The organism is Gordonia sp. LMA484, assembly GCF_058129505.1.
On sequence record NZ_CM176700.1, the window covers coordinates 2471631 to 2529301 of the forward strand.

At 67.1% G+C, this 57671-nt stretch carries 54 protein-coding genes and 2 tRNA genes (2 of these 56 cut by a window edge); 18 read left to right on the forward strand and 38 right to left on the reverse strand.

Annotated elements, in window-relative coordinates; genetic code table 11:
- Positions 1-533, reverse strand: the 5' portion of a protein-coding gene (locus AC4AMJ_RS10765; RefSeq protein ID WP_489918034.1) for a hypothetical protein. The gene continues 316 nt to the left of window position 1, outside the view; 533 of the gene's 849 nt are visible here — the first part of the coding sequence; it begins with the start codon at positions 531-533; its stop codon lies beyond the left edge, outside the window.
- A 175-nt stretch (positions 534-708) separates the two neighbouring features.
- Here AC4AMJ_RS10765 and AC4AMJ_RS10770 point away from each other — a divergent pair, with 175 nt between their 5' ends.
- On the forward strand, positions 709-1431 hold the full coding sequence (locus AC4AMJ_RS10770) for a GntR family transcriptional regulator (RefSeq protein WP_489896236.1): 723 nt from the start codon (positions 709-711) through the stop codon (positions 1429-1431).
- A 232-nt stretch (positions 1432-1663) separates the two neighbouring features.
- Here AC4AMJ_RS10770 and AC4AMJ_RS10775 read toward each other — a convergent pair.
- The 5 genes from AC4AMJ_RS10775 to AC4AMJ_RS10795 all read right to left on the reverse strand — a co-directional run bounded on the left by AC4AMJ_RS10775 (position 1664) and on the right by AC4AMJ_RS10795 (position 6369).
- Positions 1664-1736: transfer RNA gene (locus AC4AMJ_RS10775), tRNA-Asn, on the reverse strand.
- Between the two features lie 97 nt (positions 1737-1833).
- The gene (locus AC4AMJ_RS10780) at positions 1834-3432 is read right to left on the reverse strand and encodes a SulP family inorganic anion transporter (protein WP_489896237.1); all 1599 of its coding nucleotides are present in this window, start codon (positions 3430-3432) and stop codon (positions 1834-1836) included.
- A gap of 41 nt (positions 3433-3473) precedes the next feature.
- A complete protein-coding gene (locus tag AC4AMJ_RS10785) occupies positions 3474-4181 on the reverse strand; it encodes a cysteine hydrolase family protein (RefSeq protein WP_489918035.1) in 708 nt (235 codons plus the stop codon).
- Positions 4166-5608, reverse strand: a complete 1443-nt coding sequence (locus AC4AMJ_RS10790; protein WP_489918036.1) for an allophanate hydrolase — start codon at positions 5606-5608, stop codon at positions 4166-4168. The genes AC4AMJ_RS10785 and AC4AMJ_RS10790 overlap by 16 nt, the downstream gene beginning before the upstream one ends.
- A gap of 56 nt (positions 5609-5664) precedes the next feature.
- Entirely contained in the window at positions 5665-6369 is a 705-nt protein-coding gene (locus AC4AMJ_RS10795; protein WP_489900958.1) for a GntR family transcriptional regulator, read from the reverse strand.
- A 221-nt stretch (positions 6370-6590) separates the two neighbouring features.
- Between AC4AMJ_RS10795 and AC4AMJ_RS10800 the strand changes: the two genes are divergently transcribed.
- From AC4AMJ_RS10800 to AC4AMJ_RS10810, 3 genes are all read left to right on the forward strand, one after another.
- Positions 6591-6664: transfer RNA gene (locus AC4AMJ_RS10800), tRNA-Ile, on the forward strand.
- A gap of 503 nt (positions 6665-7167) precedes the next feature.
- Positions 7168-8649 (forward strand): cutinase family protein, encoded by a 1482-nt coding sequence (locus tag AC4AMJ_RS10805; protein ID WP_489918037.1) that lies wholly within the window; start codon positions 7168-7170, stop codon positions 8647-8649.
- Positions 8650-8757: 108 nt separating this feature from the next.
- Positions 8758-8925: a hypothetical protein gene (locus AC4AMJ_RS10810; RefSeq protein ID WP_489896241.1), complete on the forward strand. Its 168-nt coding sequence runs from the start codon at positions 8758-8760 to the stop codon at positions 8923-8925.
- Between the two features lie 7 nt (positions 8926-8932).
- Here the strand turns inward: AC4AMJ_RS10810 and dnaG are convergent, their stop codons facing one another.
- The 4 genes from dnaG to AC4AMJ_RS10830 form a co-directional block, all read right to left on the reverse strand.
- Positions 8933-10861, reverse strand: coding sequence for a DNA primase (gene dnaG, locus AC4AMJ_RS10815; RefSeq protein ID WP_489896242.1), 1929 nt, complete (start codon positions 10859-10861; stop codon positions 8933-8935).
- A gap of 50 nt (positions 10862-10911) precedes the next feature.
- Positions 10912-12213 (reverse strand): deoxyguanosinetriphosphate triphosphohydrolase, encoded by a 1302-nt coding sequence (locus AC4AMJ_RS10820; protein WP_489896243.1) that lies wholly within the window; start codon positions 12211-12213, stop codon positions 10912-10914.
- Positions 12206-12673, reverse strand: coding sequence for a cold-shock protein (locus AC4AMJ_RS10825; protein WP_489896244.1), 468 nt, complete (start codon positions 12671-12673; stop codon positions 12206-12208). The genes AC4AMJ_RS10820 and AC4AMJ_RS10825 overlap by 8 nt, the downstream gene beginning before the upstream one ends.
- 147 nt (positions 12674-12820) lie before the next feature.
- The gene (locus AC4AMJ_RS10830; protein ID WP_489900960.1) at positions 12821-14209 is read right to left on the reverse strand and encodes a glycine--tRNA ligase; all 1389 of its coding nucleotides are present in this window, start codon (positions 14207-14209) and stop codon (positions 12821-12823) included.
- Between the two features lie 249 nt (positions 14210-14458).
- Between AC4AMJ_RS10830 and AC4AMJ_RS10835 the strand changes: the two genes are divergently transcribed.
- From AC4AMJ_RS10835 to AC4AMJ_RS10845, 3 genes are all read left to right on the forward strand, one after another.
- Positions 14459-15865, forward strand: coding sequence for a M20/M25/M40 family metallo-hydrolase (locus tag AC4AMJ_RS10835; RefSeq protein ID WP_489918038.1), 1407 nt, complete (start codon positions 14459-14461; stop codon positions 15863-15865).
- A gap of 63 nt (positions 15866-15928) precedes the next feature.
- Positions 15929-16291 (forward strand): ArsR/SmtB family transcription factor, encoded by a 363-nt coding sequence (locus tag AC4AMJ_RS10840; RefSeq protein ID WP_489918039.1) that lies wholly within the window; start codon positions 15929-15931, stop codon positions 16289-16291.
- Positions 16292-16723 carry a Fur family transcriptional regulator gene (locus tag AC4AMJ_RS10845; protein WP_489896247.1) on the forward strand — a complete coding sequence of 144 codons (432 nt, stop codon included), beginning with the start codon at positions 16292-16294 and terminating at the stop codon, positions 16721-16723.
- 445 nt (positions 16724-17168) lie between these two features.
- Here AC4AMJ_RS10845 and AC4AMJ_RS10850 read toward each other — a convergent pair whose 3' ends face one another.
- The 13 genes from AC4AMJ_RS10850 to hrcA form a co-directional block, all read right to left on the reverse strand.
- Positions 17169-17579 carry a hypothetical protein gene (locus tag AC4AMJ_RS10850; protein WP_489896248.1) on the reverse strand — a complete coding sequence of 137 codons (411 nt, stop codon included), beginning with the start codon at positions 17577-17579 and terminating at the stop codon, positions 17169-17171.
- On the reverse strand, positions 17576-18397 hold the full coding sequence (locus AC4AMJ_RS10855; RefSeq protein WP_489896249.1) for an isoprenyl transferase: 822 nt from the start codon (positions 18395-18397) through the stop codon (positions 17576-17578). Before AC4AMJ_RS10855 ends, AC4AMJ_RS10850 begins: the two co-directional genes overlap by 4 nt.
- 13 nt (positions 18398-18410) lie before the next feature.
- Positions 18411-19169, reverse strand: coding sequence for a DNA repair protein RecO (gene recO, locus AC4AMJ_RS10860; protein WP_489896250.1), 759 nt, complete (start codon positions 19167-19169; stop codon positions 18411-18413).
- 53 nt (positions 19170-19222) lie between these two features.
- Positions 19223-20725 carry a YhgE/Pip domain-containing protein gene (locus AC4AMJ_RS10865; RefSeq protein WP_489918040.1) on the reverse strand — a complete coding sequence of 501 codons (1503 nt, stop codon included), beginning with the start codon at positions 20723-20725 and terminating at the stop codon, positions 19223-19225.
- Positions 20726-20804: 79 nt separating this feature from the next.
- Positions 20805-21725 carry a GTPase Era gene (gene era / locus AC4AMJ_RS10870; protein WP_489896252.1) on the reverse strand — a complete coding sequence of 307 codons (921 nt, stop codon included), beginning with the start codon at positions 21723-21725 and terminating at the stop codon, positions 20805-20807.
- Positions 21725-22081, reverse strand: coding sequence for a cytidine deaminase (locus tag AC4AMJ_RS10875; RefSeq protein WP_489918041.1), 357 nt, complete (start codon positions 22079-22081; stop codon positions 21725-21727). The genes era and AC4AMJ_RS10875 overlap by 1 nt, the downstream gene beginning before the upstream one ends.
- A complete protein-coding gene (locus tag AC4AMJ_RS10880; RefSeq protein WP_489918042.1) occupies positions 22078-23565 on the reverse strand; it encodes a hemolysin family protein in 1488 nt (495 codons plus the stop codon). Before AC4AMJ_RS10880 ends, AC4AMJ_RS10875 begins: the two co-directional genes overlap by 4 nt.
- Positions 23566-23567: 2 nt before the next feature.
- Entirely contained in the window at positions 23568-24134 is a 567-nt protein-coding gene (ybeY, locus tag AC4AMJ_RS10885) for an rRNA maturation RNase YbeY (RefSeq protein ID WP_489918043.1), read from the reverse strand.
- Positions 24131-25222: a PhoH family protein gene (locus tag AC4AMJ_RS10890; RefSeq protein ID WP_489896256.1), complete on the reverse strand. Its 1092-nt coding sequence runs from the start codon at positions 25220-25222 to the stop codon at positions 24131-24133. Before AC4AMJ_RS10890 ends, ybeY begins: the two co-directional genes overlap by 4 nt.
- A 141-nt stretch (positions 25223-25363) precedes the next feature.
- Entirely contained in the window at positions 25364-26152 is a 789-nt protein-coding gene (locus tag AC4AMJ_RS10895; RefSeq protein ID WP_489896257.1) for an alpha/beta hydrolase family protein, read from the reverse strand.
- The gene (locus tag AC4AMJ_RS10900; RefSeq protein WP_489896258.1) at positions 26149-26901 is read right to left on the reverse strand and encodes a 16S rRNA (uracil(1498)-N(3))-methyltransferase; all 753 of its coding nucleotides are present in this window, start codon (positions 26899-26901) and stop codon (positions 26149-26151) included. Before AC4AMJ_RS10900 ends, AC4AMJ_RS10895 begins: the two co-directional genes overlap by 4 nt.
- A gap of 14 nt (positions 26902-26915) precedes the next feature.
- Positions 26916-28079, reverse strand: coding sequence for a molecular chaperone DnaJ (dnaJ, locus tag AC4AMJ_RS10905; RefSeq protein WP_489896259.1), 1164 nt, complete (start codon positions 28077-28079; stop codon positions 26916-26918).
- 93 nt (positions 28080-28172) lie between these two features.
- Positions 28173-29207 (reverse strand): heat-inducible transcriptional repressor HrcA, encoded by a 1035-nt coding sequence (gene hrcA / locus AC4AMJ_RS10910; RefSeq protein WP_489896260.1) that lies wholly within the window; start codon positions 29205-29207, stop codon positions 28173-28175.
- 113 nt (positions 29208-29320) lie between these two features.
- On the opposite strand from hrcA, the gene AC4AMJ_RS10915 reads away from it, so the two are divergent.
- Positions 29321-29815, forward strand: a complete 495-nt coding sequence (locus tag AC4AMJ_RS10915; RefSeq protein WP_489918044.1) for a type II toxin-antitoxin system VapB family antitoxin — start codon at positions 29321-29323, stop codon at positions 29813-29815.
- 24 nt (positions 29816-29839) lie between these two features.
- On the opposite strand, the gene hemW is transcribed toward AC4AMJ_RS10915, so the two are convergent.
- Entirely contained in the window at positions 29840-31051 is a 1212-nt protein-coding gene (gene hemW, locus AC4AMJ_RS10920; protein WP_489918045.1) for a radical SAM family heme chaperone HemW, read from the reverse strand.
- Positions 31052-31531: 480 nt separating this feature from the next.
- On the opposite strand from hemW, the gene AC4AMJ_RS10925 reads away from it, so the two are divergent.
- From AC4AMJ_RS10925 to AC4AMJ_RS10945, 5 genes are read left to right on the forward strand one after another with little or no spacing between them, the layout of a single operon-like run.
- On the forward strand, positions 31532-33349 hold the full coding sequence (locus tag AC4AMJ_RS10925) for a nitrite/sulfite reductase (protein WP_489918046.1): 1818 nt from the start codon (positions 31532-31534) through the stop codon (positions 33347-33349).
- Positions 33346-34095, forward strand: coding sequence for a phosphoadenylyl-sulfate reductase (locus AC4AMJ_RS10930; protein WP_489896264.1), 750 nt, complete (start codon positions 33346-33348; stop codon positions 34093-34095). Before AC4AMJ_RS10925 ends, AC4AMJ_RS10930 begins: the two co-directional genes overlap by 4 nt.
- Positions 34077-35030 (forward strand): sulfate adenylyltransferase subunit CysD, encoded by a 954-nt coding sequence (cysD, locus tag AC4AMJ_RS10935; RefSeq protein WP_489896265.1) that lies wholly within the window; start codon positions 34077-34079, stop codon positions 35028-35030. Before AC4AMJ_RS10930 ends, cysD begins: the two co-directional genes overlap by 19 nt.
- On the forward strand, positions 35030-36349 hold the full coding sequence (locus AC4AMJ_RS10940) for a sulfate adenylyltransferase subunit 1 (protein ID WP_489896266.1): 1320 nt from the start codon (positions 35030-35032) through the stop codon (positions 36347-36349). Before cysD ends, AC4AMJ_RS10940 begins: the two co-directional genes overlap by 1 nt.
- A gap of 22 nt (positions 36350-36371) precedes the next feature.
- Positions 36372-37130: a sirohydrochlorin chelatase gene (locus tag AC4AMJ_RS10945; RefSeq protein WP_489896267.1), complete on the forward strand. Its 759-nt coding sequence runs from the start codon at positions 36372-36374 to the stop codon at positions 37128-37130.
- Here AC4AMJ_RS10945 and AC4AMJ_RS10950 read toward each other — a convergent pair.
- From AC4AMJ_RS10950 to AC4AMJ_RS10970, 5 genes are all read right to left on the reverse strand, one after another.
- Complete coding sequence (locus AC4AMJ_RS10950) at positions 37117-38112, reverse strand: sulfate/molybdate ABC transporter ATP-binding protein (RefSeq protein ID WP_489896268.1); 996 nt, start codon at positions 38110-38112, stop codon at positions 37117-37119. The two genes, AC4AMJ_RS10945 and AC4AMJ_RS10950, sit on opposite strands and share 14 nt — an antisense overlap.
- A 1-nt stretch (position 38113) precedes the next feature.
- Entirely contained in the window at positions 38114-39046 is a 933-nt protein-coding gene (gene cysW / locus AC4AMJ_RS10955; RefSeq protein WP_489896269.1) for a sulfate ABC transporter permease subunit CysW, read from the reverse strand.
- Complete coding sequence (gene cysT / locus AC4AMJ_RS10960; RefSeq protein ID WP_489896270.1) at positions 39043-39894, reverse strand: sulfate ABC transporter permease subunit CysT; 852 nt, start codon at positions 39892-39894, stop codon at positions 39043-39045. The genes cysW and cysT overlap by 4 nt, the downstream gene beginning before the upstream one ends.
- Positions 39891-40952 (reverse strand): sulfate ABC transporter substrate-binding protein, encoded by a 1062-nt coding sequence (locus AC4AMJ_RS10965; RefSeq protein ID WP_489900962.1) that lies wholly within the window; start codon positions 40950-40952, stop codon positions 39891-39893. Before AC4AMJ_RS10965 ends, cysT begins: the two co-directional genes overlap by 4 nt.
- Positions 40953-41248: 296 nt before the next feature.
- Positions 41249-41449, reverse strand: coding sequence for a hypothetical protein (locus AC4AMJ_RS10970; protein ID WP_489896271.1), 201 nt, complete (start codon positions 41447-41449; stop codon positions 41249-41251).
- A 128-nt stretch (positions 41450-41577) separates the two neighbouring features.
- On the opposite strand from AC4AMJ_RS10970, the gene AC4AMJ_RS10975 reads away from it, so the two are divergent.
- Positions 41578-43605 (forward strand): glycoside hydrolase family 15 protein, encoded by a 2028-nt coding sequence (locus AC4AMJ_RS10975; RefSeq protein WP_489896272.1) that lies wholly within the window; start codon positions 41578-41580, stop codon positions 43603-43605.
- Between the two features lie 142 nt (positions 43606-43747).
- Here the strand turns inward: AC4AMJ_RS10975 and AC4AMJ_RS10980 are convergent, their stop codons facing one another.
- The 3 genes from AC4AMJ_RS10980 to lepA all read right to left on the reverse strand — a co-directional run bounded on the left by AC4AMJ_RS10980 (position 43748) and on the right by lepA (position 48689).
- The gene (locus AC4AMJ_RS10980) at positions 43748-44656 is read right to left on the reverse strand and encodes a cation diffusion facilitator family transporter (RefSeq protein ID WP_489896273.1); all 909 of its coding nucleotides are present in this window, start codon (positions 44654-44656) and stop codon (positions 43748-43750) included.
- Between the two features lie 132 nt (positions 44657-44788).
- On the reverse strand, positions 44789-46825 hold the full coding sequence (locus tag AC4AMJ_RS10985; protein ID WP_489918047.1) for a M3 family metallopeptidase: 2037 nt from the start codon (positions 46823-46825) through the stop codon (positions 44789-44791).
- Between the two features lie 4 nt (positions 46826-46829).
- The gene (lepA, locus tag AC4AMJ_RS10990; protein ID WP_489900964.1) at positions 46830-48689 is read right to left on the reverse strand and encodes a translation elongation factor 4; all 1860 of its coding nucleotides are present in this window, start codon (positions 48687-48689) and stop codon (positions 46830-46832) included.
- Between lepA and AC4AMJ_RS10995 the strand changes: the two genes are divergently transcribed.
- The 3 genes from AC4AMJ_RS10995 to AC4AMJ_RS11005 are packed head-to-tail and all read left to right on the forward strand — an operon-like array spanning position 48628 to position 49890.
- Positions 48628-48768 carry a hypothetical protein gene (locus tag AC4AMJ_RS10995; protein ID WP_489901081.1) on the forward strand — a complete coding sequence of 47 codons (141 nt, stop codon included), beginning with the start codon at positions 48628-48630 and terminating at the stop codon, positions 48766-48768. The two genes, lepA and AC4AMJ_RS10995, sit on opposite strands and share 62 nt — an antisense overlap.
- 40 nt (positions 48769-48808) lie before the next feature.
- Positions 48809-49474 (forward strand): alpha/beta hydrolase family protein, encoded by a 666-nt coding sequence (locus tag AC4AMJ_RS11000; RefSeq protein WP_489918048.1) that lies wholly within the window; start codon positions 48809-48811, stop codon positions 49472-49474.
- Complete coding sequence (locus AC4AMJ_RS11005) at positions 49471-49890, forward strand: type II toxin-antitoxin system PemK/MazF family toxin (RefSeq protein WP_489918049.1); 420 nt, start codon at positions 49471-49473, stop codon at positions 49888-49890. The genes AC4AMJ_RS11000 and AC4AMJ_RS11005 overlap by 4 nt, the downstream gene beginning before the upstream one ends.
- A gap of 231 nt (positions 49891-50121) precedes the next feature.
- Here the strand turns inward: AC4AMJ_RS11005 and AC4AMJ_RS11010 are convergent, their stop codons facing one another.
- From AC4AMJ_RS11010 to AC4AMJ_RS11025, 4 genes are all read right to left on the reverse strand, one after another.
- The gene (locus AC4AMJ_RS11010; RefSeq protein ID WP_489896277.1) at positions 50122-50964 is read right to left on the reverse strand and encodes a transglutaminase family protein; all 843 of its coding nucleotides are present in this window, start codon (positions 50962-50964) and stop codon (positions 50122-50124) included.
- Complete coding sequence (locus AC4AMJ_RS11015; RefSeq protein ID WP_489896278.1) at positions 50961-51938, reverse strand: alpha-E domain-containing protein; 978 nt, start codon at positions 51936-51938, stop codon at positions 50961-50963. The genes AC4AMJ_RS11010 and AC4AMJ_RS11015 overlap by 4 nt, the downstream gene beginning before the upstream one ends.
- Positions 51935-53764: a circularly permuted type 2 ATP-grasp protein gene (locus AC4AMJ_RS11020; protein ID WP_489918050.1), complete on the reverse strand. Its 1830-nt coding sequence runs from the start codon at positions 53762-53764 to the stop codon at positions 51935-51937. Before AC4AMJ_RS11020 ends, AC4AMJ_RS11015 begins: the two co-directional genes overlap by 4 nt.
- A gap of 67 nt (positions 53765-53831) precedes the next feature.
- Positions 53832-54962, reverse strand: a complete 1131-nt coding sequence (locus tag AC4AMJ_RS11025; protein ID WP_489918051.1) for a sulfotransferase family protein — start codon at positions 54960-54962, stop codon at positions 53832-53834.
- Positions 54963-55149: 187 nt separating this feature from the next.
- Between AC4AMJ_RS11025 and rpsT the strand changes: the two genes are divergently transcribed.
- Complete coding sequence (rpsT, locus tag AC4AMJ_RS11030) at positions 55150-55410, forward strand: 30S ribosomal protein S20 (protein ID WP_489896281.1); 261 nt, start codon at positions 55150-55152, stop codon at positions 55408-55410.
- A 170-nt stretch (positions 55411-55580) separates the two neighbouring features.
- On the opposite strand, the gene holA is transcribed toward rpsT, so the two are convergent.
- Positions 55581-56558, reverse strand: coding sequence for a DNA polymerase III subunit delta (gene holA, locus AC4AMJ_RS11035; RefSeq protein WP_489918052.1), 978 nt, complete (start codon positions 56556-56558; stop codon positions 55581-55583).
- Positions 56542-57671, reverse strand: the 3' portion of a protein-coding gene (locus tag AC4AMJ_RS11040) for a ComEC/Rec2 family competence protein (protein WP_489896283.1). Its footprint extends 442 nt past the window's final position; 1130 of the gene's 1572 nt are visible here — the last part of the coding sequence; its start codon lies beyond the right edge, outside the window — the gene reads right to left on this strand; it ends in the stop codon at positions 56542-56544. The genes holA and AC4AMJ_RS11040 overlap by 17 nt, the downstream gene beginning before the upstream one ends.

Sequence of the window (57671 nt, forward strand, 5' to 3'; positions counted from 1 at the left end):
GCAGGGTCGTAGGTGGCGACGGTCGCGGCATACTCGCGGGCCGTGTCCATCGCCTCTTGCCGCGTGGCCGCCGACGGCCCGGCCGCGTCGACACCGTGTTCGGCCTGCACCCACGCATACGCGAAGAAGCCGGTGGCGACGGCGAGCACGATGACCAGCACCGACAGAACGATCGGCAACGGTCGCGACCGAGATCGGCCCACGGGCGCGACGACCTTGCCCGGAATGCGATCCGCTGGGGTCGCGATCCCCGGTCCGGCCCCCCGGGCGCTGTCATCTCCGGAGCGTTCGGCATCGGGTTCGGCATCGGCCGCCGACGCAACCTCGCCGGTCCGCCGCCACCGGGGGCGTCGTCGAGACTTGAGTTGCGCCTCACCACGCAACCGCTCCCGGTTGGAACGGTTGACGGCCAGGAACTCGTCGCCGTCGAGCGAGGTGACGTCGCCGACCGGACGCGCCGCGACTTCCACCGGGTTCTCGATCGGTTCGGAGGTGTTGGCGTCGACCGTCGTCGGCCGCTGGGACTTCACCATGCGACCAATGTAGCCACCCGGACGTCGCATGTGGCCATCGTCACCCGGCTGGGCTATCACATATATGTGATGTGATAGTTTGTCTCGAATGATGGGGGTTACGTCTGTGCAACCGAATTCCACGCGGGTCGGCTGATCCGTGGCGCGATCATCCCGACCGTCTACGGTGACACAGATGAGATCCAGCGCGACACCCTCGGGCGGGCCGACCAGTGCGGAGCGCCCCGCTCGTCTGCGACGCCGCCCCCAGCTCTCCGAAGAAGTCGCCGTCCATCTTCGCGAACAGATCATGACGGCCGCGATCCGACCCGGTGAGTACGTCCGGATGGACGAGACCGCCGAACGTCTCGGCGTGAGTGTGACCCCCGTGCGTGAGGCGCTGCTCACCCTGCGCGGTGAGGGCATGGTCAACCTCGCGCCACATCGGGGCTACATCGTCGCCGAACTCAACCGCACCGACGTCGAGGACCTGTTCTGGCTGCAGGGCGAGATCGCGGTGAAGCTGGCGCTTCGCACCGCGGACGCGATCAGCGCCGAGCAGCTCGCCGACCTCGAATGGCACAACCAGCAGCTGAGCAGCGCGCTCGACTCCGGCGACGGCGAGCAGGTGGCGACCGCCGAGTTCGAGTTCCATCGGGTGCACAATCTGATCGCCTCGGGCGGCAAGCTCGCCTGGTTCCTGTTGAGCGCCACGCGCTACACCCCCTCGCAGCTGTACGCCACCGACCCCGAATGGGGTGTGGTGGCCGTCGATTCGCACGCAAGACTGATCGAGGCGTATCGCACCGGTGATCGCGAGCAGGTGATCGAACAGACCCGCAGGCAGTTCACCGACGGCGCCGCACGACTCACCCGGCACCTGGAGACCACCGGCATCTGGGACGACCAGGACTCCTGACAACCACCGCCGACACCCCGGCACCCTCGCTCGTTCGAGGCACTGGCGCGCGTCGGGTACGCTCGTATGTGAGGCGCCGCCCAGGGCGGGGCTGGTCACCCCCGACGACCAGCCCCGCCCTGGGCGGCGGTCTCGTCCGTAGAGCCGGCAATCCTGGCGCGGTTGTCGCGCACATCGCTGATCGACCGAGAAAAAAATCGCCCGCCACCTGAGGTGACGGGCGATTGTCTTGCTCCCCCAACTGGACTCGAACCAGTAACCGTTCGATTAACAGTCGAATGCTCTGCCAATTGAGCTATGGGGGAATGCTCTCGAACCGAGTGCTGACTTTAGCGCATGGACGCACCGGAGAACAAAACGCCTGTACGCGCGTTCTCCGGTGCGTCCGCTGACACCCCCAGCTCAGTGACCGGCGACCACCTCGGCCTCGTCGACCGTCCGCGGTGTGCGGGCACCCGGCAGGAACCAGTAGGCCAGGCACACGATGCCGAAGAACGCATAGCCGAGCGCGACCTCCGGGTTCGCCGCCCAACTCACCTCCGGAGCGTGGATCAGGCCGATGAACGAGAGCACCGCTCCGACACCCGACGCGATCGCCGCGTAATGGAACTTCTTGTCGAGGATGAAGGTCACCATCGCGCCGAGCACCAGACCGACCAGCACCGCACCCTCGCCCAGGGTCTGCAGGCCTTCGTAGACGACCCCGGCGTTGTTCAGCGCGTCATTCCCCACATCGCCCGCGCTGGTGCCCGCCGCACTGAGCGCGTTGTCGATCATTCCCGACCCCCATTGCGCGAGGTTGGGCAGGATCGCCGCCACGACCGCGACGGCATGCAGTCGTGGCACGGCCTGGAACGCCTGGGCGCCGATCAACAGCCCGATGTACAGCAGGATCGGGACGATCGCGGGTACCGGCAGCAGCGCCTCGAGAACCCCGAACAGGCCGGCGAAACACAGGATGCCGATGACGACGCCGCTGGCCAGCGAGTAGCTGGATCGGCCGCCCGCGTCCTTCCAGCCCGGATGACCGATGTAGACGGCCGGCGGGAACGGGGAACCGAACGCGGCACCGATACAGGCACCCGCACCGTCGGCGAGCAGCACGCTGCGCAGGTTGTAGTTGTCGCCGGCCGCGGCGGCGCTCTCCACGTTGCTCATCGCCTCGGTGAAGTTGTAGACGCCGAGCGGGATCGCGGTTCCCAGCAGGGGTGCGAGGTCACCGAGACCGGAGAAGAGCATGTCGAAACGCTGATCCGGGATACCGACCGCGATATCGGACACCGCCTGGCTCAGGTCGGGCGCGGACATGAATCCGCCGATCCAGCCGATCGCCGTGCCGACCAGGAGTGCCGCGAGCCCGACCGGGATGTTGCCCGGCAGACGCACGTCGGTGAAGAAGCCGATCAGGATGATCGCCAGCACCGGCAGGCCGATCCACGCGACCTCCCACATCTGCGCGGCCGGCCGCATGGAGATGAAGGTGATCGAGATGCCTGCGAGAGTGCCCAGCATCGCGGCACGCGGGGTCAGTTTGCGGACGTAGGGACCGACGAACGCGCCGATCATGACGATCACACCGATCATGAACGCCCAGGCGAGACCCGCTTCCCAGGCCGCCATGGCGTCATTGGTCTGCAGGTAGATCGGCAGCATCACGACGAACACCACGATGAACATGTGCGGGACGCTCGGCCCGTACGGCAGCGCGGTGACGTCGTCGCGCCCCTCGCGTTTGGACAGTCGCCGCGCCAGGAAGGTGTAGTAGAGGTTGCCCAGGATCAGCGCGACGCCGAGGGCGGGCAGCACGGTCCCCAGCACGTCGTCGGCGGGGACCTTCACCACGCCGATCATCAGTCCGGTCAGGGTGAGGACGTTGACGAGGATGTTGAATCCGAGACCGAAGAAGGCGTTGGTGTCGCCTCGGGTCCACCAGGCGACGGCGGGCGGGGGTGGTGACGACGAGGGGTCGGCGGGTGGCGCGGGCTCGGTGGTGGTACTCATCTGATCGGGTTCCTCTCGGCGACAGGTGAAGTGACGGACTTTCAGGACACTGCGGTCGTCGGCGACGTTGCCGAGTGGTCGGTGAGGGCGGCGACGAGTTCGCCGCTGGGTGCGGTCCAGCCGAAGATGCCGCCCTGGGCGGCGATCATCTCGAGGCCGACGCGTTGGAACTCCGGGAAATACGATCCGACACAGTCGGAGACGACGACGCATTCGAAGCCGCGATCATTGGCCTCCCGAGTGGTCGTGTGCACACACACCTCGGTGGTCACCCCGGTGACGAGCAGCTGGGCGATGCCGTGCTCGGCGAGCACCGCGGCGAGGTCGGTCGCGTAGAAGGCGCCCTTGCCGGGTTTGTCGATCACCACTTCCCCGTCGATCGGGGTCAGCTCGTCGATGATGTCGTGCCCGTACTCGCCGCGGATGAGGATGCGGCCGAACGCGCCGGGATCACCGATCCGCTTGGAGGGCATGCCGCGGTTGAGCTTGGCGGGTGGGCAGTCCGAGAGGTCCGGAAGGTGTCCCTCGCGGGTGTGGATCACCAGCATTCCGGCCGCCCGGGCGGCGTCGAGCAGCCCCACCAACGGGTCCACGACCCGTTGGAGCTGTGCGACGTCGTTGCCGAGCGTCTCGCCGAAACCACCGGGCAACAGGAAGTCCCGCTGCATGTCGATGATGACGAGTGCGGTGTGGGCCAGATCGAGATCGAGGGGGGCGGGTTGGGCAGCAATGGTCACGGTGTCGGCCACGTCGCGAGCCTTTCTGTGGTGAGGTCGGGATTCTGGGCGGCCGCCGATGCGCGCGGCTCGTCGAGGAGGGCCGCCGCGAGTTGCAGCACCGTGTCGTCGGACAGTGCGTTGCCCAGCAGCATGGCGCTGTGCGGGCGGCCATCGGCGGTGTGTCCTTGCGGGACGGCGACGCCGAGCAGGTCGAGCAGATTTCCGAAATGCGTGTAGTGCCCGAGCATGGTGTTCGCCTCGATGGGGTGGCTGAGCACCTCGTCGACGGTGAACGTCCGGCCGATCGTCGGCACCACGAGGACATCCATCTCCCGCCATAGCCGGCCGACCTCGGCGCGCAATTCCTGCAACGCCTGCAGAGCTGCGAAGGCATCGACCGCCGAATACTTCTCGCCGCTGCGCAGGATGTCGCGAACCACCGGATGAATCGATTCGGGACGCCCGGCGAGGAAGTCGCCGAACACGACGAGCCGCTCGGCCACCCACGGTCCGGCGTAGAGCAATTCCCCGGCTGCCAGGAACGGCTCCAGCGACACCTCCACGACCTCGATATCGATCGGGAATCCGTGGTGGTCCAGCCGGTTGCGGAATGCGAGGTGGGCGGCCCGCATCGCGTCGTCGCCGAAGAACTCCAGCTCGGTCACCGGTGGCACACCCACGCGGATCGCGGCGCCGCCGAAGTCGGCGCCGGGCGAGCGAGACCAAGGGTCATCGTCGTCGCGCCCGAACATGACCTCCATCACCCGGTCGACGTCGTCGATGCAGCCGGCCATCATGGTGATGCAGTCCAGGGACTTGCATGCCGGAACGAGACCGACGGTGCTGATCAGGCCGCGGGATGGCTTGTATCCGACGACGCCGTTGAGCGCCGCGGGCACACGCCCGGAACCCGCGGTGTCGGTCGCCACCGCGAACGGCACCTGTCCCAGAGCGACCGCCACCGCCGACCCCGAACTCGACCCGCCCGAGATCATCTCGCCGCCGTAGACACTCCGCGGGATCGTGTACGGCGTCCGGGTGCCGTTGAGCCCGGTGGCGAACTGATCCAGGTTGGTCTTCCCGACGTAGAGCGCTCCCGCATCGAGCAGACGCTGCACCACCGGCGCCGTCCGCTCCGCCACGTAAGCGAAATCCGGGCACGAGAGAGTCGTCGGGACGCCGGCCACATCAATGCTGTCCTTCACGCCGAACGGAACCCCGTACAGCGGGAGCCCGCGGGCGCCGGGCCGCCGTTCGAGTTCCGCGGCGGCACCGATCAGCTCGTCCCGCGGCACCGTGGACAGCCAGGTTCCGTCATCTCCGCGTGCCTCGATGGCGTCGGCGACCATCCGCGCGGTTCGGGTGGGCGATCCGCTCCCGCTGACGTGGTCGGCGAGTATCTCGGCGACCGAGGGGCCGAGCGAGGGCCCGGCATCCGGCCCGAATGCAATGTCCATACCGTCGATTGTCGACAGAATTATGGCGCCTGCGGATCGGCTGTGTGTCAGTTGTGTTAGCTGGGGCTGTGCGCTCGGGCGGCGTCGCCCGGTGGAGCGGCCAGATCCAGGTACTGCAGGTGTTTGTGGTCACGGAGGGCGGCCACCGCCGCGACGGGGTCATTCGTCTCCAGCGCCTCGAGTATCGCGAGATGCCGTTTGAAGCCGTCGTCGGGACCATGATGGTCGACGGTCTCCGTGCGCAGGTTGACCGCCATCGGCAGCTGGAGCTTCAGCAGGATCGGCTCCAGCGCGATGTCGAGCTGCCTGTTACCGGCTAGTCCCACGACCGCCGCGTGAAAATGCCGATGTGCATCGTCCTTGGTCAGGTCATCGGAAGCATGCTTCATCTCCTCGACCGCCGCGCGTACAGGCGCCAGCGCGGTGGCCGGGTCCTCGAGCGGCAAGGCCGATTCCACCGCGAAGCGTTCGAGCACCTGCCGCAGCTCGAAGAGCTGCACGATGTCCTGGGGGGACCATTCGGCCACCCGCGTCCCACGCCGCGGCTGGTGCTCGACGAGTCCCTGCTGGGCGAGCAGGCGAAGCGCCTCGCGGACCGGCGCACGGCTGATCCCGAGGTCGGCACACAGGGTCTCCTCGACGATCTTCTGACCGGGCTTCAGGCCCCCGGACAGGATGGCGTCCCGAATCCGCCTGCCGGCGACATCGACCAGGCTCTCCGGGAGGTCACTGTCCACATTCGCCTCATCCGGCCCGGTCATGCGCTCCTCGTTCGTCGTCTGCACCGGATCTCCACGGCGCGGTTGCACTGGCTGTGCCACTACCCGGTGTCACTGCAGTCTAATCGCGCACCACGCCCACATCGCGACCGCGGCGATCGCGTCACCGCTCCGCGGCGTGCGCACCTCACCCCGGGGATCGCGCGGAATCGGTGACGACCGCTTGCGGTAATGTGCACCGGCGGGCATTCGTGCCCTGCCCGGGGGCGGTAGCTCAGTCGGTTAGAGCCGCGGACTCATAATCCGCTGGTCGTGGGTTCGAGCCCCACCCGCCCCACTCGCCCCTGACGAAGTCCGGTGACCCGTGCGCACCAGGCAGCGCTCGCACACGCCACCACAGACCGCGCGCCGCACCGGCATTCCGTCGCCGTCCGCCGACAGGCCCCGTGCCGGCACCCGGATGTCATCGGAAATGATTGCACCAGAGCATGGTTCGCTCAGCTAACCAAACGAGTATCGCAATGACGCAGTACCGCAACATACTTCGCTCAACTAAGTGTCGTCTCCCGTTGCCCCTCGTGCATCTTCGGTTGACACCTACACCATGTGCCACAGAAGTCACCGGTGTCCACGAATACATGTGCCCGACAGCCGGATTGACGTGGCGGCCGCGCACGGTCGCGACGCGCCGGAGTGTCGTACAAACATCCGAATATCCCTCGGACGCCCACTACCCCACTGTAGTGTTCGAGATCATCAATCCGATCGTTACCGCGTCACAGCAGCCCGGATCGACGACTCGATCCACGCCACCCCTCTCGCCAGCCGTGGACAAGGCCGATGACACGTATCACCATCGTGTTTCGAAAACTGTTCAGCCCCAACCCCATTAGCGATAGCGAAGCCGGCCCGGCCGCCCTCCGCCGTGCCGCGGTGTCGGTGATCGTTGCCGGCGCGGCGGCGTGTGCGCTGACCGCTCCGCCGGCGTTGTCGCACGCCGACCCGATCACGCCGGATGACGCCGCATCGTTCAACCTGTTCATCCCGGGCACCTGGGAGACCGACGAATCGGCCGACCCGTGGCGGGCGATCGGCGCGCTGAAGCCCGTCGCCGACCGGATTCGGCACGACCACGGCGCATCGGCCGTCATCTACTTCCTGCCCTATGTGGCGCGGGCCTTCGACAACGGCGAGAGTTACGGGTCCAGCAAGGAGACGGCAATCGACAATGCCGCGCGGGTCCTTCGGGATTTCACCGCAAGCCATCCCGCGGCAAAGTTCACCATCACCGGCTACAGCCAGGGTGCGGACGCGGCGGGCGATCTCGCAGCCGCCATCGGCAACCACCTCGGACCCATCCCACCGGACAAGGTGCTGGCCGTCGCACTGCTCGCCGACCCGCGGGCCGGGACGTCCGGCGAGACCGCCGTCGGACCGAGAGCCGACGGGATCGGCATCGCCGATCCACGCCCCCAGGGCATGGGCAGCCTGGTCGGGCGCGTCTCGTCGATCTGTGCTCCCGACGACCTGTACTGCTCGATCGACAAACGACAGAACCCGTTCCTCGGGCAGTTGGGCAGCGCGCTGGGCAAGACACCCGCCGACGCCGCCCACGCGGTCCGGCGGGCGGCAACTGCGGCATCGATTCTGGCCGAGCTGGATCTGCCGGGCATCGTCGACGGCCTGGAGTCACTGCCGAAGAAGGTCGCCGCCGGTGACCTCGCCGCCGCACACTCGCTCGCCGGCACCCTCAACAACGACATGCGTCCACTGGTCCGACTCGCCGCCATGGTCGACTTCGCCGAGGTCTCCGCGACCCTGGCGCTGATTCCCGACGACACCGGCTTCACCAAGGCGATGTCGCTGGTTGCGGCGGCCCTGTCCCACGTCGACATCGAGCGAACCGCCGAGCTGGTCGGCAAGATCCAGGAGGTCTCCTGGGTGGCCATCGCGGCAGTGGGCCGGCACGCCGGCGCCAAGACCGTGCCCACGACCGTGACGTCGATGGCAGACCTCAAGCGCCTCGCCCGAGAACTCGCGACCCTGTCCAGTTCGGTCGTCACCGCCACACCGCAGTCCGGGACCGGCGTCGACGCGGTGGCGCCCGATCTCAAGAGCGCGGCGAAGGACGTCATCCGCATCTCGGCCAAGTACGCGATCACGAACCCGGCGACCCTCATCACCGACGCCGTCAGCGCCGGAGAGTTCTACGCATCCGAGAGCCACGTCCGATACGGCTCGCTCGTCGTCGACAAGCAGGGGCACGACGCGGTCGACTGGCTCGGCGCCTGGCTGTCGGCGAGCATCTCCCGGGCCCGGTGACCACGGTCCGCAGGGACAGCAGGTGTGACGTCGCCCCTCGCCGACCTGCCCGATCGGACAGGTTGACGCATACTGCTCACTATCGCCAGAGCACCAAGGGGGCGCGATATGAGTGGAACGGGACACCACATCTGGGGACGGCCACGACCGGTCCCGGACCGATGCCGTGGGGCGCACACGTACGCCGGAGGTTGCATCTACAACTCCGACGATCCACACCGGCCCGCGTTTCCCGAGGAACTGAGACCGGGCGCCAAGTCCACCAAGGCCGCCTGAGAGGCCCTCAGCCGACGCCCGCGTCGGGATCCACCGCCTGTTCGAGCAGGCTGCGCCGATAGGCCTCGAGCGCGACGAGATCACCGAACACCGCGTTGTAGGCGTCGGGATCCTCTCCCGGCGCCATGCGCCGCAGCCGCGACTTGATGTCGGCGATCTGTGCACCCACCCAGACCTCCTGCAATCGAGCCAGGACGCTGGTGATGTAGCGCGCGATGTTGTGCTCGCTCACGGGCATCGACTCCACCGCGAGCTCGGTCACCAACGGGCCGACCAGCGGATCGTCGACGGTGTTGTGGATTGCGTCCACCCATTCGGCGCCCCCCATACCACTGGAGGTGCCGCCGGCGGCGGTCATCGCCGTCCGGATCGCGGCGTAGGCGGGTTCGGTGAAGCATTGCACCGGTAGCGAATCGAACACGGTGCCGGCAATCGCCGGGTACTGGAGTGCGGCCTTGAGCGCCTCGCGCTGCGGCCACAGACGAGGATCGGTGGGCAAGGGACGTGCGGTGGGCGGGGCCGAGGCCGCCTCGGGTCGCTGACGCCGGATCGCGGTGACACCTCGACCGTTCTTCGGCGCAGACGCCGCACCCGTCGCCCGCGCATATCGCGCACCCTCTTCACGCACCCGGGCCAGCACCTGGGCGACCTCTTCCCAACCGACCCACCCGGCCAACTGACGCGCGTATTCGTCGCGCAGTGCGATGTCCTTGATCCGCGCCACCACCGGCACGGTGTCGCGAAGCGCGTGCACACGGCCCTCCGCCGTCTCGAGATCGTGCCCGGCCAGCAGCGCCTTGATCGCGAACTCGAACATCGGCACCCGCCTCGCGATGAGGTCACGGACCGCCGCGTCGCCACTGCGTTGACGCAACTCGCACGGGTCCATACCGTCGGGCGCCACCGCGACGAAGGTCTGCCCCGCGATGCTCTGTTCGCCCTCGAATGCCTTGAGGGCGGCGGCCTTTCCCGCGTCGTCGCCGTCGAAGGTGTAGATCACCTCGCCCCGGAAGTACGAGTCGTCCATCATCAGCCGCCGCAGCAGCGCCAGATGATCCTCGCCGAACGCGGTTCCGCAGGAGGCAACCGCCGTGGTGACGCCCGCAAGATGCATCGCCATGACGTCGGTGTACCCCTCGACGACGACCACCTGGTGCCCCTTGGCGATGTTCTTCTTGGCGTGGTCGAGTCCGAACAGCACCTGAGACTTCTTGTACAGCATGGTCTCCGGCGTGTTCATGTACTTGCCGAGATTGTCGTCGTCGAACAGCTTGCGCGCGCCGAACCCGATGATGTCGCCGCCGAGATTGCGGATCGGCCACAGCAACCGACGATGGAATCGGTCGATCGGACCCTTGCGTCCTTGCTTGGACAGTCCTGCCGCCTCGAGTTCGCTGAACTCAAAGCCTTGCGACAGAAGATTTTTCGTCATCGTGTCCCACCCGGCGGGTGCGTAACCGCATCCGAACGTGGCCGCGGTGGCGGCGTCGAAGTCCCGCTCGGTCAGATAGTCGCGCGCGATCTGGGCTTCGGGTGACTGCAGCTGCTGGGCGTAGTACTTCTGCGCGGCGGCGTTGGCTGCCACCAGGCGGGCGCGGGTCCCGCGATCGCGCACGATGGCGGTGCCGCCGCCCTCGTAGTGGATCTGGTAGCCGATCCGATCGGCGAGTTGCTGGACCGCCTCGACGAAAGTGATGTGTTCCTGCTTCTGGAGGAAGCTGTAGACGTCACCACCCTCGCCGCATCCGAAACAGTGGAAGTGTCCGTGGTTCGGCCGCACATGGAACGACGGCGACTTCTCGTCGTGAAAGGGACACAGCCCCTTCATGCTGTCGGCGCCGGCCCGGCGCAGGGCCACGTAGTCGCCGACGATCTCCTCGATACGCGTCTGCTCACGGATCGCCGTGATGTCACGATCGGGGATTCGGCCTGGCACGCCTACGAGTGTAGTGACTGCACGGTCGACGTCCGCACCGCACGTATCACTCAGCCCAGATGCGCCTGTGCTCCCGAGTTCTGCCGGTCGGATCGCTCCAGCCGTCCCTCAGTCATCGACGCGATCTGGTCGACGATGACCCGCAGTCGCGCGTTGTCGTCGGCGGCCTCCTGCCACAGCGGCACGAAGATCGGATCCAGCCCGCCCGGCGCGGCCGCGGTCAGCCAGACAGCGACGCGGTGGATGCGTTCGCGCTGGCGTTGCTGGGTCGCCTTGTGTCGCTCGTTGGAGAAGATGAACCGCAACGCGAGCGTCTTGAGGATGGCGACCTCCGCGGCGACCAACGGCGACACGGTGAGGTCGGCATCGTAGCGGGCCACCGAACGATCGCCCACGACCGCGCGGGTGCCGGTGATCGCTGCCGACGCGAAACGACCGATCAGCTCGCTGGTCAACCGTTTGAGGGCCACCGCGCTGTCGAGACTGCCGTCGTATCCTCCGGCCGACCGCACGATGTCCATCGCCGACAGGCGTTGCGCGGCGTCGATCAATGCATTGGCCTCGAGTCCGTCGAATTCCTTCACGCCGATGTCGGCGAGCGCGCGCTGATCGGTGGGGTCACCGAGCGTGCGCAGATCGATACGGTCGGCGATCACGCCGTCCTCGAGGTCGTGCACCGAATAGGCCACGTCGTCGGACCAGTCCATCACCTGCGCCTCGATGCACTGCCGGCCCGGTTCGGCGTCTCGCCGGATCCAGTCGAGTGCCGCGGCGTCGTCCTCGTAGGCGCCGAACTTGATCGCCGGTGGTCGCCGGGTCCAGGGGTACTTGAGCGTGGCGTCGAGCGAGGCCCGGGTCAGGTTGAGCCCGGCGCTGCGCCCGTGCGCATCGAGCAGCTTGGGCTCCAGCCGGGTGAGGATGCGGAGGTTCTGCGCGTTGCCCTCGAATCCGCCGATGTCGGCGGCCACCTCGTTGAGGGCCCGTTCGCCGTTGTGCCCGTAGGGTGGATGACCGATGTCGTGCGCGAGACCGGCGAGTTCGACCAGGTCGGGTTCGCACCCCAGGCCGATGGCGATGCCTCGACCGATCTGCCCGACCTCGAGTGAATGGGTCAGGCGGGTGCGTGGGGTGTCGCCCTCTCGCGGTCCGACGACCTGCGTCTTGTCCGCCAGCCGACGCAGCGCGGCGGAGTGCAGAACACGGGCCCGGTCGCGCGCGTAGTCGCTGCGGTGGTCGGTGCGGGTTCCGGGCAGACTCGCGACCTTCGGTGCCTCGGGCACGATCCGTTCGACGGCCTCGTCGCCGTAGTCGGCCGTCAGCGGGATGGCGGGGACGCCGGTGGTGCTAGTCAAGCACCCATCCCCGAGCGACGGCGAAGTCGGTGATGCGCTGACGGATGGCGACGATCTGCGCCGCGGTCAGATCGTCGGACGAGTCGAGCAACAGTTCGGTGAGCTCCTCGTTGAACGATGACGCATCCAACGACGAACGCGAGCGGCGAGGCCGCTCCCCGCCGTGTGACCGACTGTGGTCGGACCGACCGTGGTCGTGGTTGTCCCGCCGGTGCGGCCGAGCGGTAGCCGTGCCACCGTCTTCCGCGGGGGCTGCTTCGGTGACCGCGACGTTGACCGCCTTGGTCCCCCGATCGGTCTCCTCGACGTCGAAGGAGACCTTGGCGCCCGGCTTCAGCGCGTTCTCGTCGATGTCGATGTCATTGATGTGGAGGAAGACGTCGGCGCCGCCGGCCTCCGGCGCGAGAAACCCGAAACCCCGATTTGCGTCGTAATGCACGACCTTGCCACTGACGGTCACTTCACACTCGCTCTCCTCGCCGCACGGTCCCCCGGACCCCACGTCCGGATCCTGCGACAACTCCACACTCAACTATGACAGATATGCGCAGGTCGCACGTCGTCCACACATCGATCCCCGAGGAGCCCGCGACGAACGGGCGAAGGGTCACGCCCCGAGCAGCTTGCCGCCCAGATACTCGACCACCTTGTCGAGCGCCACCCGCTCCTGGCCCATGGTGTCGCGCTCGCGAACGGTGACGGCCTGGTCGTCGAGGGTGTCGAAGTCGACCGTCACACAGAACGGCGTCCCGATCTCGTCCTGGCGGCGGTACCGCTTGCCGATGCCCTGCGCGTCGTCGAACTCGACGTTCCAGTGCTTGCGCAGTTCAGCGGCGAGGTCCTTGGCCTTCGGCGAGAGCTTCTCGTTGCGTGAGAGCGGGAGCACGGCGACCTTGACCGGGGCGAGCCTGCGATCGAGCCGCAGAACGGTGCGCATGTCGGTGCCGCCCTTGGCGTTCGGCACCTCCTCCTCGGTGTAGGCATCGCAGAGGAACGCCATCAGCGAGCGGGTCAGCCCGGCCGCGGGTTCGATGACATAGGGGGTGTAGCGCTCGCCGCTGGCCTGGTCGAAGAACGACAGGTCCTCACCGGAGTGCTTGCTGTGGGTCGACAGGTCGAAGTCGGTGCGGTTCGCGACGCCCTCGAGTTCGCCCCACGGGTTGCCGGAGAAGCCGAACTTGTACTCGACGTCGACGGTGCGCTTCGAGTAATGCGACAGCTTGTCCTTCGGATGCTCGAACAGGCGCAGGTTCTCCGGGTCGATCCCGAGGTCGACGTACCAGTTGAATCGCTGATCGATCCAGTATTGGTGGCATTCCTCGTCCTCGCCCGGCTTGACGAAGTACTCCATCTCCATCTGCTCGAACTCACGGGTGCGGAAGATGAAGTTGCCCGGCGTGATCTCGTTGCGGAAGCTCTTGCCGATCTGCGCGATGCCGAACGGCGGCTTCTTGCGCGCGGTGGTCATCACGTTCTTGAAGTTCACGAAGATGCCCTGCGCGGTCTCCGGGCGCAGGTAGTGCAGCCCCTCCTGGTCGTCGACCGGACCCAGGAAGGTCTTCATCAGGCCACTGAACGCCTTGGGTTCGGTCCACTTGCCGGGCTGCCCGGTGTCCGGGTCATTGATGTCGGCGAGACCGTTGGCCGGCGGGTGGCCGTGCTTGAGTTCGTAGTTCTCGATCAGATGATCGGCGCGGTAGCGCTTGTGCGTGTACAGCGACTCGACCAGCGGGTCGGTGAACACCTCCACGTGTCCGGAGGCCTCCCACACCTGGCGCGGCAGGATGACCGAGGAGTCGAGGCCCACGATGTCGTCGCGACTCGTCACCATCGAGCGCCACCACTGGCGCTTGATGTTCTCCTTCACCTCCACACCCAGCGGCCCGTAGTCCCACGCGGACCGGGTTCCGCCGTAGATCTCACCGCTCGGGAACACCAGACCTCGACGCTTGGCGAGGTTGACGACGGCTTCGACGCGGTTGGACTGGGCGGCCACGGTTAACTGATCTCCAACGAGTAGGGGTACAGGGTCTGGTGTCTGCATCGACAGTGTCGTCGGCGCGCAACGGCATCGCTGACGACATGGCAACCCTTACAGGGTAGCCGCACGAGGGCTCGGTCACGGAATCGCTGCCGCCCTCGGGCCCCACCCCGGCGCCAGGAGTCTGCCTAGGCTGGTGTCGTGTTCCGGGTGTGTGCCGATCGCGGACCGCGACGAATCGCATGTGTCTGTCTCGTGGTCACGGTGGCCGTCGTCACGGCGTCGGGCTGCGAACTCGCCGAGGCCGGCCGGACGGTGTCGTCGACGACCTCATCTGCACCAGCCGTCTCCGGGGCCGCGGAAGGCCTCACCCCCGATCGTCTGGCGGCAGCCGTGACCGGGAGCGCCGTCCTCGCACACGTGCGGGCACTGCAGGCCATCGCCGATCACCACGGCGGAAACCGGGCGGCCGGCACCCCTGGATACAACGCTTCCGTGGACCATGTCGCCGGGCTGCTGCGCCTTGCCGGGTTCACCGTCTCCACGCCGAGGTTCGACTATCCCCGGTTCAACGGTGGGACGACGACACTGACCGCCGACGGCGCGGACGTTCCCACCGCCGTGTTGCAGTATTCGGCCGGCACCGACGGATCACCGGTCAGCGGTGTGCCGGTCTCCGCCGGCCGCCAGGGCTGCGCTGCCGCGGACTATCCCGCCGCGAGCCGCGGTGCTGTCCTCGTCGTCGATCGGGGTGAGTGCACGTTCGCCCGCAAAGCGGAGCTTGCCGAAGGTGCCGGCGCAGTGGCGATGGTCGTGGCGAACACCTCGGACGACCCGCTCAGGGATGCCACCCTCGAACCGGACGGCGCCCGCGTGATCCCGGTCGTGGCCGTCGCGCGCGACCTCGCGACCCGGGTCCGCGGCGCCCGGTCACTCACGGTGACCTCGACCGCCACGACAACGACGATCACGTCGCGCAACGTGATCGCCGACACGCGCACCGGCTCACCGGACGACGTGGTGATGGTGGGCGCGCACCTCGACAGCGTCCCGGAAGGTCCCGGGATCAACGACAACGCGACCGGCGTCGCCGCCGTGCTCGAGACGGCGTTGCGCCTCGGCGCGACACCGCCGGTGAACAGGGCCGTCCGCTTTGCCTTCTGGGGTGCCGAGGAGGACGGACTGGTGGGGTCGTCGCGATACGTGCAGCGCCTCGGCGACCGCCGCCGCTCGATTTCCGCCTACCTCAATTTCGACATGCTCGGATCGCCCAATGCCGGCTACTTCGTGCTCGACGGTGATGGCTCCGACGCGGACGATGGCCGAGGCGGGCCGACCGGATCGGACCGCCTCGAGCAGATCCTGACCGATTACTACGACGAGCGCGGCATCGCCACCTCGCCCGCCGGGTTGGTGGGTCGCTCGGACTACCAGCCGTTCGTCGACATCGGAGTGCCGGTCGGCGGCGCCGACACCGGCGCCGAACAGCACAAATCCGGGGAGCAGGCTCAACAGTGGGGCGGACGGGCCGATAGTGCCTTCGACCCGAATTACCACACCCCCGCCGACACGCTCGGCAATGTCGCCCAGGATGCGCTGGCGATCAGTGCGCCCGCCGTCGGCTACGCGGTGGCCACCTGTGCCCTCTCCCCCGGACCGGAGATCTGCTGAGACCCGGTTGATCGGTGTCTTCGGCGGCTCAATTGACAACGACTTCCGTTAGTATGGACTGCGATGTCCGCGAAGGAACGAGATTGCGCAGCCTCCACCGATCACCGCGTCGCCGGGACGGTGGAGTGCGAGGCTGCCAGCGACCTGCTCCGCGCTCTCGCGTCACCGACACGGATCGCGATCGTGCTCCTGCTGCGAGAGCGCCCGCAATGCGTTCACGAGGTGGTCGGCGCGCTCTCGTTGAGTCAACCGCTGGTCAGTCAGCACATGCGGGTACTCAAGGATGCCGGTGTCGTTCGCGGTGAACGCAACGGCCGCGAGATCGTCTACGAACTGGTCGACGACCACCTCGCCCACATCGTGACCGACGCGCTCACCCATGCCATGGAGCCCTCGGCCACCACCGAAACCCGCCCGGTCGACTAGATGCCCGCAAGTACCGATCGCCCGGTCACCGGCGTCCGTTCCACCCGGCAGCGCGCAGCCATCGCCGATGCCCTCGCGGCTGGCGACGACTTCGTCTCGGCACAAGAACTCCACGATCAGCTGAAGGCTCGGGGCGAGTCGATCGGCCTGACCACCGTGTATCGAAACCTGCAGGCACTGAGTCAGGCAGGCCAGATCGACATGCTGTGGGACGGGTCGGGCGAGACCCGCTACCGGCACTGCTCCTCGGGGCACCACCACCATCTGGTGTGCCGGCAATGCGGCACGACGGTCGAGGTTCAGGCCGGTCCCGTCGAGCAGTGGGCGGCGAGTATCGCTGCCCAGCACGGGTTCTCCGAGATCAACCACACCGTGGAGGTGTTCGGGCGCTGCCCGGACTGCACGGCGATCGCCGACTCGACGAGTCGGTGACCGATATGCGTAAGCCGCCGCCAGCCCCCTGAGGTGCCGCCCGAGCGAGCGTGCGAGCGTCACCACCCGGTCCCTGAGGAGCGAGCGTGCGAGCGTCACCACCCGGTCCCTGAGGAGCGAGCGTGCGAGCGTCACGAAGGGAGCGAGCGTGCGAGCGTCACCACCCGGTCCCTGAGGAGCGAGCGTGCGAGCGTCACCACCCGGTCCCTGAGCTGAGGCGCCGCCCTGAGGAGCGAGCGTGCGAGCGTCACGAAGGGAGCGAGCGTGCGAGCGTCACCACCCGGTCCCTGAGCTGAGGCGCCGCCCTGAGGAGCGAGCGTGCGAGCGTCACGAAGGGAGCGAGCGTGCGAGCGTCACGAAGGGCCCTACGTGGACGCATCCTCGCAAGCTCGGAGGCTCCTCAGGGACCGGGTGCGCTCAGAGTGCGGCTGCATCGGCGAGCCTCTCACGCCCCCGAGAGCTGTTGGGCCGCATCGGCTCCGGCGGCCAGCACCATGTGCAGTACGGTCAACAGCGGGATGTCGTCGAGGGACCCGGCGGGGAATGTGTAGTACTGCAGCACGTCCGTAGTGACGCCCTCGGGGTCCGATCGCCGCAGCGCCCCGAAACTCAGTCGTGCGTCGCAGGATTCGACGTCGTCGCGCAAGGACGGGGTGTTCGGCAGATTCACCGCCACGAGTTGGGTCACCGTCAGGACGTCGAGACCGGCCGCCAGTTCCAGCACTCGAATCGACGCGCGGGTGGGCCCGACCTGCACCACGACGGAATCGGTGTCGACGTCACCGACGTCGCCGAACTCCGCGAGCAGCCCGGCGAGTCGGGTCGGCCAGGCCGAGCCCGGCGTCGGGTGGGTCATGTCGGCATCACTCCGCCGAACCGGCGGTCGCGGGACGCATACTCGACACACGCCGCCCAGAGGTCACGGCGGTCGAAATCGGGAAACAGCTTCTCCTGGTACACCATCTCTGCGTATGCCGACTGCCACAACAGGAAGTTGGAGATACGCTGCTCCCCCGACGGCCGCAGGAACAGGTCGACGTCGGGCATGTCCGGCTCGTCGAGGTAGCGGGCGAACGACGACTCGGTGATGCGTTCGGGATCGATCTCACCGGCTGCCGCTCGTCGCGCGATCTCTCTTGCCGCGTCGGCGATCTCGGCCCGACCGCCGTAGTTGACGCACATCGTCAGCGTCATCACCGTGTTGTTCTTCGTCATCTCCTCGGCAACTTCGAGCTCCCGGATCACACTGCGCCACAGGCGTGGCCGACGACCGGCCCATCGAACGCGAACCCCCATCTCGTTCATCTCGTCCCGCCGACGCCGGATCACGTCGCGATTGAAGCCCATCAGGAAGCGGACCTCGTCGGGACTACGCGACCAGTTCTCGGTGGAGAAGGCGTACGCCGACAGCCAGGTGACGCCCATTTCGATACAGCCGCAGACGGTGTCCATGAGGACGGCTTCGCCTCGCTTGTGCCCTTCGGTGCGAGGCAGGCCGCGGTCGGTGGCCCAGCGTCCGTTGCCGTCCATCACCAGGGCGACGTGCTTGGGTATCAGCTCGGGTTGGAGTTTCGGCGGCCGAGCCCCACTCGGGTGTGGGTCGGGCGGACGTACGGTTGCGGTTTCCGGGCGGGCCGACCGTTTCCCGGATCGCGAACCGGGTCGTAAGGCCATCACCCGTCTCCTCTCACGCGGTGTCCACCAGCCTATGGGGTGCTTCGCGTTCGATGAGCGGCAGGGTTCGCAACTGCCGTTCCAGATGCCACTGGAGATGGGCGGCGGTCAGGCCACTGGCCTGGCGCTGCATCGACGAGCTGATCCCCACGGTGTGCTCCCATTGGCCGCGGAACAGAGCGTCCATCAGGTCGAGCACACCGGGTGACGGTGTCGCCGCACCCGGCGGACGGCAGTGGATGCAGACGGCCCCACCGGCCGCAACGTGGAACGCCCGATGCGGTCCGGGCTGTGCACAACGCGCACAGACGTCCAGGGCGGGCATCCATCCCGCGCAGTGCATGGCGCGCAGCAGATACGCATCCAGGATGAGTTCATTGGGGCGGCGATGTTCGGCCAGCGCGTCGAGCGCGCCGACGGTCAACCGGTGCAACTGTGCGGCCGGGGCGCGTTCCTCACCGGCGAGTCTCTCCGCGGTCTCCAGGACCGCGCACGCCGTGGTGTAGCGCCCGTAGTCGGCGACGATGGCGTCGGCGAACGCATGCAGGGTGTGCACTTGCGTCACGATGTCGAGATTGCGGCCGGGATAGAGATGGACGTCGATATGGGCGAAGGGCTCGAGGCGGGCACCGAACTTCGACCGGGTGCGGCGAACACCTTTGGCCACCGCACGCACCAGACCATGGTCCTGGGTGAGCAACGTGATGATGCGATCGGCTTCGCCCAGCTTGTGCTGGCGAAGCACCACGGCCTCATCCCGATAGAACCTCACCGTCACATTCTTCCATCACCCACCGACACCGATCGGATGCGACATGCATCGTCTCAGGTACCGCCGCTCGAACGATCGGCCACCTGCTCGCCACCGACGCCCGCGACGTGTGCCGGCGACGGAGTCGTGATCGTCGCCGGACCGTCGCCCTCGACGAATCGCGCGAGCCGAGGTGGCAGCGTCATACCGCCGGGGAAACGGTGCCAGCCCTTCCGGTCGTACAGTTTCGTCCCACCCAGACCGAGCAGCACGCCGACGATCAATCCGATCACGCATTGGATCACCGATCGAGCCAGCCCGGCGTCGAAATCGGCATCGAAGTAGAGAATCGCGCGAACCCCCAGATAGACCAGGTGCATCGGCTCGATGTCCGCGATCCACGCGAACAGCCGTGGACTCGCCTCCAGGGGCACCGTGCCGCCGGACGACGGTAGTCCGAGGATCACGAAGAAGATCAGGTTGAGGATCAGGCCCGGATTGCCGAACACGGCCATCATCGAACTCGCCGAGATGCCGACCGCGGCGATCACCAGCACCGAGAACATCCACAGGGCGAAAGCGTTGGGCAATGACGTACCGACCGCGGTACACACCCCGATGTAGAGCGCCGACTGCACCACCGCGACGAGCACCATGATCGTCCACTTGGTGGCGAGCGTGCCCCACCGGGAGATGGCCAGGCGCTGGCGGAGCTGATAGAAGGGCCCGTACTCGATCGGGGTCTGGCCGAGGATGCCGTCGACCACCACACTGACCATCATCGCGCCGGTGAATCCCGCGAGGATGAGCAACAGTGTGTAGTAGAACGCGGACAGCCCGTTGCCCGATCCGTCCGGCAACGGGGTCGGTTCGACGACCCGCACGTCGACCGGATCCGACAGCGCCAGCTGCGCCGCGCCGGAGAACGGGACGTCCGCCTTGACGAGCGTCTGCCGGACGGTAGCGGTCAGCCGCTCGCCGACCTGCTCGTTGACCTGCGTCGACATCTCGTCGGCGAACGTGGTGGTCACCGCGGAGGCGAATGTGCCCGAGCCGCGATTGATGTAGACATCGATGGACATCGGATCGGGTTTGGCCGTGAGGACCGCCGACCGCCCGAGGGCCACCGCACGATTGGTGAAGTTCGCGCCGATCACCACCACCCCGTAGCTCTTGCCCGAGTTCAGCTCGTTGAGCGCGGTGGTCTTGTCGGTGCGGTGCACGGCGATCCCGCTCTCGGCCGCTGCGGAGATCACGCCGTCGGCGACCTCGGTGCCGAAGTTCTCGGTCGTGGTACCGCCGTCGGGGTTGTCGACCTCCCCTCCCTGGTCCTCGTTCACCAGTGCGATCGGGAAGTCGTGCAGGTTGCGCTCGGGATCCGCGACGGCACCCATGTACAGCGCAGCCATCAGCGACATGATGACGACGACGAGCAGCAGCGGTGCCAACCAGAAGCGGGGCGAGCGCAGGACGCCGGCGATCGTGGTGCCCGCCTCCGCGTCCTGCACCGGCGCCTCGTGCAGGCCGTCGCCGATCTGCCCGTTTCCGTCCAGATCCTGGTTCTCGTGCCGCCCCATCCACTCTCCCGTCGTCCGATCACCGACCCGAGCCGTGTACGACCCCGGGCTCTGGTCCCCCAGTCCGGGGACCCCCCCGCTAGAAGCCCATGCGCCCCAGCTGTTTGGGGTCGCGTTGCCAGTCCTTGGCGACCTTGACGTGCAGATCCAGATAGACCCGTGTGCCCAGCAGTTTCTCGATCTGGGCCCGGGCAACGGTGCCGACCTCTTTCAGCCGGGCCCCCCGATGGCCGATGATGATGCCCTTCTGACTGTCACGCTCGACGTAGAGAATGGCGTGCACATCGACCATCGACGGTCCGCTCTCGTCGGTGTCGGAGTCGTTGTCGCGCGGGATAATCTCCTCGATGACCACGGCCAGCGAATGAGGGAGTTCATCGCGCACGCCCTCGAGGGCGGCCTCGCGGATGAACTCGGCCATGAGCGTTTCCTCGGGCTCGTCGGTGAGCTCGCCGTCCGGGTAGAACGCCGGCCCCGGCTCCATGAGATCCACCAGGACATCGGTCAGGACGTCGAGCTGTTTTCCCGCCTTCGCCGACACCGGGACGACTTCCGACGTCGGCCCGAGCAGTTTCGACAGAGCGAGGAGCTGTTCGGCCACCTTGTCCCGGGTGACGCGGTCGATCTTGGTCACGACCCCGAGAACCGTCGTGCGCGGCGCCATCTCGCGCACCTGCGACACGATCCACCGATCTCCCGGGCCGATCGCCTCGTCGGCGGGCACGCAGACACCGATGACGTCGACCTCGGAGTAGGTGTCGCGCACAAGATCGTTGAGCCGCTGGCCCAACAGTGTTCGGGGTCGGTGTAACCCGGGGGTGTCCACGAGGATCAGCTGGGCGTCGTCACGATTGACGATCCCCCGGATGGTGTGGCGGGTGGTCTGCGGCCGGTTCGAGGTGATTGCGATCTTCTCCCCGACCAGCGCGTTGGTCAGCGTTGACTTCCCGGTGTTCGGCCGGCCCACGAAACAGACGAATCCGGACCGGAACTCGGCCATCAGACCGCTCCGACCCGGTCGGTGGGGGCGCCCGACAGATCGGTCAGGACGGCGTAGGCATCCGGGCTGATCTCGGCGAGCGTCGCCATGCCGGGATCGGCCGACGACCCGTTGACCAGTACGGCAGCCTCGAACACGGAGGCCCCGGAGGACAGCGCCGTCGCAAGGGCCACCTGCAGACCGGACAGTGTCAGAGTCCTGGTGGTGACCGGAGCACCCGCATAGGTACGTCCGTCGCCGTCGCGCACCGCGGCCGCCGACGTCGCCTCCGCTCGGGCGAGGGCGCCCCTGGCCAGCACGACCAGCTTCCGGTCCTCGTCGGATAGTTCGGGCTGCCCGCTGGCGGGTGTGGTCACTGTCGGTCCTTGCTCCCGGTGGTCTGGCTCGATCGGTGGCCGTGTCCTCGACGATGCGTTCGTTCACGGCTGGACATGGAGTATTCCGCACGTCCGTCGGATTCGGCCACTTCGCGGTCGGGCATGTCGGTGTCGGTGTGCTCACCGGCGGTGTCGGCTGTGCCATCGGCGTCGTCGAAACCCTCGACGTCGCGCGAGTCACCCTCGTCGGCCTCACCGTTGTCCGGCTCGTTCACCCGCCGGGCCAGGACCGTGATGATGCGCTGGCGTCCACGACGATTCGGCCCACCTTCGGCGGTGAGCAGCAAACCGTTCGACTCCACATGCGCGCCCGGCAACGGGACGCGCCCGAGCTCGAGGCCGATCAACCCACCGACCGTCTCGACCTCGTCGTCGTCGATGTCGACGTCGAACAACTCGCCGAGATCCTCCACCGGAAGCCTGGCCGACACCCGGTAGGTTCCGTCGCCGAGATCCTCGACCGGTGCGACCTCGTCGGTGTCGTACTCGTCGGTGATCTCGCCGACGATCTCTTCCAGGACGTCCTCGATGGTGACCAGCCCGGCGATGCCGCCGTACTCGTCGACCAGCAGCGCCATGTGATTGCGGGTGCGCTGCATGTCCGCGAGCACCTTGTCCAGCGGTTTGGAGTCCGGGATGAACTCGGCCTCGCGCATGGACGCGCTCACCTGTGACGACATCGACGGACCACCACCCGCGACGAGGTCCTTCAGGTAGACGACCCCGACGATGTCGTCGGGGTTCTCGCCGATCACCGGGATGCGGGAATGACCTGATCGCACAGCGAGGTTCATCGCCTGCGCGGCGGTCTTGTCCTGTTCGATCCAGATCATCTCGGGCCGCGGCACCATGACCTCGCGGGCATTGGTGTCGCCGAGATCGAAGACCGATTGGATCATCCGGCGCTCGTCGGCTGCCACGACTCCGCTGGCCTCGGCCAGGTCCACCACCTCGCGCAGCTCGACCTCGGTGGCGAACGGGCCGTTGCGGAATCCCTTGCCGGGTGTCACGGCGTTACCGATCAGGATGAGCAGACGTGTCAGCGGCTTGAGCAACAGCCCGATCGCCTGCAGCACAATCGCCGACGACAGGGAGATCGAGTAGGCGTGCTGACGTCCGAGGGTCCGTGGACCCACCCCCACCGCCACGTAGGAGACCACGGCCATTCCGACGATCGCCGCGAACAGCCCCCAGCCGACGCCGATCCAGTCGGTGAGGACGAGGGCGATCAGCGCGACCGAAGCGGTTTCGCAGACCACCCGCAACAGCACCGCGAGTCCGACGTAGGTCCCGCGGCCTTCGAGGACCGTCGCGAGCCGGCCCGCGCCCGGGCGCTGTTCTTTGACCATGTCCTCGACGCGGGCGATCGAGACGGTCGACAGCGCGGCATCCATGGCCGCGAAGATGCCCGCGAGCAAGATCAGGACGAGCGCGGCCACGACGAAAAGGGCGTCGTCGGGCACCGTCACTCGTCCTCGGTCGCGGTGTTCTCGCGCACTGTGGTCTCGGTGAACCCGATGTTGGTCAGCAGCCGCGTGTCACGGTCGGACTGGCGCTGTAGTTGCGCGAGCCGATGACGTTCGGCATAGAAGTCCTCGAGGATTCGGTTCTGCAGCCCGAACATCTCTTTTTCCTCGTCGGGTTCGGCGTGATCGTAGCCGAGCAGGTGCAGGACACCGTGGATGGTCAGCATCGACAGTTCGTGTTCGAAGGACCGGCGGGCGGTTTTCGCCTGCTGGGCGGCGAACTGTGGGCACAGGACGATGTCCCCGAGGATCGCCGGGCCGGACTCGGCGGCATCGGGCCGCCCGCCCGGAGCGAGTTCGTCCATCGGGAAACTCATCACGTCGGTGGGGCCGGGCAGGTCCATCCACTGCATGTGCATGTCGGCCATGGCGTCCTCGTCGATCAGCAGGATCGACAGCTCCGCGGCCGGGTGCACGTCCATCTCCGCGATGGCGAATCGCGCCGCGGAGATGATCAGGTCCGCCGGCGCCTCGACGCCCGACTCGTTGGCCAGCTCGATGCTCATGAGCGCCGCCCGTGCGTCGAGGCCCGACGCGCCGCCCGATTGCCGGGCAGCCGATCGGCATCACGGAGTTGCGCGCTGCCGCGTGCGCTCTCCTCGGCGCGACCGTAGGCGTCGACGATGTCGGCGACCAGCCGGTGCCGAACCACGTCGGCACTGGTGAGACGAGAGAAGTGGATGTCGTCGATGCCCTCGAGAATCCGTGTCGCCGCGGTCAGACCACTCTGCGCGCCGCCCGGTAGGTCGACCTGCGTGGTGTCGCCGGTGACCACGACCTTCGATCCGAAGCCGAGACGGGTGAGGAACATCTTCATCTGCTCGCCGGTGGTGTTCTGGGCCTCGTCGAGGATGATGAAGGCGTCATTCAACGTCCTTCCGCGCATATATGCGAGCGGTGCCACCTCGATGACGCCGGCGGCCATCAGCTTCGGGATCGATTCGGGGTCCATCATGTCGTGCAGCGCGTCGTACAACGGCCGCAGATAGGGGTCGATCTTCTCGCTGAGCGTCCCGGGCAGGAAGCCGAGCCGCTCACCCGCCTCCACAGCGGGTCGGGTCAGGATGATGCGGTTGACCGACTTGGACTGCAGTGCTTGGACGGCCTTGGCCATGGCCAGGTAGGTCTTGCCGGTTCCGGCGGGACCGAGCCCGAACACGATGGTGTGATTGTCGATCGCGTCGACGTATTTCTTCTGGTTCAGGGTCTTCGGGCGGATCGTCTTGCCGCGTCGCGAGAGGATGTCCAGTGACAGCACGTCGGCGGGCGATTCACCGGCTCCTTCGGAGAGCATCGACACACTGTGTCGTACCAGGTCGGGGGTCAGCGGGGTGCCCCGGCCGACCAGATCGACGAGTTCGGCGATGACGCGCTCCGAGGCCGCGACGTCGGCGGGCGTCCCTGTCAGCGTGACCTGGTTGCCGCGCACGTGGATGTCCGCCGGAAGCAGTTGTTCGAGGGTCCGCAGGTTGACGTCGCTGGTCCCGAGCAGCCCGAACACCACCTCGGGAGAGATTTCCACGTTTGAGGTGACTGATCGGCCCGCAAGAGTCCTGCTCGTCGGCGTGCTCACGTCGGGGTTGTCGTCACTCACGTATGAAATCACTCCTCAGGGGGTCAACGTCGGCGCGTCTGTTTCGCCGGGATGTTGTCAGTCTAACGCGATTGAACCGCGCACCAGCAGGCAATATTCCGCCGCGCGGCTCGGGGTGTCGATGCTCGGGACCCTCGATGGTCAGATCCCGAGTAGACGGATCGTCTGGCGGGTCGACGCGCTGCGCGGATCGACGAATGCATCGTGGCCTTCACCGGGGACCACCACGAGTTCGGCCGACTGACCCGCCGCCGTCACCGTCTCGACGTAGCGTCGGCTGGCCTCGAGTGGGATGGCGGTGTCGTCGGCGGCATGCACCGCGACCACGTGAGCGTCGAACGGTGCCTGTCGAGTCGGCGACGCGTCCCGGTATCGGTGTGGGATCTCATCGATGGGCCTGCCCATCAACCCTCGGATCGACGGCCGGTCCGCCCCGGCCTCCAGATCGAGCGCCGCCGATTGCGCGATCACCGTCGTGATGGCGCAGCGTTCGGTCCTGGCCCCGAGCTGCGCGACCGACCACACGGCCAGCTGACCGCCGGCCGAATGTCCCACGACGGCCACCGCACCCCAATCGACCTGCTTCTCGAGGTCGGCGGGCAGGGCGGTCCGGACCGGGTCGTCGAGCGCACGCAGAGCGGCCACCACATCCCGTCCGGTCGACGGCCAACCGCCACCGTCCTCGCCCACCCGGCGGTATTCGATGTTCCAGACGACGGCTCCTCGTTCGGCGAACTGACGTGCGATCGCGGTCTCGATCGTGAGACCGAACTCCGTGGTCCAGTAACCGCCGTGGATCAGCACGACCGGGCGTACGGTCGCGGTCGGTTCGACTCCGTCGACCGGCTGATACACATGCCCGAATTGTGATCGCGCACTGCCGTATTCGACCTTCGTCCGGTGCACCGCACACCGCTTGCGCACGCTCATCGGATCGCCCACCGGTCGGTCAGCACACCGATCGCGCCGAGCGCGACCGCCGCCGCGGTCGATGTGCGCAGCACCTCGGGGCCGAGGATCACCGACGTCGCACCGAGCGCCGTGAAGTCGGCGATCTCGGCATCGTCGAGGCCGCCCTCCGGACCCACGACGAGAATCACCTCGGGCGCTTCGGAGAGGGCGAGCTCCCGAAGCGGGATCGCGCCGTGTTCATGCAGGACGGCGACCACGCCTCCGGCCGCGATGACGTCGGCACAGCGGGCGCGCACATCGGTCGTCGAGGACAGCGGCGCGATCTCCGGAATCCAGGATCGCCGACTCTGCTTGGCCGCGGCCGACGCGGCGGCGGCCCACTTCACTCGGCCCTTGTCTGCCTTACCGGTCCACCGGGCGACGCATCGGGCGGCCTGCCAGGGCACGATCTCGTCGGCACCCGCCTCGGTCGCGAGGTCGACGGCCAACTCGGAGCGCTCCGATTTCGGCAGCGCCTGCACCACCGTGACCCGGGGGCGCGGCGGTTGTGCCTGGGCGCAGGTGTGCGCCCGGGCGATCAGGGTGTCCTTCGCGGTGATCTCACTCACCTCGCACAGTGCGGTGCAACCGCGCCCGTCACCGACGATCAGTTCCTCACCGACGGCGAGTCGGGTGACGGTCACGGCATGTCGTCCCTCGGGACCCGACAGCGTCACGTCGGAACCGGCGCGCGGCACCTCGTCGATCCAGAACAGCGGTGGACTCACGCGGGCGCCCGGTGTCAGCGTCCGGCGAAGGCGTTGCGCAGTCTCGAGAACAGTCCGCCCGTCGCCGCACCTGCCGCCGACGTCACGACCTCCGGCTGATCGTCGGAGGTCTGCCGGAAGGCACGCATGGCCTCGGCCTGCGCCGAATCGAGTTTGGTCGGCACGACCACATCGAGATGGGCATGCAGGTTTCCGCGCACCCCGGTGTTCAGGTGGGGCATCCCCTGCCCCCTCACCCGGACCACCTGGCCGGGCTGTGTGCCCGGCGCGATGGTCACCCGAGCCGTGCCGTCGAGGATCGTGTCGACGTCGATCTCGCTGCCCAGGGCGGCATCCGCGATCGGGACCCGGATGGTGCAGTGCAGGTCGTCCTTGTCGCGGACGAAGACATCGTGGGGGCGCTCGGTGACCTCCACGTACAGGTCACCGGCCGGTCCGCCACCCGGGCCGACCTCACCCTGGCCGGAGAGTCGTACGCGCATGCCGCTCTCGATCCCGGCCGGGATCTTCACGGTCATCGTGCGACGGGACCGTACCCGGCCGTCGCCGCCACACTTGCGGCACGGATCGGGGATGATCTCGCCGACACCGTGACAGGTCGGGCACTCGCGGACGGTCATGACCTGACCGAGGAACGAGCGCTGCACCGCCTGGATCTCGCCCGCACCCTTACAGGTGTCGCAGCTGACCGCCTTGGAATCGCCGTGCGCGCCCGATCCCTTGCACAGATCGCAGAGGATCGCGGTGTCGACGGTGATCTCCTTGTTGACCCCGGCGGCGCATTCCTCGAGATCGAGTTCGACGGCGACGAGAGCCGGCTCACCGGGTTGCACCCGGCTCCGCGGGCCACGGCCGGAACCGAATCCTCCACCGAAGCCGCCGCCCCCGGAACCGAAGAACGCCTCGAACACGTCGCCGAGACCCCCGCCGGCGAAGCCCCCGCCACCGAAACCACCTGCACCGGGGCCCGCGAGCGGGTCGCCGCCGGCATCGACGATGCGGCGCTTCTCGGGATCGGTCAGCACCTCGTATGCGGTGCTGACCTCCTTGAAGCGCTCCTCTTCGCCGGGGTTGACGTCGGGGTGAAGCTCGCGCGCCTTCTTGCGATATGCGCGTTTGATCTCCTGGTCGGTGGCACCTTTCGCCACTCCCAGGATTCCGTAGTAATCACGTGCCACGGTCGTCTCGGTCCTGTCGTCTCACACTTGGTCACACTGGCGCGGGGTGTCGGCGCTTCATCCGGCCCGGGCCGCACGTGGCGGCCGCACGGGTCATCGGTCGGCCAACACCTCGCCGACATACTTGGCAACGGCTGCGACAGACGCAATTGTTCCCGGGTAGTCCATGCGTGTGGGGCCCACCACGCCGACGCCGCCGAACACCGTGCCCGATGCACCGTACCCTGTCGAGACCACGGCGGTGCCACGCAGGTTCTCGGTCTGCGTCTCTTCTCCGATCTGGACTGTGACCCCGCCCATCCGTTGACTCGTGGCGAGCAGCTTGAGGACCACCACCTGTTCTTCGAGTGCGTCCAGCACGGAGTCCATGCCGCCGCCCACCGGCGTGAAGTCGGCAGCCGACCGGGCCAGATTCGACGTGCCGCCCAGGACCAGACGGTCGTCGCCCCGTTGCACGAGTGTCTCGACCAGGACGGTCGCCACGTTTATCGCCGCGTCGCGGATGTCGTGCGGGGCGTCGTTGGCCAATTCGGCCACGGCGGCCGACGCCTCCTCGAGCCGCTTGCCGTGCAGCGCCGCCGAGAACATGTCGCGGAGCCGCACATAGTCGGCCTCGGCCAGATCGTCGGCCAACGCCACCATGCGCTGTTCCACGCGACCGGTGTCGGTGATCACCACGAGCAGCAGGCGCGAGGGCGAGAGGGAGACCACCTCGAGATGGCGGACCGTGGCCGTCGACAGCACCGGGTACTGGATCACCGCGACCTGCCGGGTGAGCTGGGCGAGCAGTTTGACCGACCGCCGCAGCACGTCGTCGAGGTCGACGCCGGAGTCGAGGACGGACAGGATGGCACGACGTTCGGCCGCCGACAGCGGTTTGACCTCGCTGATCCGGTCGACGAACATCCGGTAGCCCTTGTCGGTGGGGACGCGCCCGGAACTGGTGTGTGGTTGCGCGATGTAGCCCTCGGCCTCCAACACCGCCATGTCATTGCGCACGGTGGCGCTGGAGACGCCGAGCTGATGACGGTCCACTATGGCCTTGGAACCGATGGGCTCCTGGGTGGCAACGAAATCCGTGACGATGGCACGCAAGATCTCGAATCGTCGATCGTCCGTGCTCGACATGCGACCCACCTCCCGAACGTGCACTCTGCCATACAGTAGGTGACATCCATCTTACGAACCGCACGACGATTCACGCCGAATCCGGGCGCGTCGGAATCTCAGGAAAGTGCTCGATGATCTTCAAGGGGGTACGGGAGGGCAGGCCCTATCCCGACCATGGCTTGTCCACGAAGGGGTGGGCGAAGATCCCCCCGCGCCAGTTCCGTCTCGACGAACTGATCACGGTGACCACCGTCCTGGCGCTCGACAAGCTGCTGAGCGAGGACTCCACGTTCTACGGCGACCTGTTCTCGCACGTGGTCCGTTGGCGCGGCGACCTGTATCTGGAGGACGGTCTGCACCGTGCGGTGCGCTCGGCGTTTCGCAATCGGCACATCATCCACGCGCGGATGCTCGACCTCGACGCCATGGATCTCGCATCATCGGCGGCCTCGTTGGAGGAACAACTCGACAGCGGTCGCCTGCCGTCGCCGGGTCGCGCCCCGACACCGGGCGCACACCGGGTCGGCAGGAGCACCGGTTGGACCCTGCCGCCGTCGAGTCCCACACCACAGAACCCCACGCCACCGAACCCCGCGCCACCGAACCCCACGCCACCGAGCTGGTGAGACCGACGGGGTCCTCGTCCCAGCTCACCCCGCGAACAGGATCTCCCGCACCACCCGATCGGCCAACAGCCGACCCGCGTCGGTCAGCACCAGTCGGGCACCCACCGAACCGATGTGCTCGAGCAGCCCGTCGTCGACGAATTGCGCGGCCCGCTGATATTCATCCGGCGTGAGCTCCTCGACGGCGAGCCCCCCGCGGCAGCGTGCGGTCAGCATCACCGACTCGACGTGTCGGTCCTCGGCCGTGAGCACCTCGTGGCCACCGATCGGAAGCTGTTCGGCGGCAAGTGCATCCGCGTAACGGGCCGGATGCTTGTGATTCCACCACCGCACTCCGTTGACGTGGGAGTGGGCGCCGGGACCGATGCCCCACCAGTCGTGGCTGTGCCAGTAGGCGACGTTGTGCCGGCACCGTCCGGCATCGGTTCGCGCCCAGTTCGACACTTCATACCAGTCGAATCCGTCGGCCCGCAGCCGGTCGTCGAGGATCTGGTAGCGGTCGGCGAGTACATCGTCGTCGGGCGCGGGTAGCTCACCCCGCCGGATGCGGCGGGCCAGTGCCGTGCCGTCCTCGACGATGAGGGCATAGGCGGAGACGTGATCGACCGGGGTCGAGAGGACCGCATCGACGCTGGTGTGCAGGTCGTCGTCGGTTTCCCCCGGGGTTCCGTAGATCAGGTCGAGGTTGATGTGGTCGAAGCCGGCCGCGGCGGCCTCCCGCGCGGCCGCCAGCGCGCGCCCGGGGGTGTGTGTTCGGTCGAGGGTGGCGAGGACGTGAGCAGACGCGGACTGCATTCCCAGCGAGATCCGCGTGAAGCCGGAGCGCCGCAGACCGTCGAAGAACCCGGCGGACGTGGACTCCGGGTTCGATTCGGTGGTCACCTCGGCGTCGGCGGTGAGCTCGAACCGCGACCGCACCGCATCGAGCAGCCTGGCCAGTCCGTCGGTGCCGAGCAGCGACGGCGTCCCACCGCCGACGAAGATCGTCGACACCGGTCGCACGGGATCGAGCAGACGCGCGGCCGCTTCCAGCTCGCGCTCGACCGCCGCCTGCCACGATTCCGGCGACGAGGAACTCCCCAACTCCCCCGCCGTGTAGGTGTTGAAGTCGCAATATCCACACCGCGTTGCGCAGAAAGGCACATGCAGGTACAGGCCGAGCGGGGTCGCGGGGTCGACGGCGCCACATGCGACTTCGACGGCGTCGTCGACTGCCGGCTCGCTCTCGACCTTCATATCTCCATCATGCGCGTCTCCTCGACGCGCGCAGCACGGGCGTCGCCACACGACAGGTTGCTCGTCGGTCCACCACCGCATCACTACGCCATCGCACCCGCGACCAGACCACGGGGCAACTTCTCGATGGCCGCATCCGGAATAGACGTCCGCCCCGGCGCCTTGAGACAGACAAGCAGACCTCACAATGGGCCTTTGCCTCACCGTGAGGGAAAATAAACCCAAGTAGACGCGGCAAGGGTGATCGTGGCACTATGAACGGCGTGACTTCCCCAGGGGTGTGGCTCGCAGCTCGACGCCACATTGATTTCAAGCGCGTCTGCAGCGCATTCTGTCGTCCTTAGACGACGTGCTCCCCTGTCGTCCCCGGACGACGGTCAGGCCCTGAGAAGTTCCCGCTCTTTCCGCGGGTTTGCCGCACGTTTCCAGCCCACCTTTTCGTGACTGCTGACGTGTGCGCGCGTCGGCTCAGGAGACTTCATGACGTCCACCACCGACGATCTTTCCGTGACCACTTCCGACGCGACCACTTCCGACGCGACCACTTCCGACGCGGCGGAGAACGTGCCCGCTGGGTCCGACGGTCACGCCGCCCGAGCGACGCCCGCCAGTCCGCGCGGCGAACGCCCGGCCCGCAAGGCGCGTCCGACCAAGCGTCGCGCCGAAGGCCAGTGGAAGCTCGGCTATCGAGAGCCACTGAACCCCAACGAGCAGGTCAAGAAGGACGACAACCCGCTCAACGTGCGGGCCCGGATCGAGAACATCTACTCCAAGCAGGGTTTCGATTCGATCGACAAGCAGGACCTGCGTGGCCGTATGCGCTGGTGGGGGCTCTACACCCAGCGCGCCGAGGGCTACGACGGCACCTGGACCGGCGACGAGAACATCGACATCCTCGAGGACGACCACTTCATGATGCGCATCCGCTGCGATGCGGGCGCACTGAACGTGGAGCAGCTCCGCACCCTCGGCCAGATCTCGACCGAATTCGCCCGGGACACCGCCGACCTCTCCGACCGCGAGAACGTCCAGTACCACTGGATCCGCATCGTGGACGTCCCGACGATCTGGGAGCGGATCGAAGCCGTCGGCCTGAAGACCACCGAGGCCTGCGGCGACTGCCCTCGCGTGGTGCTCGGCTCTCCGCTCGCCGGAGATGCCGTGGACGAGGTGCTCGACCCGACCTCGGCGATCGACGAGATCGTGCGCCGCTACATCGGTGACCCGCAGTACTCGAACCTGCCGCGCAAGTTCAAGACGGCCATCTCCGGACTTCAGGACGTCTCCCACGAGACCAACGACGTCGCGTTCATCGGGGTGAATCATCCCGAGCACGGACCGGGTCTGGACCTCTGGGTCGGCGGCGGCCTGTCCACCAACCCGATGCTCGCGCAGCGGGTCGGCGCATGGATTCCGCTCGACGAGGTGCCCGATGTGTGGGAGGGCGTCGTCGCCATCTTCCGCGACTACGGATACCGCCGGCTGCGGGCCAAGGCACGCCTGAAGTTCCTCATCAAGGACTGGGGCATCGAGAAGTTCCGACAGGTCCTCGAAGACGAGTACCTGGGCCGCAAGCTGATCGACGGCCCGGCCCCCGAACCACTCACCCGTCCCCGCGATCACGTCGGCGTGCAGCGACTGAAGAACGGGCTGAACTCGGTCGGCTTCGCAGCCGTCGCCGGTCGCGTCTCCGGGACGATCCTCACCGCGGTCGCCGACGCCGCCGAGCGTGCCGGCTCCGACCGCATCCGCTTCACGCCGTACCAGAAGCTGGTCGTCCTCGACGTGCCGGACGACAAGGTGGAGCAGATCATCTCCGAGGTCGGTGCGCTCGGCCTGTCCGCCCGGCCGTCGAACTGGCGTCAGAACCTGATGGCCTGCAGCGGCATCGAGTTCTGCAAGCTGTCGTTCACCGAGACGCGCAAGCGTTCACAGCGGCTCGTGCCCGAGCTCGAGGAGCGCCTGGCCGACATCAATTCCGCCCTCGACCTACCGATCACCGTCAACATCAACGGTTGCCCCAACTCCTGCGCCCGGTCGCAGGTCGCCGACATCGGCTTCAAGGGTCAACTCGTCGAGGACGAGAACGGCAACCAGACCGAGGGCTTCCAGGTGCACCTCGGTGGAAGCCTGGGCCAGGACGCCGGATTCGGCCGCAAGTTGCGCCAGCACAAGGTTCTCTCCACCGAGCTCGGCGATTACATCGACCGTGTGGTGCGCAACTTCGTGGAGCAGAAGGAAGACGGAGAGCGGTTCGCACAGTGGGCCGTTCGCGCGGATGAGGAGGCACTGCGATGAGTACGCCGACAGAGACCACCACCGGTCGCCGCTTCAGCGAAGCCGAGCTCCGCGCGATCGCCGAGAAGGGCGCACGCGATCTCGGCGACGACGCGAGCCCGGCGGAGTTGCTGCGCTGGACCGCGGAGACCTTCGGCGACAACTTCGTCGTCGCCTCCAACATGCAGGACGCCGCGCTCGTCGACCTGGCCAGCAAGAACGTCGAAACCGAGTTGCTGAACGGCGAAAAGCTCAAGGTGCTCTTCCTCGACACCGGCTACCACTTCGCCGAGACGATCGGTACCCGCGACGCGGTCGAGCAGGTCTACGGCGTGGACATGGTCAACCTCACCCCGGAGCACAGCGTCGCCGAGCAGGATGCACTGTTGGGGCGCAACCTGTTCGCCAGCGATCCGGGCGAGTGCTGCCGACTGCGCAAGGTGGTTCCGCTCAAGAGCGGCTTGTCGCACTACGACGCCTGGGTCACCGGTATCCGCCGCGTCGAGGCGCCGACTCGCGCGAATGCTCCCCTCATCTCCTTCGACGAGGGCTTCGGGCTGGTGAAGATCAACCCGATCGCAGCATGGTCGGACGAGACCATGCAGGACTACATCGATTCCAACGGTGTGCTGGTCAACCCACTCGTCGACGACGGCTATCCGTCGATCGGCTGCGCGCCGTGCACTGCCAAACCCGAACCCGGATCCGATCCGCGCAGCGGCCGCTGGGCCGGCCGCGCCAAGACAGAATGTGGGCTCCACGCATGACCATCGCCGACACCTCCACCACCCCGTTCGTCGAGACAGCCGACGATTTCACCACTCTCGACGCCCTCGAGTCCGAGGCGATCCACATCTTCCGTGAGGTCGCAGGCGAGTTCGAACGTCCGGTGATCCTGTTCTCCGGCGGCAAGGACTCCACGCTGCTGCTCCATGTGGCGCTCAAGGCGTTCTGGCCGGCCCCGCTGCCCTTCTCGCTGTTGCACGTCGACACCGGGCACAACCTGCCCGAGGTCCTCGAGTTCCGCGACCAGGTGGTCGACCGGTACAACCTGCGGCTGCACGTCGCCAAGGTCGAGGACTATCTGGACGACGGGCGACTGACCGAGCGTCCCGACGGTGTGCGTAATCCGCTGCAGACCATCCCGCTGCTCGACGCGATCACCGAGAACCGCTTCGACGCCGTCTTCGGCGGTGGGCGCCGCGACGAGGAGCGTTCCCGCGCGAAGGAGCGGATCTTCTCCCTGCGCAACGCCTTCGGCCAGTGGGATCCGAAGCGCCAGCGTCCAGAGTTGTGGAACCTGTACAACGGCAAGCATGCTCCGGGCGAGCACGTGCGGGTCTTCCCGTTGTCGAACTGGACCGAGCTCGACGTGTGGCGCTACATCGCCCGTGAGCAGGTGATGCTCCCGCAGATCTACTACGCGCACCAGCGTGACGTGTTCCTGCGCGACGGCATGTGGATGACCCCCGGCCCCTGGGGCGGCCCGCGCGACGGCGAAGAGCTGCAAAACCTCTCGGTCCGCTACCGCACCGTCGGCGACGGTTCCTCCACCGGCGCCGTGCTGTCCGATGCCGCCGACAACGAAGCCGTCCTGGCCGAGGTCGCCGCCTCTCGGCTGACCGAACGTGGCGCGACCCGCGGCGACGACCGCGTCTCCGAGGCCGCCATGGAAGACCGTAAACGCGAAGGATATTTCTGATGACTGACGCTTCGATCGGGCACTCCCCCGACCTCCTGCGCATCGCCACGGCCGGAAGCGTCGACGACGGCAAGTCCACGCTCGTGGGCCGTCTTCTCTACGACACCAAGTCCGTCCTCGCCGACCAGATCGACGCCGTCACCAAGGCATCGGTCGACCGCGGCCTCGAGGGACCGGATCTGTCGCTGCTCGTCGACGGCCTGCGCGCCGAGCGGGAGCAGGGCATCACCATCGATGTGGCCTACCGCTACTTCGCCACGCCCGCACGGTCGTTCGTGCTCGCCGACACGCCAGGGCACGTCCAGTACACCCGCAACACCGTGTCCGGTGCCTCGACGGCGCAGCTGGTGATCCTGCTGGTGGACGCACGCAACGGGGTCGTCGCACAGACGCGCCGCCACGCAGCCGTGATGGCGCTGCTCGGTGTGCCGCAACTCGTGCTCGCGGTCAACAAGATCGACCTCGTCGACGACCCGGCCACCGCGTTCTCGTCCATCTCGGCGGAATTCGCCGAGCTGACCCGGTCACTGGGGTGGTCGGCCGAGCAGGTGATCTCGATCCCGGTGTCGGCATTGCACGGCGACAACATCGCCAGCCGATCAGAGAACACTCCGTACTACGACGGTCCCGCACTCATCGAGCACCTCGAAACCGTGCCGAACGTGACCGACCCCCGCCCCGTCGGACTGCGTTTCCCGGTGCAGTACGTGATCCGCCCCCGCACCCCGGAGTTCCCCGACTATCGCGGATACGCCGGGCAGATCGCGGCCGGCCGTGTCTCGGTCGGCGACGAGGTGGTGATCCTGCCGTCCGGCACGCGCACCACCGTCAGTCAGATCGACACCGCCGACGGACAACTCGCCACCGCGCACACCGGCCGCAGCGTCACCATCCTGCTCGCCGACGACGTCGACGTGTCGCGTGGTGATCTCATCGCGAGCGCGGGCGACGCGCCGGAACCGGTGCAGCAGTTCAGCGCCACGGTCTGCTGGCTCGCCGAGAAGCCGCTGCGTCCCGGGGCCCGGCTGCTCCTCAAGCACGGCACCCGGACCACGCCGGCGATCGTCGGCGGCCTCGAGGTGCTGTTCGACGAGCAGAACCTCGCGCTCCTCGACGCACCGGACACCGTGGAGCTCAACCAGATCGGGCGGATCGCCATCCAGACGGCCGAGCCCATCGCAGCCGACGACTACCAGGTCAACCGCGAATCGGGCAGCTTCCTGCTGATCGATCCGCAGGGCGGCAACACGCTCGGCGCAGGACTCGTGGGCGACGCCCTGGAGCACCTGCACCTCTCGTCGACGCCCGAACTCGTCTGACGCGATTCAGGATTCGTTCGAGGTGACCCCGACCCTGCTGCTGGTCGCGCACGGCAGTCGCGACGCGCGTTTCCCGGCGACCGCCGGGCGCGTCCGCGACGCCGTCGCGGACGCGCTGGGCGGTGTCGATGTGCGGCTTGCCTATCTCGATCTCAACGAACCACTCGTGGGTGAGGCGCTCGACGAGATCACCGGCGACTGCATCGTTGTGCCACTGCTGTTCGCCGCCGGCTATCACAGCAACGTCGATCTGCCGGCGATCATCGCCGAGCATGCGCGGCCCGGCAGGACGGTGCTGCAGACCGATGTCGTCGGGACGTTCCCGTTGGCCTCCGCGCTGGCGGAGCGCCTCTCCGAGGCGGGTGCCGACGACCGGTCCGACGATCGCGTCGGCATCATCCTGAGCGCGGTCGGCTCCTCCGACCCCGCTGCCGATCGGCATGTACGGCGACGTGCGATCGAGTTGTCCACGCTGGTCCATCGTCCGGTCGAGGTGGTGTTCGCGACCAAACTCGGCAGCCGATCGCATCGGCTACGTGCCGCGGTGCGCCGGTTGCGCGCGGCCGGCGCGGACCGGATCGCGGTGAGCCCCTACTTCCTGTCGGCGGGCCGACTCACCGATCGGTTCGAAGCGGCCCTCGACGAGCACGCGCCCGGATCACTGGTCGCGGGGCCGCTGGGCGCGCACCGCGACATCGTCGACGCCGTCTGCCATCACTACCGGCTCACGGCGACCGATGCCGAGCGCGCGGCCCGTCCGGGCCTGCTCAGGAGTCGCTGAGCGCGGCCACCTTCGTCGCGCGGGCGAAGATCGATTCGCCCGCCTGCAGATTCAGCGCGTTCGCGTCACCGCGCGTGATCTGCGCCTGGAACTCGCTGCCGGTCGCGACGGCGACCAGTTCCACCCGCGTCTCGAATCCGAGGTGGACCACCCGCTGGACCGTGGCCTTGATGACGCCGGTGTCGAGCGCCGCGTCGGCGGCCGGAAGTGCGAGCTCGGGGTTGCGTCCGATGCGGATGTCGTGCGGCCGCACCAATTCCCCGTTCAGGCGCACCGTGGATCCGAGGAATGACGCGACGAACTCGTTGGCAGGCCGGTCGTAGAGGTCATCCGGTGTGCCGACCTGTTCGATGCGTCCCTTGTTCAGCACCGCGATGCGGTCGCTGACGTCGAGCGCCTCCTGCTGGTCATGCGTCACCAGGACGGTCGTGACGTTGACGTCCTCGTGCAGGCGGCGCAGCCACTTGCGCAGATCCTCCCGGACCTTGGCGTCGAGTGCGCCGAACGGCTCGTCGAGCAGCAGCACCTGGGGATCCACGGCGAGCGCGCGGGCCAGCGCCATCCGCTGCCGCTGGCCGCCCGACAGCTGCGCCGGAAATCGCTTCTGGAACACCGTGAGTCCGACGATCTCGAGCAACTCGTCGACCTTGGCATCGATGTCGGCCTTCGACCGCTTGCGGATCTTGAGACCGAAGGCGATGTTGTCGCGCACGTTGAGATGTTTGAACGCCGCGTAATGCTGGAAGACGAAGCCGATGTCACGTTTCTGTGGCGAGGCGGCCGACACGTCGTTGCCGCTGATGATGACGGTGCCCGAGTCGAGACTGTCCAGACCCGCGATCGCCCGGAGCAGCGTCGACTTGCCCGACCCCGACGGACCCAACAGCGAGGTCAGAGATCCCGCGGGGATGTCGATCGACACGTCGTCGAGGGCCGCGAAGTCGCCGTATCGCTTGTTCGCGCCGATTACCGAGATGGACATGTCACACGCCTTCCTTGTGGTGCACGATCTGCCGGGCATCGATGGATTCGGGGCCGTGGGGTGGGGTCAGATCCGATTCGGTGTCCTGCGATTCGGTACTCACGGCGAGCGTCTCGCTCGCCGCCGCATACCGCCCCTTCGCCCGACGCTCGATCAGTGTCATCGCCACCAGGACACCGATCGCCACCATCATCAGCAATGTCGCCGCGGCGTAGGCTCCGAACTCGTTGTAGTCGTCGGTGTAGCGCGAGTTGACCAACAGTGTGAGGGTCTGGGAGATGCCCGGGAAGTTCGACGAGACCATCGTCACGGCGCCGTACTCACCGAGCGCGCGGGCGACCGTCAGGACGATTCCGTAGGTCAGACCCCATTGGATCGCCGGCAGTGTGATCCGTGAGAACGTCTGCCAGCCACTGGCTCCGAGGGTCGCCGCAGCCTGTTCCTGTTCCGTCCCGATCTCGCGGAGCACCGGTTCCACCTCGCGCACGACGAACGGCAAGGTGACGAACAGGGTGGCCAGCACCAGGCCCGGGAAACCGAAGATGACACGGAATCCCAGACTCTCCACACCGCCGAACCAGCCGCCGTGCCCCCAGAGCAGGATGAGCGCGACACCCGCCACCACCGGCGACACGGCAAAGGGTAGGTCGACGACGGCCTGCAGGAAACCCTTGCCGGGGAAGCGTCCCCGGACCAGGGCGAGGGCGGTTGCCACGCCGAAGATGACGTTGAGCGGCACCACGATCACCACGATCAGCAGGCTGAGCTGCAGGGCGGCGATCGCGGCCGGGGTGGTGATCCATTCCCAGAACTGTCCGATGCCGTGCTCGAACGAACGCCAGAAGATCAGGCCCACCGGCACCACCAGCAGGATGAAGAGGTAGACGAGCGCAACGGTCCGCAGCCCGTACCGGGTGATCGGTGAGAGTTTCACTGGTCGCGCTCCTCTCGCACCGACTGCCGTCGGCCGACGAACCGCAGGATGAACAGGGCGACGAAGGCGATGAGCAACAACATCACCGAGATGGCCGCCGCGTTGACCGGTTCGTCGACCTCGATCTGCTGTTGGATGTACTGCGACGCCACCTGTGTGTCGCCGGGTATGTTTCCGCCGATCAGCACGACCGAACCGAACTCCCCGATGGCACGCGTGAAGGCCAGTCCGGCGCCGGTGAGGATTGCCGGGAGCAGCGCGGGCAGCACGATCTTCGTCCAGATCAGCCAGTTCCCGGCACCGAGCACGGCGGCGGCCTCCTCGACGTCGGTGTCGAGTTCGATCAGCACCGGCTGCACCTGCCGGACGACGAACGGCAGGGTCACGAACGTCAACGCGATCACCAGGGCCGGCTTGGTCGCGTTGAGCTGAATGTCGATCGGGCTGTTCGGCCCGTACAGCGAGAGCAGCACGAGGCTGGCGACGATCGTCGGCAACGCGAACGGCAGGTCGATGATCGCGTTCACAAAACCCTTGCCGCGGAAATCATCGCGCACCAGTACCCAGGCGATCAGCGTTCCGAACACGACGTTGATGAGTGCGGCGACCACCGACACGAGAACTGTGATCCACAGCGCGTCCAGTGCATTCGGGTCGGTGATCGCGGCCCAGAATCCGCTCCAGCCGTCCGTGAACGACTGCACCGTGATCGCGGCCAGGGGCAGCAGCACGATCACGCTGAGCCACAGCCACGCGACACCGACGCCGAGCGGGGACACACCGGTGAACGTCCGTGACCGGCCGAGGAATCCGCCCGGTGGGGCCGTGTCGGCCACCTGGGTACTCATTGCCGCCCTCCTGCGTTGTAGATCTCGGTGATCGCGCCCTTCGAACCGAAGAGCGCGCTGTCGACCGCCTTCCAGCCCGTCAGATCCTTGCCGTCGTTGTCGGCCGCGGTGCCCTCACCGAGCACCGCGCCCAATTCCTTGATGGTCCAGAGCTTCGCGATGTGGCCCGGGAAGAGATTCGATGTCTCGGCGATCACCTCCGGCACGACCGGCCGAAAACCCTGCTCGGCCCATAGCTTCTGCGCTTCGGGTGTGAAGAGGTACTCGACGAAGGATCGCGCCGCCGCCTTGTCCGTGGAGGTGTTGACCACCGCGACCGGGTTCTCGATCTTGAACGTCTGCGGCGGGATCAGATACTCGACCTGCTGGTCGGCGGGCGAACTCGCGTTGGCCCGATCCAGCATGATCGCCTCGTTCTCGTAGCTGATCAGCACGTCGCCCTGGCCCTGTTCGAAGGCCGTGGTGGCCTCGCGGCCGGATTTTGGCACCACCGTGACGTGGTCGCGCACCAGTTCGCTGACGTAGTCCAATCCCGCCTGCGAGTCGCGGCCACCATTGCTCTTGGCGGCGTAGGGCGCGAGAAGGTTCCATTTCGCGGAGCCGGAACTACCGGGGTTGGGGGTGACCACCTGGACGCCCGGCTTGAGCAGGTCATCCCAGTCATGGATGTGCTTCGGGTTGCCCTTGCGCACCACCAGCGCCACCACAGAACCGAACGGGGTGCTGTTGTCGGGTGCCTGCTTCTTCCAGTCCTCGTCGACCACGCCCTCTTTCACCAGGCGGGTGATGTCGGGTTCCACCGAGAAGTTGACGACGTCGGCGGGAACCCGGCGGGCCACCTTGCGCGATTGGTCGCCGGACGCGCCGTAGGACTGTGAGAAGCCGATGTCATGGCCTGCCTCGGTGTCGCGGAACGCAGGGATGACGACGTCGTACCCCGGCTTGGGAACCGCGTAGGCGACCAGATTCAGGTGCCGGCTGCCGCTGGAGATGTCGGCGCCGCCGGGCTCATCGGTCGAGCCGGCACCGCACGCCGTCACACACGTGACCATCATCATGGCGATCGCCGCACCAGCCGCGGCCCGCCACCTGCACCCCATCACGAATCTCGTCACGCATCCTCCCGGCTTCGCACCCATTCCGCCCGGGCCGCGCAGTGGAGTCGTTGCCGATCTTCACTCCGTATTCACCTGGACGCATAAACGCTAGCAACGTGCTCAGGGGGTGCATGCGCACGTCAGAGCACTGATTTGGGCCCGGGCCGTCCGCCGTGCTAGCGCGTGAGCACCCAGGCGAGCAGGACGAGCAGGATCAGTGCGATGAGAGCGAGGGTCACTCTGGATCGGATCATCGGCTACAACCCCGTGCCGTCGTCGTCGGCGAAGCGGCGGCGGTCGACGAGGGCCGACACCGTATCCACCAGCACATTGAGGAGCATGGCCACGAGAACAGCGAACGGGATGACCACGACGAGTGTCACGAGCAGCTGCGGGACGAATGACAGACCCGTCAACCATTCCTCGACGCCATCCCACCAGTTGGCCAGCGATGTCATGTTCACCTCATTCCCACCCTTCACCCGAATCGGACATCGTCTCGGGTTTGACTCAGGATGAATTTAATGTCGGCCGGCCCGCTCACGGCCGAGTGGCGGCAACCGGGGCCGCTCGCAATGATATAGCCATGACTCCTCCGGAAGACGCTGCCGTCACTGCGCTACCCGTCGGCACCGTCGACGAACCCGACATGTCCGACGGGCCGCAGGACGCCACCGACGTCGACCCCGAGGCCAAGGCGTTCTCGCCCGCGACGCCGAGCCACAATGCCTTCCCGCCGATCGGTGACTACGCGTTCCTGTCCGACACCGAGACCAACTGTCTGATCGCCCGCAACGGGTCGGTGGAATGGATGTGTGTGCCGCGGCCCGATTCCCCGAGTGTGTTCGGAGCCATCCTCGACCGCACCGCCGGACACTTCCGACTGGCTCCCTATGGGGTGAACGTGCCGGTCGACCGTCGGTATCTGCCCGGCAGCCTGATGGTGGAGACCACCTGGCAGACCGACACCGGATGGATCGTGGTCCGTGATGCGCTGGTGATGGGTCCGTGGCACGACAACGAGCGACGGTCCACCACGCACCGCCGGACCCCCACCGACTGGGATGCCGAGCACATCCTTTTGCGGACGGTGCGGTGTGTCTCCGGCACCGTGGAACTCTCGGTGAGTTGTGAACCTGCTTTCGACTACCACCGTGCGAACACCGCCTGGGAGTATTCGGGCCCCGCGTACGGTGAGGCGATCGCCACGGCGACCGGGACCACCACACCGGGCCCCACCCTGAAACTGACGACGGATCTGCGGCTCGGCCTCGAGGGCCGTGAGGCCCGGGCCCGAACACGACTCGTCGAGGGTGACAATCGCTTCGTGGCCCTGTCCTGGTCGCGGCAGCCTGCTCCGCAGAATTTCGAGGAGGCCGCGCAGAAGATGTGGTCGACCTCGGAATGCTGGCGACAGTGGATCAACGCGGGCACGTTCCCCGATCACCCGTGGCGCACACATCTGCAGCGCTCGGCACTCACCCTGAAGGGCCTGACCTACTCCCCCACCGGCGCGCTGCTCGCCGCGGCGACCACGTCCCTACCGGAAACCCCCGGCGGCGAACGCAACTGGGACTACCGGTATGCGTGGGTGCGCGACTCGACGTTCGCTCTCTGGGGTCTGTACACGCTGGGTCTCGACCGCGAGGCCGACGACTTCTTCTCCTTCATCGCCGACGTGTCGGGTATCACGAACTCCGAGCACCACCCGCTGCAGGTGATGTACGGCGTCGGCGGCGAACGCACCCTCGAGGAGGAAGAACTCCACCATCTGTCCGGTTACGACGGTGCCCGTCCCGTTCGTATCGGCAACGGGGCCTACAACCAGGCCCAGCACGACATCTGGGGCACCATGCTCGACTCGGTCTACCTCAACACCAAGTCGACCGAGGCAGTACCCGAAACGCTCTGGCCCGTACTCAAGGCGCAGGTCGAGGAGGCGGTGAAGAACTGGCGCAAGCCCGATCGCGGCATCTGGGAGGTTCGGGGCGAGCCGCAGCACTTCACGTCGTCGAAGGTCATGTGCTGGGTCGCACTCGATCGCGGCTCGCGTCTGGCGGCGCTGCACGGCGAGAAGTCGTATGCGAAGACCTGGGCGGGGATCGCCGACGAGATCCGGGAGGACATCCTCGAACACGGCGTCAACGTGAAGGGTGTGTTCACCCAGCGCTACGGCGACGACGCCCTCGACGCCTCGCTTCTCCTGGTCCCGCTGCTGCGATTCCTGCCGTCGGACGACTATCGGGTCCGCAACACCGTGCTCGCGATCGCCGACGAACTGACCGAGAACGGGTTGGTCCTGCGGTACCGCGTCGAGGAGACCGACGACGGACTCACCGGCGAGGAGGGCACCTTCACCATCTGCTCGTTCTGGCTCGTGTCGGCGCTGGTGGAGATCGGCGAGCTGCCGCGCGCAAAGGCCCTGTGCGAGAGGCTGTTGTCGTATTCGAGTCCGCTCAAGCTGTACGCCGAGGAGATCGACGCGAACACCGGGCAACACCTGGGGAACTTCCCGCAGGCGTTCACCCACCTCGCGCTCATCAACGCCGTCATGCACGTGATCCGGGCCGAGGAGGCCGCGAGCCACGGGACGTTCCAGCCCGCACACCACTGACCCGCGACAGAACCCCGAAATCCGCCGACAGAACCCGCAATCGCGTCGACAGAACCCGAGATCGCGTCGACAGAACCCGAGATCGCCGCGACAGAACCGATCGGACTCGCACAACCCGAGATCGGGTGGCGTATCTCGACCGCTAGTCGAGCCGCCACGGTTCATACGCCCGCGGATCGTCGATCGGTTCGACGTGGATCGTGACGTCGAGGTGGGTGAGTGCCGCGCGCAGGTCGGTCTCGACCTCCTCCACGACATCGTGGGCGCGCTGCACCGTCCAATCGCCGGGAACCAGCATGTGCATCTGGACGAATCGTCGATGGCCGGCCTCGCGGGTCCGGATGTCGTGGAAGTCGGCCCCGCGGTCGCGATACTCGGCCAGCGCCGCATCGATCCGGGCCCTGTCGTCGGCCGGGAGCGCCGCATCCATCATGCCGGCGGCCGAACGCCAGATCAGCCGGCCACCGACCACCAGGATGTTGATCGCCACTGCGATGGCGATGAGCGGGTCGAGCGGCAACCAGCCCGTGACCGCGACCAGCAGCACGCCGACCACGACGCCGGCGGTGGTCCACACATCGGTCATCAGGTGCTTCCCATCGGCCTCCAGTGTGAGCGACCGGTGTCGTCGTCCGGCTCGGAGCAGGATCACCGCCACCGCTCCGTTGATGGCCGTCGCGACGACCGAGATGGCGAGTCCCACTCCCACGGACTGCAATTCGGACGGGTGCAGCAGCCGGTCGATCGCAGCGAGAAGAATGGCCCCCGCGGCGACGATGATCATCGCGCCCTCGGCCACCGCCGAGAAGTACTCGGCCTTCGTATGACCGAAATTGTGTCCGGCATCGGCGGGCCGCGCGGCGACCCGCAAGGCGACGAAGGCACCGATCGCGGCGACGAGATTCACCAGGGACTCGGCGGCATCGGACAACAGTCCCACCGAACCGGTGAGCAACCAGGCGAAGGTCTTCAGAGCGATCGTGAGGATCGCCGCCCCGATACTCAGGAGCGCGAAGCGCGACAGGTCACCGCGCGTGTCGCGGGCGGTCATCGATCGATCATCGGTCCCGCACCGACCGCAGAGCCGAACGCCTCCAACGGAAAACCACCCGTCAGCGGGGTGCTGTCGGCGCATCGCCGACGTCGGCCCGCTCGAGGGCGGATTTCAGCGGCGGTCATCAGCTCACCCCAACCCGCGTCGCACCAGCAACGGCCCGATCTCCGGGTCCCGACCGATCAGTTCCCGGTGGGCGACGAGCGGATCCGCGCTGTCACCCCGTGACAGGGTGGCATCGGCGAACCGCTGCCCGTTGCGTCGACGCAACCCGCCCTCGGCGATGAACCACTGCTCGGTCTCGGCGTCGAGGACCTCCGACCAGATGTAGGAGTAGTAGCCGGCGGAGTATCCGCCGCCGAAGATGTGGTTGAAGTACGCACTCCGGTAGCGCGGCGGGATGAGGTCGCCGACGAATCCGGCCGATCGCAACGCGTCGGCCTCGAATGCCTCGACGTCACCCACGGTGTCGTCGGCCGTGATGCGATGCCAGGCGAGATCGAGCACGGCCGCGGCGAGGTATTCGATGGTGGCGTGGGCGGTCTCGGTGTTCGCCGAGGCGCGAGCGGCGTCGGCCAGTTCGGCGGGGATCATCTCGCCCGTCTCGTGGTGGCGCGCATAGTTCGACAACACCGACGGGTGCAACGCCCACATCTCGTTGACCTGTGAGGGGAACTCGACGAAGTCGCGCGGCACCGAGGTGCCCGATTGGGAGGGATAGTCCACCGCCGAGAGCAATCCGTGCAGCGCATGGCCGAACTCGTGGAACAGCGTGGTCAACTGGTCCATCGTGAGCAGACACGGCTTGCCGTCCTCGGGCTTGGTGAGGTTGAGGACGTTCACCACGATGGGCGTCGTGGCCAGCACATTCGACTGATCGACGATGTTGTTCATCCAGGCCCCACCGCGTTTCGACGGCCGCGCGTAGTAGTCACCGAGGAACAATCCGATGCTGCGCCCGCTGTCGTTTCTCACCTCCCACACCCGGACGTCGGGGTGGTAGCCGGCCAGGTCGTGCCGGCGGGTGAACCGCAGGCCGTACAACTTCTCGGCGGCATGGAACACGCCGTGCTCCAGGACGTTGTCGAGCTCGCAATAGTTCGCGAAATCGTCAAGCGGCACAGCCGATGTCGCCCGCTTCTCGCGCTCCAGCCAATAGGTGAGGTCGGCGGGACCGATCTCCTCGTCGGCCAGCGCGGACAGCCGGGTGAGTTCCCGCCCACCGGCGCGAAGCGCGGATTCGGTCAGCTCGCCGAGCAATTCGAGGACGGCCGCGGGATCTGGCGCCGTCTCCTCGGCGATGACGTATTCGGCGTGGTCGGTGTAGCCGAGTATCCGCGCGCGTTTCGCCCGTAGCGCGACGATCTCGAGGACCAACTCTCGTGTGTCGTGCTCGCTGCCCCGGGCACATCGGTTGACCGAGGCCTCGAACACCTTCTGTCGCACATCGCGATTCGTCAGTGACCTCAGCACGGACTGGCTCGTCGGCAGTTCCAGGGTGATCAGATACCCGGTGTCGTGACCGGCGTCGGCCGCGGCACGACGGGCGCCCGCGATCTCGCCCGGCGACAACCCGTCGAGGTCGGCCGCGTCGTCGACGAGAACCGCCGAGGCGTTGGTGTCGTCGAGGATCTTCTGCGAGAACGTGGTCGTGAGATAGGCCAGCCGCGAGGAGATCTGACGCATCTGCGCCTGGTCGTCCGGACCGAGGCCGGCCCCGGCGCGGATCGATTCGCGGTATCGCTTGGCCAGGAGCCGCTGCTGCGCCTCGGTGAGGTCGAGTTCGTCCGTACGGTCGTACAGATCCACGATGCGGGCGTAGAGCCGCTCGTCCATGGCAATGGTGTTGGCGTGCTCGGTGAGCAGGGTGGACAACTTCTGGGAGATGTCGTTGCGCTGCGGATTGGTGTCCGGCCCGACGAGATTGAAGAAGACGCCGCTCGCGCGCGCGACGTCCCGGCCCGAGAGTTCGAGCGCCTCGATCGTGTTGGCGAACGTCGCCGCACGCGGATCGGTGGCGATCACCTCGACCTCTGCCAGCTGCGCGGCCATCGCGTCGGCGAACGCCGGCAGGAAGTCGTCGTCGCTGATCGAGGCGAAATCGGGCAGGCCGTGTGGCAGCGTGCTCTGGACCAGAACCGGATTGGCGGTGCGGCTGTTGTCCAACGGTCTATTTCCCCTTCGGTTTGTCTCCCGCGGCGTCGGTGGACAGAGCGGCGACGAACGCCTCCTGCGGGACCTCGACCCGGCCGATCGTCTTCATCCGCTTCTTGCCCTCTTTCTGCTTCTCCAGCAGTTTTCGCTTACGGCTGATGTCGCCGCCGTAGCATTTGGCGAGCACGTCCTTGCGGATCGCCCGGATGTTCTCGCGCGCAATGATCTTCGACCCGATCGCCGCCTGCACGGGCACCTCGAACTGTTGGCGGGGAATCAATTCCTTGAGCTTGGTGGCCATCTTGTTGCCGTAGGCGTATGCCGCCTCGCGGTGGACGATGGCGCTGAACGCGTCGACCGCCTCGCCCTGCAGCAGGATGTCCACCTTGACCAGATCGGCCTCCTGCTCGCCGGCCTCCTCGTAGTCGAGGCTCGCGTACCCGCGGGTTCGGGACTTGAGGGCGTCGAAGAAGTCGAAGATGATCTCGGCCATCGGAAGGGTGTAGCGCAGCTCGACGCGTGTCTCGGACAGGTAGTCCATGCCGCCGAGTTCACCGCGGCGCGACTGACACAGCTCCATGATCGCGCCGATGAACTCGCTCGGGGCGATGACCGTGGTCTTCACCACCGGCTCGTAGATGTGGCGGGCCTTGCCGTCGGGCCAGTCCGACGGATTCGTCACGGTGTGTTCGGCGCCGTCCTCCATCACCACCCGGTAGACGACGTTGGGCGCCGTGGAGATCAGATCCAGGTTGAACTCGCGTTCGAGCCGCTCGCGGGTGATCTCCATGTGCAGCAGCCCGAGGAAGCCACAGCGGAAGCCGAAGCCCAGGGCCACCGACGTCTCGGGCTCATAGGTGAGCGCGGCGTCGTTGAGCTGGAGCTTGTCGAGGGCCTCGCGCAGCACCGGATAGTCCGATCCGTCCACCGGATACAGACCCGAGTAGACCATCGGCCGGGGTTCGCGGTACCCGGTGAGCGCCTGCTCGGCGCCGTTGCGGGCGGTGGTGACGGTGTCACCGACCTTCGATTGCCGGACATCCTTGACACCGGTGATGAGGTAGCCCACCTCACCCACCCCGAGGCCTTTCGTCGCCTTGGGCTCCGGCGACACGATGCCCACCTCGAGCAACTCGTGGGTGGCGCCGGTCGACATCATCAGGACCTTCTCGCGCGGCACGACACGGCCGTCGACGACACGCACATAGGTGACGACACCGCGGTAGGTGTCGTACACCGAGTCGAAGATCATGGCGCGGGCGGGCGCGTCGGCATCACCCTCGGGTGCGGGTATCTGCCGGACCACCTGATCGAGCAGCGCCCCGACCCCCTCGCCGGTCTTGCCGGAGACCCGCAGAACGTCGTCGGGTTCGCATCCGATGATGTGGGCGATCTCCGCCGCGTAGCGGTCGGGGTCGGCCGCCGGGAGGTCGATCTTGTTCAGGACCGGGATGATCGTGAGGTCGTTCTCCATCGCCAGGTAGAGATTGGCGAGGGTCTGCGCCTCGATTCCCTGCGCGGCGTCGACCAGCAGAACCGCACCCTCGCAGGCCTCGAGCGCGCGGGACACCTCATATGTGAAGTCGACGTGGCCGGGGGTGTCGATGAGATGCATCACGTAGTCGGTGGTGACGCCGTCGGCGTCGGTGACATGCCACGGCAACCGCACGTTCTGTGCCTTGATGGTGATGCCACGTTCGCGCTCGATGTCCATCCGGTCGAGGTACTGCGCACGCATCTGTCGTTCCTCGACCACGCCCGTGAGCTGCAACATCCGATCGGCCAGGGTGGACTTTCCGTGGTCGATGTGGGCGATGATGCAGAAGTTCCGGATCCGCGCGGGGTCGGTGAAGGTGGTGTCGGCGAAGGTCGAAATCGAACTGCTCCTTGCAAACGTGCATGGCGATGTCGTACGGCCGTTCGACCGCAACTCCCCACCAGTTTCTCATGTCTGACCGTGGTGTCGTCGCCCACGCTCGCCGCTACCGTGTGTGCATGACCTCGACGACCCCGGAAACGACGTCATACGACTCCGACGGCGTGATCGCCGAGGTGTCCCGGCCATCGGGCGCAAGCATCGGTGTGGCGGTCCTCGCCCACGGCGCGGGCGGCAATCGGCACGCGGTGATCCTGCGTGCCGTCGCCGACGAACTCTGCTCGCGCGGGCTGGTGGTGGCCCGCATCGACCTGCCCTACCGCCAGCGACGCCCGAAGGGCCCGCCGAGCCCGTCCACCGCCGCGGCCGACCGGGCCGGCATCGAAGCCGCCTGTGCTCTCTTCCGGAACGAGTCCGGCGGACCTCTCATCGTCGGTGGACACTCCTACGGTGGTCGGCAGGCGTCGATGACGGTCGCCGAGAAGCCCGAACTGGCCGACGGCCTGCTGCTGACGTCGTATCCGTTGCACCCGCCGGGCAAGCCCGACCGGTTGCGGACCGAGCATCTCCCGTCGATCGGTGTGCCGACGGTGATCGTGCACGGCAGCACCGACCCGTTCGCGACCACCGACGAACTCACGGCGGCGGTCGCGCTGATCCCGGCACCCACCCGGGTCGTCGAGATGGAGAAGGTCGGCCACAACCTGAACCCGGACCGCAAGCCGACCGCGGCACTGACCGCGGACGCGGTCATGGAGCTGTTCTTCGGGCCGGCCGCGTCGTGACCACCATCGGCCCGGGACACCCGACCCACCGGTATGCCCGACAGATCGTCTACGCCCCCGACCTCGACGGCGCCGCCGATCCCGGTGAGATCGTCTGGACCTGGGTCGTGTTCGAGGATGATGCGGCCAGGGGCAAGGACCGGCCAGTTCTGGTGGTCGGCCGCGATGTGGACGACACCGACAGGTCCCACCTGTTGGGGCTCATGCTCTCCAGCAAGGACTGGCACCGCGACGACCCGGATTGGATCTCGCTGGGCACCGGTGTCTGGGACGCATGGCGCCGCGAGAGCTTCGTCCGGCTCGACCGCGTCCTGATGGTGGCCGAGCACGGTATCCGGCGCGAGGGCGCGATCCTCGACGTCGACCGGTTCGAGATCGTGGCGATGCGGTTACGGACCGACTTCGGGTGGCGGTGATCTCGATACGGCTCCTCGCCGCCGCTCGTCCCCGACTCGATCAGCGAGGGGTGGGGTGCCGTCGGCGCCGCGATCGACCAGGGAGCTACTCGATCAGCGAGGCAAGGCGGCATCCCCTGGCCAGGCCGGGTGGCATCACCTACTCGGTCAGCGAGGGGTGGGGTGCCGTCGGCGCCGCGATCGACCAGAGAGCTGCTCACCCGAGCGGCCGCCACGGCGCCGACCGCGTCGTCACGCCAGCCGCGTGATCTCCACCACCACATCGAGATCTGTTGCGCCACCACCTGTGTAGATGCCCTTGAGCGGTGACACATCCGCGTAGTCACGTCCGACGCCGACCGAGACGTGTTGCTCGGTGATCGGGGTGTCGTTGGTGGGGTCGTACCCCCACCAACCGCCGGTCCAGGCCTCGATCCAGGCGTGGCTCTGGCCCTCGACGGTCTTGTCGATCGCAGCATTCGGTTTCGGATGCAGATAGCCGGAGACATAGCGTGCCGGGATCCCCAGACTGCGCAACATCAGCAGAGTCAGGTGCGCGTAGTCCTGGCACACACCCTTGCGCTCGTTCCAGGCGTCGACGGCGGTGGTGTGCACGCCTGTCGTCCCCGGCACGTACTCCATCTCCTCGTGTACGTATCGGCACACCGCCTCGACGGCCGCCTCGGGTTCGAGTCCCTTCGCCAACCGGTTTGCCGCCGAGGCGAGTTGGCGGTTCTTGCACACATAGGTGGTGTAGGAGAGCATCTCGTCGTAGCGGTCGTGCACATAGTCACTGCGCATCTCGTCCCATGTGCGCTGCTCATCGGGCCGTCCGCCGGCCTCGGTCTCGACGACCGACATTCCCGACACCTCGAGTTCTTCATGCGGCGCATGAAGGTCGAACGCGGTGACCGCGGTTCCCCAGTAGTCGGTGTATCGGTAGGACCTCGTCGCCGGGACGGTCTCCACCCGGTTGACGATGACGTTCTGCCGAGTGTCACTGCGCGGAGTGAGCCGGGCCTCGTTGTACGACGACGTCACCGCACTCTTGTAGGCGAATCCGGTGGAATGGACGACGCGTAGACGCCAGCTCACAGCTCACTCTCCTCGATCACATGGTCCTCACTGACCCGGGCATCCGCCCATGACACATAGGGCGCCACGTGGAAGTACTGGCCGGTGACGGCCTCGTTGACCTCTCGACAGGTGTCCTGGAGGTCGATCAGCCGATCCTGCAGGTCATCGAGCAGTTTGCCCGGCTCGAGGAACTCCAACGAGCTCCGGGCCCGACCGAGGAGCAGCAGCGGCTCAGCCTGGGCACCGACGCGACTCGGCCTTTTCTCGAGCTCGATCAGATTGTTCTCCGCCACGCTCAGCGCGTGGAAGACCGACCTCGGGAACAGCCGGTCGAGCAGCATGAACTCGACGATGTTCTCCGCGTTGAGGACGCCGCGGTAGGTACGCAGGAAGGTGTCCTGCGCACCGGCGGACACCAGAACGCTGACCCAGGCCGGCGACGTCACCCGGTCGCCCGCACGGGACAACAACATCCGGATGGTCATGTCGACACGCTCCACCGACCGTCCGAGCAGCAGGTAGCGATACCCGTCGTCGTGACTGAGGGTCGCATCGGCGAGCCCGGCGAACATCGCCGCACGGTTCTTCACATACGAGAGGAACTCGTGCGGTCCGAGTCGGCGTGCCCGCCGCTCGGCATCGCTCAGCCCGTTGTAGGTGGTGTTGAGGCACTCCCACATCTCGCTCGAGGTGACCTCGCGTGCGCCGCGGGCGTTCTCGCGTGCCGCATGGATGAGGTCGACGATGGAACCGACAGAATTCTTGTCGTAGGCGACGCGTTCGGTCAGCGACCACACGTCGAGTTCGAGGTCATCGTCGGGTGCTTCGAGGCCCAGCACCTGGATCACCAGCCGCGCCTGTCGATCGACGTCGACGGTCGCGTCCTCGAGCAGCTGATGGATCGCCACGTCGAGAATGCGTGCCATGTCGTCGGCCCGCTCGACGTAGCGGCCGATCCAGTAGAGCGATTCGGCGTTGCGCGCCAGCGTCATTGCTGCTCACCTCGCATGTCTGGGCCATGTCCCTGTTGCTGTTGGCCCTGCTGCTGTTGCTGGGACTGCGTGTGCAACGGGTCCGGGGCGCTCTCCGCCGGCCGGGCCGCGGCCACGCCGCTCGCGTTGACCACCTTCGCACCCGAGAGTTCCCGTTCCTCCGACGACCGGGAAGATGCGAGCACCCAGGTGTCCTTGGAGCCGCCGCCCTGACTCGAGTTCACCACCAGCGAACCCTCGGGTAGCGCGACGCGGGTGAGGCCGCCGGGCAACACCCAGACCGACTCGCCGTCGTTGACGGCGAACGGTCGGAGGTCGACGTGCCGCGGCCGCACCTCGCCGTCGATCTTCGTGGGCACCGTGGACAGTTGCACCACGGGCTGGGCGATCCAACCGCGAGGATCGTTGCGCACCTTGCGCGCGAGTGTGTCGAGCTCCGCCTTGGTGGCGTCCGGGCCGAACACGATGCCGTATCCGCCGGAACCCTCGACGGGTTTGACGACGAGTTCGTCGATGCGGTCGAGAACCTCTTCGCACTCGTCGTCGAGCCAACACCGCAGCGTGTCGACGTTCATCAGCGACGGCTTTTCCCCGAGGTAGTACTCGATGATCTCCGGCACGTAGGTGTAGATCAGTTTGTCGTCACCGACCCCGTTGCCGACCGCGCTCGAGATGACGACGTTGCCCGCCCGCGCGGCATTCAGCAGACCGGCGACGCCGAGCATCGAGTCGGGCCGGAACTGCATCGGATCGAGGAAGTCGTCGTCGATGCGACGATAGATGACGTCGACGCGTTGCTCCCCTTCGGTGGTGCGCATGTAGACGATGTTGTCCCGGCAGAACAGGTCGCGCCCCTCGACGAGCTCGACGCCCATCAGCCGGGCGAGCAGCGAGTGCTCGAAGTACGCCGAGTTCGCCACACCCGGTGTGAGCACGACGATGTTCGGGTCCGCCTCGTTGAACGCAGCCGACGCACGCAGGGCCCGAAGCAGGTGACTCGGGTAGTCGCCCACCGCCCGGACCCGGTGTGACGAGAACAGGTCGGGGAAGACACGTGCCATCGTGCGGCGGTTCTCCATCACGTAGGAGACACCCGACGGAGACCTCAGATTGTCCTCGAGCACCCGGAAGTCGCCGTTCTCGTCCCGGATGAGGTCGATCCCGGCGACATGGATACGGACTCCGTTGGGCGGCCGGATGTTTGCCGCCTGCCGGTGAAAATGCTCACACGAATGGACCAGCCGCTTGGGCAGGACGCCGTCGCGCAGGATCTCCTGCTCACCGTAGATGTCGTCCAGAAAGAGTTCGAGAGCCTGCACGCGCTGGGTGATGCCGGCCTCGAGCTTGCTCCATTCACCGGCCGAAATCACCCGCGGCACAACGTCGAGGGGGAACGGACGCTCCTTGCCCGACAGCGAGAACGTCACGCCCTGGTCGATGAAGGCGCGACCGAGCGCGTCCACCCGCACATCCAGATCGGCACGGTCGTACTCCGACATCGCCTTGTAGATTCCGCGGTACGGGGTCCGGACATCGCCGTCGGCGTCGAACATCTCGTCGAAAGCCTGGCCATACGGACCTTGGCCATACCCGGCGAAGATGGTGTTGTCGATCGCTTTCGGTTCCCGGACAACGGTCTTGGCACGTTTCGCCGGAGCGGCGGTGTCCCTCGATCGCGATTTGCTGCCCGATTGGGATCGTGTGCCGTCGCCGCGGCCCCCGGCCGCCTTACCGCTCTTCGCCGTTCCGGTCGCGTTCGACTTGGCGGTCGCGGCCTTTGTTGCTGTTCGCTTGTTGGACGCTGAGGTCGTCGACGCGGGACTCATAACCTGACATGGTGCTACAAAAAGCTGGATTCGGCATGACGGTTGGGTATGCGCCCTGTCATCGGCCTCAGATCGACCGGCGCAATCCCAGCACTCGTCGCCGGGCGCGCCGGACGACATTCATCCCACGGGTCCGCCAGCGCGGCGATGCGGTGTTGATGGGCGCGACCTTCACCATCTCCGCCATCGTCTCGACCGCAACATCGAGCACATGCTGCATGGTCGGCGGCTCGGCGTCGGCCCCCGCGGAGGTACTGACCGCGAGATCCTCGAGGTCTCCGGTCACCGGGTATCCCTGCGATCGAACCGCCGCGACCATGTCCTGGGCCGTCTGTGCCACCCAGACGCGCTGATCCGAGCTCAGCCCCAGCGGCACGCCCCGGGCCTCTTTCAGGATCTGGATCACCTGTCCCTTGACGACTCCGTCATACCTGCGCCATTCGATGTCGGATGGTTGCAGGTGATGGTTGAGCAATCGCAGGTACTCCGCCTGGGCCGCCGGCAGCGACGAGTTCAGCGTGGGTACATCCAGGGTGAGCGGGGCCGGGTCGACGTCGAGCACCCGGAGGAATCTGTCCCAGATCGAGTCGCCCGGCACGTCGCGCTGTTTGGGCACCGTCACCACATGCACCCGCTCCGGCCCCACCGCCGCAGCCCAGTCGCCGAGGATGCGGACATAGTCCTGGAACTCCCAGAACGGCTCCTCGATGCCGTCGGTCGGCGGGACGAACCCGGCGACGGCGGGCCCGTGGGCGCGGACCGAGGCGAGGAACTCGCCGAAGTCGGCGCGACGTTGGTTCTTGATGTTCTCCTGCCACACCGACGGCAACTGCCGGGCCAGATCGCGGACGGTGGCGATGACGTGAACCTCGTCGGCGAACGCCAGATCCTTGATCAGCGTGTCGATGTGCCGGGGTGTGGCCGTCGCGTACAGCTCGTGCGACAGCAACGACGTGCCGGGCCACGCCTTCATCTGCGCGACCAGCTTGGGCCAGACGTCGGCGAAATCCGGGTTCACCCAGTCCAGGTAGCGTTCCGGCTGCAGGTGCGCCGCGGCATGGAAGTGTTCGGTCATCCGGTTGCCCGGATAGAGCAGGCCGGACGACTGTAATGCCAGGTCACGGTTACGCCAGAGGCGGTCCTGGAGGTGTGTCGTTCCGGTTTTGGGTAGGCCGATGTGTATGAAGACGACTGACATGATGTTCGACAGCCTAGTGTGAGGTGGCGCAGCGATTTGGGTCGCATCGTCAGCTGCTGGTAAAGTCGTTCGCTGTTGCAGCGTCGACGTGAACACGTGCGAAACGACCGTCCGACCTGCTCAGGCGCGAGCCGCTCGCGACCTGTCCAGAACGAGCAAGAACCTACAGATCAAGAGGAATACACGCGTGGCCAACATCAAGTCGCAGATCAAGCGCATCGGTACCAACGAAGCACGTCGTCAGCGCAACCAGTCGGTGAAGTCGTCGCTGCGGACCGCCATCCGGAGCTTCCGCGAAGCCGCTGAGGCCGGCGACAAGGACAAGGCCACCGAACTGGCTCGTTCCGCCGGGCAGCAGCTCGACAAGGCCGCCTCCAAGGGCGTTATCCACGCCAACCAGGCCGCCAACAAGAAGTCGGCCATGGCGTTGGCCGTCAACAAGCTCTGACCCTTCGTCGGTCGAAGCACAGATCCTTCTCGACTCACCCCGGTGACATCCACGCTGTCACCGGGGTGAGCTGCGCTGTGTCGACGCGGCTCCTGCCGGTCTGGGCGTGCGGGACTCCCCGTGACCGACCGGGCCGCCGTGACCGCCCAGCCGGACGGCGACGGAAGTTCTCAGCCGCGTCGATCGCGTGTCGGACGTAGATCGGCCACTGTCGCCACCGCGTTCTCCAGGCTGAAGTCGGCGTCGGCGGCCTGCCCTTTCACGTCACCGTTGAGTTTCGCCACCACGATGACCGCGGACGCGATGGACGCCGAATCCCACGCACGGGCCTGCGCCTGCAGCTTCTTCACCCGCCGCGGTGGCATGCCGAGTTCGGAGGCCGCCGCGTATTGATCCATCGATCCCATCGCGCGCACTCGCGCGATCCCGTGCACCGCCTCTGCCAGCGCATCGGCGAGCAGCACCCGAGGCACGCCGTGGTGCTCGGCCCAGGCCAACGATTCCAGAGCGCCGGACCGGTCACCGGTCACCGCCTTGTCCGCGACCTCGAACCCGGTCACTTCCGGGCGACCCTGGTAGTAGAGGCGGACGGCATCGACGGTCACCTTGCCGCCGGTGTCGGCGACGAGTTGGCTGCAGGCGGCGGCCAACTCGCGTAGCTCTGATCCCACGCCCTCGACCACGTGCTCGACCACATCGTTGCTGACCCGGGCGCCGAGCAGACGGAACTCCTTGCGCACGAAGTCCATACGTTCTGACGGCCATTTGGGAGCGGCGCAGTCGTGTTCGACGGCGCCGGACTTCTTGAGCGCGGGTACCAACGACTTCGCACGGCCTCCGCCGGTGTGCACGACCATCAGGGTGATCCCGTCCGGCAGCGCTCCCGCCGCCGACGCGATCAGCGCGGCCGGCTCTTTGCCCGCATCCGCGGCCGACTCGACCACGACGACGCGGTCCTCGGCGAACAGCGACGGACTGAGCAGTTCGGCCAACTCGTGTTCGGTGACGTCGCCGGCGCGAACCCGGGTGACCGGGACGTCGCTGTTCGTGGCGGCCGACTGTTCGGCGACCATGGCCGTGATCACCCGCCCCGTCAGGAAGTCGTCGTCCCCGAGCAGCAGGTGCAGGCGTTCAGTCACGGCGACCATCGTGCCAGATGGAACCGACAGACATCCGGCCGCCACGACGGGCGGCCCGCCACAGCCGCGGAGCATGCACGACTGTCACGACGCTCAGCATGGTCACCGCGGCGACGACGGCCGCGCCCGTGACGCCCGAGGGCACCGGCACCGTCGCCCACGACTGCCCGCCGAGCATCCGGGCGCAGGTCAACATCCACCACAGTTCGGGTCCGAGCGCCCGGATCATGAGTTCGGCACAACTCGACCCGATCCCCTGCCGGGCTCCGATCGCCCCGACGACCGCTGCAGTGGTTCCGACGATGCCGATCAGTGCCACCACCGGCACCACCAGGACATTGGCCACGATGCCGGCGACACTGAACCGACCACTCATCAACGCGATGATCGGCGCAGTGACCAACTGCGCCGCCAGCGCCATCGCGACGAGTTCGGCGAGACCGGACGGAATCCGTCGACCGCGCAACCAGTCTCGTAGGGTCGACGACCACAGCACCAGACCGACGGTGGCCAGCACGGAGAGCGCGAAGCCGGGCGCGAGGGCCATGTCGGGCCAGCACAGCAGACCGATGATCGTCGCGGCACCCAACGCCGGCAGCGCCTGTGCTCGCCTCGATCTGACCAACGCGAGCAGACCGACCATCCCCATCATCGCCGCACGCAGCACACTCGGTGACGGCCGCACCAGGATGACGAATGCGACCACGATCAATGCCCCCGCGAGCGCGGTGACCCGCGGCGATGCCCCGAGCATGCGTACCGCCATGACCGCGGCGCCACAGACGATCGAGAAATTGCTTCCCGACACGGCGACGAGATGCGACAAACCTGCGGCCCGGAAGTCGTTGCGTACTTCCGCATCGAGCGCGCTGGTATCGCCGAGAACCAGGCCGGGTAGCAGCCCGGCGGCCTCCGGGCCGAGTGCCCGCGCCGAGACCTCCTGCAGCCGTTGCCGTATCGCCACTGCCAGTCGCTGATGCGGAGGCGGACGACCGGTCAGGCGTGGAGCCGACACCGCGGCCAGCCGACCGACGATCAGTTCTCCACGGCGGGGCGGGCCGACCCGCACGGTCGCCGAGAATCGCTGCCCGGGAACGAGTTCGGACCACGTGTCGGCCGCGG

What these genes read in the sequence shown, in the direction of transcription:
- AC4AMJ_RS11000 (WP_489918048.1), top strand. Translation starts at nt 48,809, where the DNA reads ATGACCTCGACGACCCCGGAAACGACGTCATACGACTCCGACGGCGTG.
- era (WP_489896252.1), bottom strand. Translation starts at nt 21,725, where the DNA reads ATGGCCGAGTTCCGGTCCGGATTCGTCTGTTTCGTGGGCCGGCCGAAC.
- AC4AMJ_RS10970 (WP_489896271.1), bottom strand. Translation starts at nt 41,449, where the DNA reads ATGACATCGCTGGCCAACTGGTGGGATGGCGTCGAGGAATGGTTGACG.
- AC4AMJ_RS10865 (WP_489918040.1), bottom strand. Translation starts at nt 20,725, where the DNA reads ATGGGGCGGCACGAGAACCAGGATCTGGACGGAAACGGGCAGATCGGC.
- AC4AMJ_RS11020 (WP_489918050.1), bottom strand. Translation starts at nt 53,764, where the DNA reads ATGAGTCCCGCGTCGACGACCTCAGCGTCCAACAAGCGAACAGCAACA.
- AC4AMJ_RS10995 (WP_489901081.1), top strand. Translation starts at nt 48,628, where the DNA reads ATGATGCAGAAGTTCCGGATCCGCGCGGGGTCGGTGAAGGTGGTGTCG.
- AC4AMJ_RS10845 (WP_489896247.1), top strand. Translation starts at nt 16,292, where the DNA reads ATGCCCGCAAGTACCGATCGCCCGGTCACCGGCGTCCGTTCCACCCGG.
- AC4AMJ_RS10965 (WP_489900962.1), bottom strand. Translation starts at nt 40,952, where the DNA reads ATGATGATGGTCACGTGTGTGACGGCGTGCGGTGCCGGCTCGACCGAT.
- AC4AMJ_RS10840 (WP_489918039.1), top strand. Translation starts at nt 15,929, where the DNA reads ATGTCCGCGAAGGAACGAGATTGCGCAGCCTCCACCGATCACCGCGTC.
- AC4AMJ_RS10810 (WP_489896241.1), top strand. Translation starts at nt 8,758, where the DNA reads ATGAGTGGAACGGGACACCACATCTGGGGACGGCCACGACCGGTCCCG.
- ybeY (WP_489918043.1), bottom strand. Translation starts at nt 24,134, where the DNA reads ATGAGCATCGAGCTGGCCAACGAGTCGGGCGTCGAGGCGCCGGCGGAC.
- AC4AMJ_RS10895 (WP_489896257.1), bottom strand. Translation starts at nt 26,152, where the DNA reads ATGAGCGTGCGCAAGCGGTGTGCGGTGCACCGGACGAAGGTCGAATAC.
- AC4AMJ_RS10930 (WP_489896264.1), top strand. Translation starts at nt 33,346, where the DNA reads ATGAGTACGCCGACAGAGACCACCACCGGTCGCCGCTTCAGCGAAGCC.
- AC4AMJ_RS10770 (WP_489896236.1), top strand. Translation starts at nt 709, where the DNA reads ATGAGATCCAGCGCGACACCCTCGGGCGGGCCGACCAGTGCGGAGCGC.
- AC4AMJ_RS10790 (WP_489918036.1), bottom strand. Translation starts at nt 5,608, where the DNA reads ATGGACATTGCATTCGGGCCGGATGCCGGGCCCTCGCTCGGCCCCTCG.
- holA (WP_489918052.1), bottom strand. Translation starts at nt 56,558, where the DNA reads ATGGTCGCCGTGACTGAACGCCTGCACCTGCTGCTCGGGGACGACGAC.
- hrcA (WP_489896260.1), bottom strand. Translation starts at nt 29,207, where the DNA reads ATGTCGAGCACGGACGATCGACGATTCGAGATCTTGCGTGCCATCGTC.
- AC4AMJ_RS11015 (WP_489896278.1), bottom strand. Translation starts at nt 51,938, where the DNA reads ATGACGCTGGCGCGCAACGCCGAATCGCTCTACTGGATCGGCCGCTAC.
- AC4AMJ_RS11025 (WP_489918051.1), bottom strand. Translation starts at nt 54,962, where the DNA reads ATGTCAGTCGTCTTCATACACATCGGCCTACCCAAAACCGGAACGACA.
- hemW (WP_489918045.1), bottom strand. Translation starts at nt 31,051, where the DNA reads ATGAAGGTCGAGAGCGAGCCGGCAGTCGACGACGCCGTCGAAGTCGCA.
- AC4AMJ_RS10950 (WP_489896268.1), bottom strand. Translation starts at nt 38,112, where the DNA reads ATGTCCATCTCGGTAATCGGCGCGAACAAGCGATACGGCGACTTCGCG.
- AC4AMJ_RS10805 (WP_489918037.1), top strand. Translation starts at nt 7,168, where the DNA reads ATGACACGTATCACCATCGTGTTTCGAAAACTGTTCAGCCCCAACCCC.
- AC4AMJ_RS10980 (WP_489896273.1), bottom strand. Translation starts at nt 44,656, where the DNA reads ATGACCGCCCGCGACACGCGCGGTGACCTGTCGCGCTTCGCGCTCCTG.
- AC4AMJ_RS10915 (WP_489918044.1), top strand. Translation starts at nt 29,321, where the DNA reads ATGATCTTCAAGGGGGTACGGGAGGGCAGGCCCTATCCCGACCATGGC.
- AC4AMJ_RS10795 (WP_489900958.1), bottom strand. Translation starts at nt 6,369, where the DNA reads ATGACCGGGCCGGATGAGGCGAATGTGGACAGTGACCTCCCGGAGAGC.
- AC4AMJ_RS10975 (WP_489896272.1), top strand. Translation starts at nt 41,578, where the DNA reads ATGACTCCTCCGGAAGACGCTGCCGTCACTGCGCTACCCGTCGGCACC.
- AC4AMJ_RS10940 (WP_489896266.1), top strand. Translation starts at nt 35,030, where the DNA reads ATGACTGACGCTTCGATCGGGCACTCCCCCGACCTCCTGCGCATCGCC.
- AC4AMJ_RS10780 (WP_489896237.1), bottom strand. Translation starts at nt 3,432, where the DNA reads ATGAGTACCACCACCGAGCCCGCGCCACCCGCCGACCCCTCGTCGTCA.
- cysD (WP_489896265.1), top strand. Translation starts at nt 34,077, where the DNA reads ATGTGGGCTCCACGCATGACCATCGCCGACACCTCCACCACCCCGTTC.
- AC4AMJ_RS10925 (WP_489918046.1), top strand. Translation starts at nt 31,532, where the DNA reads ATGACGTCCACCACCGACGATCTTTCCGTGACCACTTCCGACGCGACC.
- AC4AMJ_RS10855 (WP_489896249.1), bottom strand. Translation starts at nt 18,397, where the DNA reads ATGGCCTTACGACCCGGTTCGCGATCCGGGAAACGGTCGGCCCGCCCG.
- cysT (WP_489896270.1), bottom strand. Translation starts at nt 39,894, where the DNA reads ATGAGTACCCAGGTGGCCGACACGGCCCCACCGGGCGGATTCCTCGGC.
- AC4AMJ_RS10850 (WP_489896248.1), bottom strand. Translation starts at nt 17,579, where the DNA reads ATGACCCACCCGACGCCGGGCTCGGCCTGGCCGACCCGACTCGCCGGG.